The following is a 54483-nucleotide window of genomic DNA, read 5'->3' on the forward strand; positions in this document are numbered from 1 at the left end:
GGTCAAGGCCACGGAACTACCGAAGGTCTCCGCCCGGCAGGGCACAGGCGAGGCAGGGCCGGTCTGACCAGAGGGATCGAGTCCCCGAAGGGCGGCAGGTCTCGACCTCGCCTGGTGGCCCTTGCACTCACGTGCTTGGGGTCACCGATGACCTATTAGAACTACCGGTCCACGAACCACCAGGTCGTCATCGACGCCGACACCCGCATGGTCGTCATGGTTGGCCGGCCGCTCGCCGGGAACCGCAACGACTGCAAGGCGTGGGAGGAATCCGGCGGGTACCCAGGCACTGAACTCGTCATCCCGCACCGCCGGGAGCGCGGCCAGACCGGCCTCCCGGACTGGGAGGAGGAGCGCAACCGGTCACATAAGCAGGTCCGAGCTCGCGTCGAGCACGTCCTCGCCCGCATGAAGACCTGGAGAATCCTCCGCGACTGCCGCCTCAAAGGCGACGGCGTCCACTACCCCATGCTCGGCATCGCGCGGATGCACAACCTCGCCCTCGCCAGATATGTGAGCGGGCGACACAACGACCGAGCATGCCCGGGCGACTCGGAGATCATTTACAAGACAGCCGCGTCAGGCCTGTTGTGAAAGTGGCTGGAGATACGGGGTGTCGGTCAGAGACTGCGGATTGCCTCGGCCAGGTCGGATCCGTAGGAGGCCCAGCAGATCACTGAGCCGTCGGCGTCAAGCTGACCCATGAACCACTCACCGTCGTCCCTCGCGAGGCACAATTCGTGGAACGCCAGAATCACATCGGGCTGGAGCGGCTCGTAGTCGCCCTGACCGGCGACCTCGACGACTACGAGCCGATCGCAAGAGAGCGGGGCGGCGCTTGGGTCTCCGGAGAGAGCGCGCACGCGTTCGATCGTCCATCCGGCGGGGAGCCCTGAGTTCACTGGCGCATGGTCTCAGCATGGCGCCCGTCACAGCCACTCGTTAAGGACTGCGACCAGTACGGCCGCTTCGTAGCGGAGGGCGAGTTTGTCGAATCTGGTGGCGCTTGAGCCGGTTGATGCCGCACTCGACCGCGTGCCTCTGCTTGTAGTCGGTCTTGTCGAAGTCCGGCGGCCGACCGCCTTGCGAGCCGCGGTTCCGCCGCTTGCGGACGCGGTCGGCCGCTGTGGTCCGGCGCGGACGCATGTGGAGGTCTGCCTGTCGTTGGTAGCGGGTGCGGAGCCGTGGGCAATGCTGGGTCGGGTCCCCGAGATAGTCACCAACAAATATCGGTTGTGAACAGCTGCACAGTCCTGCGACCGTGCCTGTGTGCATTGCAGAGCCGTCAACGAGTCCGATATCGAGGCGATCTTAGATCTCTTCGGCTGCGCCGAGCACGCCGCAATCGGGCGCCGGGAGACGACGCGAGCAGACGTGCGTGACCTGCTCGCGAGCCCCGGCCTGGATGTGGCGTCGCGGACGCTGGTCGTGGAGTCGAAGGAGGGTCGGCTCAGCGGCTTCGTCGCCCTGCATCCGGCACCGCAGGCTGGCCAACTCCGGGCCCACCTGATCCTTGCACCCGCAGACGGCGCTACGGACACGGCCCGAGCACTGCTTCACCTGCTCGACGAGTGGGTGCTACGGGACGCGCCACACCCCAACACCCCCGTGACCATGTTTCAGCTGCCCAACTGCCCGGCCCATGACCTCATGGCCGCCGAGGGCTGGAGCATCGTGCACAGTTACACGCGCCTCAGAGTCGACCTGGACACCACCGAGTTCCCCGAACCGGCTCAGCCACCCCTCGGTGTCCAACTGCGCGTCGCTGCCGATGACCAGGACCGGCGCGCCGTCCACTCTGTTTTGGAGGACGCGCTGGCCGGGCACTGGAACCACCGGCGGCGTACCTTCGCCGAGTTCGACCGTGACCAGCGACAGCGCGGCCGCTACGAAGCGGCCCTGTGGTGGCTGGCCGAGGTCGACGGGGTCTGTGCGGGTGCTGTCATCGCTCGCGACCCGTCAGAGCGCGCACGGATCGCCTGGCTCGGAGTTCTCGATGCCTACCGCGGCCGCGGCATCGGCACGCAGTTGTTGAGCACCGTCTTCCGGCTCCTCCGGGACCGTGGCCATCACAGCGTGGGCGTCGACGTCGACACCCACAACTCTACCGGCGCTCTCAGCGTCTACCGGGCCGCCGGGATGAGCGAGCGGGGCACCGCTGACCAGTGGCGCAAGATCTACGCCCACCAGCCTTTCTGACCAATTCAGTTGAGCCTCGGATCTTGCGTTCGGCGATCTTGGTCGGCAGGGTGTCCGCGTACGTGCTGATCTCGTTTCAAATGACCTGTGGGAGCGCGTGGCTCCGCTGCTTCCGCTCGCTCCCGAACGGCGCCGCCGCTACCCCGGGCGGTTGCGCGTTCCGGACCGGGCGGCCCTCGCGGGCGTCATGTACGTGTTGCGGACCGGTGTCGCGTGGCGCGATGTGCCCGCCAAAACTGTGGGCTGCTTCGGAGCCACAGCCTGGCGAAGGTTGCGCGACTGGACCGAGGCCGGCGTATGGCCCCGCTTGCACGCCGCCCTGCTGACCGAGTTGCGCCGCGCCGATCTGCTGGACTTGGACGACTGCTCGGTGGACGGGTCGCACGTCCGGGCTCTCAAAGGGGGATCACGTTGGCCCCTCGCCCGTCGACCGATCCCGTCCCGGCTCCAAACACCACCTGATCGTTGACCGCAACGGAACTCCGCTCGTCGTCACGCTCACCGGCGGGAACCGACACGATGTCACGCAGGCCCTTGCCGTGGAGCACGTGCGGGTCAAATGAGGCGGCCTACGCGCAGGATCGCGTTCCGACCTATCCCTGCTCCACTTGGCACTGAGGTGGTCGGTGCAGCGGTACAGGGTGACCGCGGTGTGCTCGCTGTACGAGGTGAGGTCCATGCACTGGTTGATCCCGACGTTCTGGATCGTGCCGTCGCCGCGGAGGGTCCACTTGGCACTGTCACGGTCACTGCAGCGGTACATGGTCACCGGGGTGTGTTCGTCATACGATTTGAGGTCCATGCACAACTCGTTGCCACGGGTTCTGAATGGTCTGTGCCGGCTGGTCGGCTGCATTGCTCGGGCTCGCCTGCAGCAGTGCGGCGGCTGCGAGCAGGGACATCGCGGCGAACCCGTGCAGGGCCACCTTTCGCGCGCGCGTGAAATTCCCCTCGGTGGTGAGTGTCGGCTCAGCCCAAGGCTATCCACCCGAAAACGCATTTGAATTTCCCTCGATCGAGTGGATTGAATTCACTGCCCCCGAAGAATGGCCAAGGAACGATTCTGCATACGCGCTTTGACCGGAGCGCACCTGCTCACCGCGCTGACCGTCCGGTCGGCCCGCGACACTGCCCACCGACTGCGCTGGTCCAGCCGGCGGCGACGCCACCAGGGCGGGGATGCCCGTTCGTTTCTCCCCCACGCGAGGGAGGCGGATGGTCCGCGCGGCGGATGCGACCGGTGCGGCGGTAAGGGGAATCTCAAGTGTCAGTCATGCGGAACCGGAGGTCACGGTGGCTGTTCCTACGAAATTGAAGACACCTACCGGCTCCGGCCCGCCGTTGCAGGAGCCGGGGTGGGTGGTGTGGTCGCGGCGCTGGCCCACGTGGGCACCGCACGCCGCCGCGGTGTGGGGCGTGTTGTTCGCCGCAGTCCAGGTCACATGGGCTGCATCAGGCGTCACCGTGCCCTGGTCGCCGAACGTCGCGTATGCGCCGACGGTCCAGCTTCTGCTGGCGGCCATCGCCGTCCTGGCTGCCGGGGCCTGCCTGGCCACTACCCGGACGCTTGCCGGGCGCGGCCGAGTGATGGTGGCAGCGACGCTGATCCTGGCGGTCCCGGTGTCCGTGATGGGGATGGCCAGTCTGCCGGCGTACTTCGTGATGCTGGCGTCGTTTTCCGGGGTGGACAGCGTCACCGGCCTGACGCACGACCTGTTGAGCGCGGTGGGCGCCGCTCTTCTCATCCTCGTCGGAATGTCGTACCGCCGACGGCTGTATGGCAGGTGCCCTCGGTGCGGACAGGACCACGCGGGCGGTTTCGACGGTCCGCTTGCCCACCCCCACCCCTCCGTGGCGTCGAAGCGAACCCGAGTCTCGGTCTACCTGCTCATGTGCGGGCTTCTGCCGTGGTCTGGAGTCAAAACCATCTGGACGCTCGGTGGTGATGCGATCGGCGTCACGGCACAAGGGTGGCGGGAGACGAACGCAGGCGAGTCAGGGTTGGCAAAGGCCCTCGCATCGGTGGGAATCGATGTCACTGTGCTGGCCGCAATGGCTGCGATATTCCTGATGCTGGGACTGCTGTACCCGTGGGGGCAAGTGTTCCCCCGATGGACGCTGATCCTCGCCGGGCGGCGAGTACCACGCCTACTGCCCTTGCTGCCGGCGTGGTTGAGCTCCGTTGGCCTGTCGGTATACGGACTCTTCCTGCTGATCTACGCCCCGCTCACCGCCACTGGAGTACTGCCGGAGCTGAAACCGTCGGGGGCTTTCACCACCGGTTCGGGGGTCACCTGGATGGTCGCCTTCGGCGGTCTGGCCTTCGCCGGCCTGGGCTTCGGCCTCATCGTGGCTGTCCGTTCCTACTCCGCCCGGACCCGCCCCATCTGCGTCGGTACCGCCACCCGCGTACCGGCGCCGTCCGCGCGGCAATCGACCTCCGCCAGCCCCCACCATCGAGATCACGATCTACGGCTGGAGTAACAGGGCGTGTCCGATGGGTCTCTCGGGGCTGCCACCACGACAGACCTGGGAACGCGGATTCGCTCCTGGCCGCCTTGGGAGGGTTCAATGCCCAGGTGGTGAACTGGGCACACATGCGCGACTGCAGGTTCGACGTCGATCGCGTCCCCGAGCTCTTGGAGCGGGTGGAGCGCCAGGACGACCCTGAAGCATGGGAGGAACTGGGCTGGCGGCTCGTCCTTGAGCACGACCTGGTCTCTCCGGCCAGTTTCGCCGCCTTGCCCCACCTGGTGCACCTCGCGCCACGCAGCGCGCAGGCGCGCGGCCTGGCCGGGAAGGTCCTGGAGCGCGCGGCAGGGCGGCACGGCTGCGACGGTCTGCTGGCGAACTGCGCCGACGCGATCAAAGAGTTCCGTGAGGTGCTGGACGAGCACCTGCGGTCACGGCCGGCTGACTACCTCGTGTCGTTCCGCGCCCTGCTCGCAGCCGAGGAGGAGTACCACTGGGCGAACACCCTGGAGGGGTTCACGGACGACATCATCGGCGTGGACTGCCCCCACTGCGGCCTGCCCGTGACCATCGTCATCGGAGGCTTCGGATGCTACTCGGAGGCACGCGACGGGGGTGAGGAGATCCGACGGGACCTGCGTCCGGCGGTCGCCGAGGAACTCACCGGTACCGGCCGGTGGATGCATCAGATCACTGTCCGCGACGGGCAGGAAGTCCTCGCCAACGGAATCGCCTACCTGTTCGGCAAAGCGGAATGCCCGTGCTGTGCCAGCGTCTTCAGCGTCGCGGACGAGTACACGTCCGCGAACCGTCCCGTCATGCGGTAAGCCACGGCAAATCCACAGCGACCCAGCTCCACGCCTCACGGGTGGAGCCACAGCCGGATCGCGGCGACGGTGACCGTGCCGTAGAACACGCAGGCCCTCTTGTCGTAGCGGATTGCCACGGCTCGGAGTCTCCGGCTTCGGTACCTACGACAGCCACCTTGCGGCCGGCCAGGCGGTGTGCTCCCCCACAGGGGACACACAGCGGCTCGGCTCCTCATCCACCTGTGCATATGATCGGCGCCATGGCGACCAGGCTTGTGCAGATTCATATGAAGGCCGCGGACGATGCGGCGGTCGGCCGGTTCTGGGCGGAGGCGCTCGGCTGGGGTACTTCCAGCGAGGGACCCGGCGTGACCAACCTTGAACCCACGGACTTCGATTACCCCGACCCCTCCGCCGTCGTCATCGACGTGGTCTCCGACCCGGCACTCAAGACGGTCAAGAACCGCGTGCACGTCGACCTCGCCACCACCTCCGCGGCCCACCAGGCAGAGCTGGTCCGGCGCCTTGAAGATCTCGGTGCGACACCGGCCGACGTGGGGCAGGGCGATGACGTGCCGTGGACGGTCCTCGCCGACCCCGAGGGCAACGAGTTCTGTGTGCTGGAGCCTCGGGAGATCTACCGGGACACCGGGCCGATGGCCGCAGTGGTCGTCGACTGCATGGATCCGCGGGAGATGGCCCGGTTCTGGGGCGAGGCGATGGACTGGACCCTGCACGAGGTGACCGACGAGCGCGCGGTGCTGCGCTCGGCCAAGGGCGTCGGCCCGTACCTGGAGTTCCTCCGCACCGGGGACGCGAAGACAGTCAGGAACCGCGTCCATCTCGACCTGCGTCCGTACCCCGGTGACGACCACAAGGCGGAGGTGGCCCGGCTCCAGGCTCTCGGCGCGACGGCTGCCGACGTGGGTCAGGGCGACGACGTGCCGTGGACGGTCCTCGCCGATCCGGAGGGCAACGAGTTCTGCGTCCTGACCCCGGCCTGACTGAGAGGGTGTGCGATTCGCCAGGCGGGTGTGGTTTCGTCCGTTGCACGTCTGGCGAGGTCGTCGATCGAGGCGATGTAGATCATGGCTTGTCGAGCGCGGCGCCGGCATCGGCATCGGCATCGGCGTCCAGTCGTCAAACGAGACCCGAACACCCGCGGATTTCACGTCCTGAGTAGACGTGAACGCGATCTTCTATCAAAACCTGACGGGTGGCCAGTGGCGCTGTCTGCACTTCCGGATGTGGCGCGAGGGCGGGCTTGACCAGAGGATCTCCGAACTCTTTCGCTGTCAGGTACGGGAGAAGGCCCGCCGATTAGGCCGTGTATCGGAAGTGGATCTCAGCAGGTGTCGAGTGGAAGTTCCAACAGTTCCTCCGGGGACTGGAAACCGAAGCGGTCCGTGTCCGCCATTGCATGCCGTTGATCAGATGCCGCCGGGGCCCATATCGGCGGTCGTCCCTGCTTCTTGCTCGTTGGCAACAACGGCTCCAGTCCGGCTCACTGAGCATTAGTCAGATTTCCAGGTTGCACGAAGGAGATCATCTTCCGTCAACTGCCTGACGCGACACACCGGCTGCTGGGACGATCCGTGACGTGATCGCTTGGATGCATCGCGCCCCCGTCTGGGTGGTGATAGTGGTGGGCGCTATTACCGCTGGCCTGTTCCTCGTTGGCACCGTCGTGCATGTCGCCGACCTTCTTCACCACGGACTTCGAGCTTACGAATGGGCTCCGAAGTGGCTCAACTTCTACTGGTCCTCGCTGGCGCTCCTCGACCTGCTCACAGCTGCGCTTCTGATCAGCGGCAAGCGTCGAGGGACAGACCTCGCTTGCGCCATCATGACGACCGACCTCGCCGCCAACTGGTACGCGACCCATGGCATCCAGCACAGCAGCCTCGCCGCTCAACCCGGCCTCCAGCGCCTGGTCGCCTTCACCATATTCGTCCTGGGAACGGCGCCTTTCGTCCGACGGCACCGCACCAGTTGAGCTGACGTGAAAGACCCACGTCCCCGATACACCCACTAACGAGCTCGTGCATGGTTGGCTGCGGCTCGTCGAAATGAGCAGGTCGGCCCGGGAGTGCGGGTGGTGGTCTGCTGGTGTGGAAGCAGTCCGGCGACGGCTTGGATCGTCGTGTCGCTCAGGTGCTCGCGTCGGCCGTGGTGTCGTGCGGTTGCTCGCCGATGTCGACGAGAGCGGGGCGCTTGCCTTCGCAGAGGTCGTCACCGCCGCCCTTCTCGACACCCCGGCGCCCCACGGCGCCGCACTCGTCACGACCAGCGCGCCCCGCGCCCCGGAGCCGCGCCGGACCCGCCGGCCGGGCATCGCGGCGGCCCTCACCGGCCCCCTCCCGCGAAAGGGCCGGACGAGCGAGGATCCGAGGGGCTGACCGGGACGGCACCCCGCTCTACGATCATGCCCATGTCGACCTCCTTTTCCTCCCTCCCGGTGCTCCGCGGCCGGGGCGGGGCCGTCCTGTCCGCCGAGGACATCGGACTGGTCCTCGACCTCCCGCGCGAGCAGGTCACCTTCACCCCCGACGGGCTGGGCCGGATACGCGCCGAGGGCCGCTCGGTCCTCATCGAACTGCGGGCGAAAGCCGGGGCGACGCCGCGCGTCCACCGCATCGACGACGTGGACGAGGCGGCGGCCACCGCCTTCGCCGACGGGGTCAACGCGATCCTGGCGAACCGGACGGACAGCGACGATGTCGACGGGGCCCCGTTCGCCGTGGTCCGCTCGCTCGCCCCCACGTGGCGGACACGGTTCCACCGCCGGATCCTGCGGGGCACGCTGTGGCACCTGCTGGCGCTCGTCGTCCTCTGCGTGGTGGCCGGTTCGCTTGGCAGGTGGGATCTGGTGATCCTCACGGTTCCGATCGGCGGCTTCGCCTGGCTGGGCCTGTGGCTGGGCCTGTACGGAGTGATCCTCGCGCGGCGGGAACGCCGGCTGTACCGGCACGGCATCATGGTGACCGCCACCCGGGCCACGATGACCCGCGGCGCGTACATCTACCCGGACACGACCGGGACGTACCGCGGCTTCCTGCACGGCGAGGCCGGCCCCACGATCACCGTGGCCCACCCCCCGGAGGACCCGGCGGACGTGCTGGTGCCGGCGTCGCCGTTCACGCACCTGGTGAACACCTACGCGGGCGCCGTCCTGGTCTTCTGCTGCAGCGCCATGATCGTCCTCCACGCCGTGATGGCGGTGGACTTCCTCCTCGACGGCTAACGGAGAGTGCGGAGCCGGATGCCAGGCGCGATGGTGCAGCCGCGCGTTGCGAGCAGGGGTCGCACCCCGCCGATGGCGCGGGTGATCGTGGAGCGATCGACGCCGAACCAGCAGGCCAGCAGGTCGTGTATGGCACCGTGACGTAGGCGGCCGAGCATGGTCAGGAGCCGGTCGATGAAGACCAGCTGATGCTTTGCGCCGGCTCCGACGGCCCGCTCCCGCGGCCTGGACTCCAGTCTCACCTGGTGCCGCTCGTGCCATAACGGACCTACCTCTGCGACGAGTTCGGCGATCACATCGGCCGACAGCCCTGTGATCCTTCGATCGGTGATGATCGCCGCGCGAGCCCCATTCCCGACCACGCGAACGTGATCAGGGATCAAGATCCGGCGTCGCACCGCCAACCATGCACGAGCTCGTCAGAGGACGCGTCCCTCGTGATCATTGACACCCAGTCCGTCCGCGCGGCCGCTGGTGTCCCGAGGACCACGACGGGACTGAACGCGAACAAGAAGGTGCCGGGGCACAGGCGGGGCTGGCCGTCGACCATCGGCGTAGTCGTGTTACGCGCCTCCGTCCACGACAACACCGCCGACGCCGTCCGCCGCAACCCCGAAGACCCCTCACCGAGACTGACGCACGACTCGCGGACCTGGCCACAACCCGGAAGGTCACAGCGCCGAACTCGCGCCGGCCGGATCAGACCCCGAACCGGCCGAGTCGACCACCGACCCGTAGAGCACTTGAGGGTGCCTACTTCGGCGGCGTGGCACATGTATGGCGTCGTGACGACAGGCGGCCGGTCACTCGACGGCGACGGTGTCTTCGTGGGTCGGGCCGGCTGCGGACATGATGGCCTGCCAGGGGGCGGAGTCGAAGATGAGCCTGATCGAGGTGATCCGGCCGTCGTGGAGGCGGAAGTGCTCGGCCGTGCGCTGCGTGATGCCGACGCCCGGCGCGGTGTGGACGTCGTAGACCAGGGTGGCCTCGGTCTCGCCGTACAGCTCGCTGATCAGTTCCACTCCGGTGACGATGCCCAGGAGCCCGTCCAGGCCGTCGAGGTGGCCGGTCGGACTGTCGGAGGTGATGAACGGGCTGCGGAAGGTGAAGTCTTCGCCGATCTGGGCGGCGGCCGTGGTGACGTCTCCCCGGAACCGGGCCTTGTGGTAGGCCCTGACAGTACGTCGGGTGGCCGTGCTTGCCGAGTCGGTGGTCATGCGGTGCTCCGTCGTTGTCGGTTCAGGATGTCGCCGGCCCGTCGGGCCGGGCCGAGTTGAGGTACTGCTCGATGCGTTGCTGGTTGTCGACCACGCGCAGGCACAGGTCGCGGAACCGGGCGAGTTCGTCTTCGGTGAAGCCCTGGAAGACGGCGGACATGGCGCGCTGCGTCGGCTGCCGGAAGGCGTCGAGCCAGCCGAGGCCGGCTGATGTGATCCGGGCTCGTACCGACCGGCGGTCGTTCTGGTCCTGGACCCGCTGGGCCAGCCCGTCCCGCTCGAGCGTGTCGACCAGACCGGTGACGTTGCGGGAACTCACCCCCGCCGCGCGGGCCAGTTCACCGATGGTCAACCCGTGGTCCGTGGCCGTACTCAGGCGTGCGAGGACGTCGAGTGCCCCAGCGCTGAGCCCACGTCCTCCCGCGCCTTGCGAACGCAGCCGGTCGATCGCCTGGGAGGCCGAGCGGACGGCTGCGGCCGCCTCCAGCGTGAGGGTGTCATCGCCCGCCGCGAACGCCTGCATGCTGTCCCGGACACCGGGGTCGTAGAGGAAGCCATCAGGGTCACGGGCGAGGGCCGAATTATGTACGTGCTTCATAATGAAGCCACACTCTACCTTGTTCGGCAGCAACACCACCAGAGATCTACGCCGCGCGAGGCCCGAAGTACCCGCCACCACGGTGGCGTTGTGCACGAGGACGCGAAGGTAGTCGCGGCGGTGGCCGCGGTCGGTCGCGTGGGCTTCGCGGGAGGGCGGGCGGGCCGGGACGGTGGGAGGTACGGCGGGTGATCCGCCTGGTCATCGGCGTGATCGGAGCCCAGGTGAGGTGAGGTTCGGAGTGCGGGAACAGCTGTTCGCAGTGGCGGGCGTGCCGGCGGGCGCAGCCAGCTCCGGCTGAGGCCGGTTGCCGGCTACCCGCGCTCAATCAAACACTGCCTGTCTGACGGTCGAGGTCCCGCAAGGCCTGGCCGACCCGGACACACCGGCGCCGGCAGGGCATCCACGTCGTCAGCGCAACGCTCCGGTGGAAGCGGTCCACCACGTCCTCGCGGGCCGGGCCGGATCGGTCGGCGTCGCCTTCATCGGCTCGGTCTTCGACGAACCCACGTTTCTCAGCCCGCCTGTCCCGGCACATGCCGATCGAACCGCTCTGGTGCGGCCTCAGACCGGGCGTACCTTCATGTGCCAGGAGCCCTCGGCGGCGTTGAACAACAGCAGGACGTGCCCCTCGGGGAGTGGACTGCTCACCCAGTGGATCCGGCCGGCCTCGTTGACCAGGAGGTGCTTGGGGGCTGCGGCGATGGTCGGGTGGCCGGCCACCTCGTATCCGTACATGCCGCAGTAGCTGCCGCCGGTCTGGTCCCAGAACTTCACCTTGAGCTTCGCCGCCGGCCCCGTGTAGAGCAGCGCCTCGGGGCCGCGGCCGGTCAGCGTCGTCTCGAGCCTACGGGCATGGGCGAGCGGCTTGAAGGTCAACGTCCACCGGCTGTGGTCCCTGACCATCAGGCGCAGCGGGCGGTCACCGACCGGCTCGACGGCCATGCTGCCGCGGAACTTCTCCAGCGTGGTGTTGAAGACCAGACCGTCCTTCTTGTTCTTCTCGTTCAGGCGCTCGACGGCGAAGTAGCCATCGCCTTCACGCGTCATCTCGATCAGGACCGGGCCCGGCGGAATGCGCGTGTCCGCGGTGATGACCTGATTCCCCTCCCCCTCGATGGTGTAGGACTCGAAGACCGGTCCGAAGGTCCACTCGCCCCCAGGAGGAGAAAACGGCGCCGACTCCACGGCCGAAGACGCTGGACCCGCTCCCGGTGCAGGCGTCTGGACGAGCACCGGAGGCATGGAGACGACCTCGCCCTTGACCTTCGACACACCCGCAATCGGAACCGGGCCCGACGGCTGCGGAACCGGGGTCTCTGCCGGTGCCGGGGCCGGAGACGGAGTCTGCAGGGCCCCTGTAGAGGCTCCTGCGGCCGCCGCATCGACCCCGAAGTCCGCCGCCAGGCCCGCCAGCCCGGAGGCATAACCCTGGCCCACCGCACGGAACTTCCAGCCGCCCGCACGGCGGTAGAACTCGCCGAAGACGAACGCGGTCTCCGTCGTCGCGTCCGTAACCGTGTATCGGACGACCGAGACGCCGTCCGGCGCGAACGCCTCCACCGCCGGTTCCACCAGGGCCCCGACCGTGCCGCTGTCCGTAGAGCACACGACCAGAACGCGTTCGACCTCCGCCTCGATGGCGGGCAGATCGAGTTCGAGCCACTGCGTGGAGGTGTCGTCGCTGCCCGCATGTCGTACCGCGCCCGAGCCATGCACCGGCCGGCCCCAGAAGACCATGTCCGCTTCCCCACGCGCCCTGCCGCTCGCGTCCAGCAGCAGAGCGGAGGCGCCGAGCAGCGGGGCTCCCGGGCGGAGCTCATGGCGCACTGCGACGCGCAGAGCGACGGTCGGAACGAAGGAATTGGCACCCTTGGGTATGCGGCTCATGCCGGACATCATGCGGGATGCGATCACTGGAGGCGATCACTCCGCTTGAGCCCGCAAGCCCGGTGGCAACGTACGCCGTTACGATCGGCGGCTCCGCCGCCGCGACCGCGCCGACGGCCGACGAGCGGATCCGGGCGGGCGCCGTCGCCGTCGCCGTCGCCGTCGCCGTCGCCGTCGCCGTCGCCGTCGAGCTGGGGGTTCCGGCCGGGGCGCGCCCGTCACGCACCGGATCGACACGACGTCAGCGAGGCTGCAGCGGACCTCTTCGCGATGGCACTGGGCCCGGCCCTGGCCGCCCTCCCGGAGCCGGACCCGCCCTTCGACGGCGCCACGCTCGTGACGACCCGCTCCCTGCGCGCTCCCCGTACCCCCCCTCCCTCCCTCAGTGCCGGGAAGAAGGCGAAGGGCCTGGCCTGGGGCCTGATCGCTCTCGGGCCAGGTCTCGCGACGCTCATTGTGACCATCACGCCGCGGCATGCAGGACGTCGTCGTAGTCGACGCCGTACAGGCCGCGCAGCACGGCTGCCTGTCTCCCCTGCCGGGCTCATTCGAGCACCGCGTCTTCACTCCTGCCGCAGGCTCGTGACCAGGTCACGTGGCAGACCGTGGGTGTCGTGGAGGTAGTGGAAGTCCTCCTCGGTCAGCCGGCCTTGGAATCGGGGACGGGCCAGCACCTGTCGGCCGCGCTGCAGGAGCCCGCGGAACCTGTGCTCCTCCTCGAGCAGGGCACGAAGCACGTCTCCTGGGCGCATCTCCTGGCGGAAGTGGTCCAGGGTGTGCTGGACCAGTTCCTCCGGGAGGTCTTCGACACCGCGCGAGGGGTCGTCCCGCCACAGCACGGTGAGCACCCGTCGCACCAGGCGCCGCAGGACGTAGCCCCGTCCGGTGTTGGCTGGGCGCACGCCGTCGCCGAGTACGACGGTGGCCGACCGCAGGTGGTCGCAGACCAGGCGCAGCGAAGGTTCCTCCAGGTTCCACAGGGTCGGTACGAGGCGGCGCCATGGGTCGAAAACGTCGCACTCGAACACGGACGACTTGCCCTGGAGGAGTGAGGCCAGCCGCTCCAGGCCGAGTCCGGTGTCGACGTTGGGCTGGGGAAGCGGTACGAGGGATCCGTCGTCGAGGCGGCGGTGGCTCATCGTCACGTGGTTCCACACCTCCACCCAGCGGTCGTCGCGGGTGGGTGTGGACTGGGGCGGGCCCTCGCCGCTCCACAGGAAGATCTCCGAGTCGGGACCGCACGGTCCGACCGGTCCGTTGGACCACCAGTTGTCTTCTTCGGTGAGTTCGACGGGGACGCCGCGGTCCTGCCACAGCCGGAGGGAGTCGGTGTCCGGCCCGGTCTGGCTGCCGCCGGCATAGACGGTGGCGTGCAGGAGGCCGGGGTCGATGCCCAGTCCCTCGGTCAGCAGCCCGTATCCCCAGTCGAGGCTGAGCGGGCCTCCGTAGTCGCCCAGCGACCAGGTGCCGAGCATCTCGAAGACCGTCAGGTGAGTGGCGTCGCCGACCTCCTCCAGGTCCGTGGTGCGCAGACAGCGCTGTACGTTGACCAGCCGCCTGCCCAGCGGGTGGGGGCGGCCCTCCAGGTACGGAGTGAGGGGGTGCATGCCAGAGGTGGTGAAGAGCACGGGGTCGCCCGGTGGTGGCAGCAGCGTCGAGCCGACGATGCGGCGATGGCCGCGCTCTTCGAAGTACTCGACGAACGTTTTGACCAGCTGCTCGGTATTCATGGGATGACTCCTTCGCATCACAGCGTGGGAGGCACCGGAGAACGCGACCGTTCAGTCTCCGGCCGGGGGCGAGGGCGCCACGGCACTGCCGACGGACCGTTTTCCGGTCGCCGGGGAGAGGGGAAGGTCAGGCGGCGGCAACCGGCGAGCTGGTCGCTCGCGCGGTCGCGGTGATGCTGGGGCCGGTGACGTTCATGTGGGTAACCATAGCGAGGCCCTGCCCGCCGAAGCACACGATTTTCCCGCTACGCCGCCCGCTCACCTGCCCCCGTAGAGGGGAGGGAGGCGGTGGCAGCGTGTCCGTTCACGGTGCAGCGACGGGGCGGGGCAGGCTGATCACTGGCCGACCTGGGACACACCGCTGACGAGCTGGCCGATGAGACCGCCGGTCCCCTGGCCGGCCGACATGGGTGGGAGCAAGGACGATGCCCAGCGCGAGGACGATGAACGCCGGCACACGTTGATGGCGCAATCCGAGGCCTGCGGGCCCGTGGCGAGTTGCAGTACAGGCGCCCGCGTGACGGCGGACGGACCCTGATCGGACTGGACACCGCCGGCTCTGCCCGCGCAACGCCATGGCTCCGGGGCGTTGTCAGTGAAGGATGCCAACATCGGCAACATGACGAACTCTGCCGCAATCACCGCCTACTGGAACGACGCTGCCCCCGATTTCGACGACGAGCCCGACCACGGCTTGCGCGAGGAGGCCACCCGCACTGCCTGGCGGGAGCGCGTGATCTCCTGGTCGCCGACTGCCCCGGCGGATGTGCTGGACGTCGGCTGCGGTACCGGCTCCCTCTCACAGCTGCTGGCCGAGGCCGGGCATCGCGTCACGGGCGTGGACCTGGCCCCGCGGATGGTCGACCAGGCCCGCGCCAAACTGACGGCCGCCGGTCTCCAGGCCCGGTTCCTTGTCGGCGACGCTGCGGTGCCGCCCACCGGGGGCGAGCAGTTCGACCTCCTGCTCTGCCGTCACCTGGTATGGACGCTGCCCGACCCGAAGGCCGCGCTGCGCGAGTGGATCGCACGTATCCGCCCGGGCGGCACGCTCGTCCTGATCGAGGGCCGGTGGCGCGAGTCCGGACAGGCCGGGTTCCCCTACGTCGCCGGAGCCGAGACCCTGCCCTGGCACCACGGCGTCGGCTCCGACGAGCTGGCAGCCGTCGTACGCCCGCTCGTCATGGATGTGCATACCGAGGACCTCGCCGGCAGCCCCGACCTCTGGGGCGGGCCGGTGACTGACGAGCGCTACGCACTCATCGCCCAGATCTGATCGCACGGGCCGACCGGGCCGACTTCGTCCGGCAGCCGCAGGTGACGCTCGCTCGCAGCGCACCAACTCGCCTGTGGCAACAGCGCCCGCGTCCTTGAACCGCGTACCGCCCGAAGCCGGCGGTCAGTTGAGGGCGTGCGTGCTCCAGCTAGTCTCAGAGAATCACTGTTACCGACCTCTATGAGGCAGCCATGTCCGTCACCTACTTGATGCTCGCGCGGCTACCTGAAGGGGGCCTGGGCGCCTTCGACGCCTATGAACGCGCGGTCCTGCCGCTCCTTGCCGAGTACGGAGGGCGTCTTGAGCGCCGGCTTCGTACTTTGGACGATCAGGTCGAGGCTCACCTCATAACCTTCCCCAGCAATGAGGATCTCGCTGCCTACCGGGCGGATCCCCGGCGTTCTGCCGCTGCGCCACTGCTGGAGTCGTCTGGGGCGGCGGTCGAACTGCTCGCGGTGCGCGACGTGTAGAGGTGTCGCGGACAAGGGTGTGGTCATGGTCGGCGGTTCGGCTGAAAGGCGGCTGCGGGCGATCACCGCGGCTGCGATGATCACCCACATGACCGACGCGTACAACCCGACGAGCTCGACCCGCTCCCCCAGGATCATCCGCCTGGAATGGGGCCTGATGGAGATGGAAGGCATCGCCCCGGGCAAGGACTTCGTCCTGTACCCGGGCGGCGGCCACGCATGGGACTGGGCCAAGCACGGCACCCGGCACAGCCCCGGGATCCAACCCGGGGACGTACAGGAGCTTCTCGAGAGAGGCGTCGAAGTCCTCGTCCTCAGCCTCGGCATGGAGCGACGGCTCCAGATCGCCCCACCGACCCTGGAGCTGATCCGGGAGGCCGGAGTAGAAATGCATGTGGACGAGACCCGGGCAGCCGGCGATCTCTACAACACCCTGACGGCCGGGCCCCGGCCCGTGGGCGGCCTCTTCCACTCGACCTGCTGAGCCGACCCGGCGCACGGCACCATTACCGCAGCCGCTCCCCTTGGGCTCCGCCAATGATCCGCCGGACACCCCTGACTTGATCTTTAGCGTCTGGCCGCTGACCAGCTGCTGAATGGGGTCGATGTGGCCCCAGGCCGCGTGGGAGCATCTCGGTATGCGCCTGGTAGCTGACGGAGCCACGCCGAACGCGCGGTTGGTACTGGTGAAAGACCTCAATACTGGCGACGGATACGCCTTCGAGCTGGCGAGCCCGCTCTTCCTGGCCGCCGGTGACCGAATCGGTTTCGAAGGTGACGGGCTTGTCGTCGTGCGGGCCAGCGGAGAGCGACTCACACCGGTCGGCGGCTGGTCCACTCGTTGCGGACCCGGATCTCTGCGTGGCGGTGGGGGCTGTGTCCGCGTGGGTCGCGAGGAGTCGTATGGCCCCTGACGAGTCAACGGCAGTTGAAGCTCAGATCGCGTCCCGCACGGACGGCGGGTAGCCGATCTCGGTGATGTCCTCGGCCAGGTCTGCGAGGGTGGCCTCCGCGTTCAGTGTCGACACGAGTTTCTGGCTCAGCGGCCGCAAGTCGTACACGTCGCGCACGGCATCCAGGTCCACGGGAACCTCGTAGTAGTCCTCGGCGAAGCGCTGGAACGCTTCCGGCGAGCGGTCGACCAGGAGCTCGAACAGGCCCGTTGCCCCGTCTGGGTCGGACCAACCAGTGGGGAAGTCGATCACGCCGTGCTGCCACCGATCGTCCGTCGTGCCCCGCCACAGGCAGGCCGTCACGACAGGCACGTCGTCCTCGTCGGTGAACGCCGGCTCCTCGACGTAGGGCCTGAAGTCCTCCGGGACATCGTCGATCACTCCCGGCCAGGGCTCGCCGTCGTTGCCGTACGGGCTCATCGGTGCTTCGTGGTCGAAGCCGCGGACATAGGCGCCCGCCGCGGAGAACACGATGGAGTACTCGTCCCCCGACCCGTTGCGCATCGAGGCCATCTCCTCTCCGTCGCCCCAGCCGGCGTTGAAGGAGTGGTACCGGCCTTCCCAGTCCGGGCTGAGGATCGCATCGAGCATCGCCAGTGAGCGGCACAGGCTCCGCAGGTCAGCGATGGCGGGGAGCCGGCGGGCTACGTCATGGACAGTCACGTGCTCATTCAACCGGATGCCGTCAAGCCATCAGTCCCTGGTGGGGGCATCTTCGATGTCGCCGTACGGCTCTGGTGCCAATGGTTGTCCGTGGCTGTGCTGTCCCGGGGATACCGGCACCGGAATGGCTACCCCTGCCTCGAAGCGGACAGCCGTCACCGGAGGAGGACTCTCACGCCCCGTTCCTCGAAGATCTCCAGGAGCAGGTCGAACAGCGCAACCTCGCGATCGCCGGCGGGCACGCGCTCCGCCAACCGCGCCCGAGCCTCGGCCGAGGAATCCCAGTGCAAGGTGAACGGAGTATTGGCGCCCCAGCCGCCGCGAAGACAGTCGTCCAGAGCGTCAAGGTTCCAGCCGAAGTATCCGCCGGGCCCGTTGATGGCCTCACCGATCGCGCAGTAAAAGGTGTCCTCGTCAACGATGTGCCGACCGTCCAAGGTGAACACACGGCCTGCAGGAGCATCGGGCGGAAGGCCTGACATCGACGACGGTGACCTCACCGACGAAGTAGGACCCCATGGTGACGCCATCGCCGTCGAGCAGCTCGAACCAGGCGTTGCCCGCCACGGCACGCCGGCTACCGACATGGTCGGTGCTCTTCAGTAGGCCTCCCTGCGGGAGGCAACCCGCGAGGTGCACTCGGCGTGCGCCGTCCTCATCCGGCAGAGGCGTGAAAAACCCCTCGGCCGCGTGAGCAAAGCCCCAGAAGTCGCTGTCGTCCTCGTCCGAGGTCAGCGCGTACCTCTGCCCCTCGCCGCCCCGCCCCGATGTTCGCATCGCACCCCCAATGAGAGCGCTGATCCTCTCGACGCTGGCCGACTTGCCGGCCGGTCTCGGGGCGGCGCTGAGCGGGCGTGTGCGTCCGCGTTGGGCGCGGCCCGCTGTTGAGCACCCGTCATTCGGATGCTTGCGGGGTGGGCTGGGGATGCGCCAGGAGGAACTCGGTCGCCCCCGCGATGGCCTCGGCGTAGGAGTTGTACACGGCCTCGGACTCCTCCTCCTGCTGGTCCACGGCAGTGGCGGTGTACCACCAGGCGTCGGCATCCGGATCGTGGTGAATCACGGCGACTCCGCCCGCGTAGCGAAGGGGGATGGACTCGCTGGCGGACTTCTTGGCTACCGCGTGGGGCCACTTGAGGCGGGCGGACTGGCGTTTGATGCCACCCCAGGCAGCGCCCAGTTGCGTGTAGCTGGCTCCGCTACGGCCGGCAACAGTGGCAGCGCTCTCCGCAAGCCGGTCTACGGAACGCTTGGCTTCGTACAGCGAACGCAGCAGCGCCAGTTGCACATCGGGCGCGGCCATGAGCGCGGTATCGAACGGCTTATCGGCGGCGCGGTATGCCAGCGCGCGTGTCGAGATCCGTTCGGCCAGTGCGCGGACCGCATCGAGGACCTTGTCGTCCATGGTGAACGCATCGTCCTGGGTGGGCTCGCTCCAAGGAGGCTCCACCAGGGTCATGACGGCGGCCCAGAAGGTCTCATCGCCTTTGTCCGGGGTCGGGATCGTTACCGAATCATTCATACGACAAGATTACCTGTCGATGGACGTTAATGACAAGAAAAACTGTCACCACGCCAGTCTCTTGGTCTCGGCGCCGGGGCCTGGCGAGCCGGTTCAGTGGGCGAACACCGTGCTGGCCAGGGCGACGTGGACGGCCGCGCCTCCAAGGATGCTGAGCAAGGCGTTGCGGCGCCACAGGTGCAGGGCGACCGTGACGGCCAGGGCCACGAGCGGGGCGACGGCGCGCGACTCGGTCAGGGGGAGGTCGCGCAGGCAATAGGCGACCAGGATCACCATGACGCCGGCAGGCATGCGCGTGCTGAGGAACTGGACGGTCGCGCTCGCACGCAGCGGGGCGAGGGCGGCGAAGGGCAGGGCACGCAGGGCCCAGGTGACCGCGGCGGCGACGAGGACGGCGGCGACGGAGTAGAGAGTGCCGGAGTCAGGCATGGCTCGGCCTCCTGCGGGTCGTGAAGTGACGGGCCAGGAGCCCGGCGGTGAACAGGGCGAAGGCGGCCAGGAGCATTTGGCCCGGGAGGAGGAGCCGGGCTGCCACGGCGCTGAGCAGGGCGAGTGCGGGAGTGGGCAGATCGCCTCGCAGGTCCCTGAGGGCGTCGAGGGCGAGGACGGCGAACAGGGCGGTCAGGGCGAAGTCCAGGCCGGTGACGCTGTCCGGGATGAGGGAGCCGAGCAGAGCACCGGCGGTCGCACTGCCGGCCCAGTACAGGTGCATGAGGAGCTGCAGCCGCAGGATGCGCCGACTGGACCAGGATTGGGCGTTGCCTCCGGCGGTCAGGGCGTACGCCTCGTCGCTGAGCGCGAAGGTGCCGTACGCCTTGCCGAGACCGCCCTTGACCCGGTGCAAGGGGAAGGACAACGCGTAGAAGACGTGCCGGACGTTCACCATGAACGCGGTTCCCGCGATCGCGGCCAGCGGCGCGGCGGCAGTGACCATGCCGATCGGCAGGAACTCGAACGATCCGCCGTAGATGAGCGCGGCAGACAGGCCCGCCCACCACCAGTCGAGGCCCGACTGGACGACCAGCGCCCCGAAGGCGAGACCGAGTGGGACGAACGCCAGTCCCACCGATGTCGAGTCGCGGAAGGCGGAACGCGCCTCGGACGGTGTCCGCGGAGAGGGGGCGGCGGCAGGGGTAGGGGCAGGGGCAGGGACGGGCCGAGAAGGGTCACCGGCAACGGGTGGACTTGTGGGCATGCAGATACCTGAGCCAGGACGGACGGCTGACCAACGTCGAGCTGGCCAAGCGAGTCGGCCTGACCCCGCCGCCCTGCCTACGCCGCGTCAAGCGCCTGGAGGAGGCCGGCATCATCACCGGCTACCGGGCCGTCATCGACCCAGAAGCCCTCGGGCGAGGACTGGAAGTCCTCGTCGACGTCGAAGTCATCGCCACCGACCGCAAGACCTTCGAGGATTTCGAGAACACCGTGGCCTCCTACGAAGAGGTCATCGAGTGCCGCCGCATGTACGGCCGCCCCGACTACTTCCTCCGCGTCGCCGTAGCCGACCACGCCGCCTACGAGGCCTTCCTCACCGGCAAACTCAGCGGCCTGCCGGCCGTCCTGCGCCTGGAGTCCCACCTCACCATGAAGAAGATCAAGGCGAATGACTGAACGTCACGGCTTGGGTTCCGTCTCTCGTGGTCAGCGTCGTACCCGGATGAGGATGGCGGCGAGGTGGAGTGCTGCCTGGTAGGCGATGCCGAGTTTGCCGCATCGTGTGGCCAGGCCGCGCCACTGCTTGAGGCGGTTGGTGCGGCGTTCGACGCTGTTCCGCTGCTTGTAGATCTCGGCGTCGAAGCCGGGCGGGCGGCCGCCTCGGCGTCCTCGAAGGCAGGTGCGTCGCCGGCCTGGCCCGCGGTGACGGTCAAGGCCAGGGGCCGTGCACGGTCGTCGGCGGGCTCGCTGCGGCCCCACATCGCATCAGTGATCACTCATCGGCAGTCGGGCCCTGCTCAGATCGTGACCGGGCCGCGGGCGGTGGCGAACTCGACCGAGACCAGGCCCGGTTCCTCATCCTTGACCCAGGTGACGTCGATCTGGTCGAGGGGGTGGTCGGCCGGTTCGCCGAGGAATTCGGCGATGGAGGCGGCGTCGCCGGCGATGGAGACCCCGTGGATGGTGGTGGGTGTGCGCGGGTCGGCGCTCGGGCGCTCCTCCATGGGGACCAACCACTGAAGGAAGTAGGGCAGTTGCGGGTCCTCCAGCAGTTCCAGCAGGCCGATCTGCTTCCACCTCAGGTCGAACCCGTCGGGGCGGACACGGTGGCCCTCGGCCGAGGTGCGGCCGAGGCGGGCCTCGACCGGGGCGATGTCGTCGACGGAGACCACCCAACCGAGCCAGCCGCCGCCCTCGGCGGCGCGGCGCGCGACGGCCTGGCCGAAGGGTGCGCGGTCGGCGGCGGGGTGGTCGAGTGTGGTGACGACCTCGACGTAGGTGCCGCCGCTCAGCGGGAGAATGAAATTGCGGGTGCCGAATCGCGGGTGAACACCCCCGTCGACGAACCCGGCGCCGAGCGCCGATCCGATCCACTGGACGGTCGACACGAAGCTGTCGCGGGCCACCGCATAGGACACGTGATCAAGTCGCACGGCGCCATCATCACCCGACAACCCGTACACATCCCGACGCCACGCCCACCGCCCCGGCCGCGTCCGCCGTGGATTCAGCCGTGGAGCGGATCGATCACCGTCATCCCGGCGGGGGACTTGGGAACGGTCCTGGCATCGTAGGAGGCATGGGAACAGCAGGAGCAGCACCGGGATCGCCGACGCATGGCGGCCTCGCGTCGCTGTATGAGGCAGCATTGCGTTATCAGGCGAACGACATCTGCCTGGAGGACCTGCCCATGATGGCCGCCGAGGCACTGGCAGCCGGGCTGGACACCCCGACGCTGTGCGAGCTCGCCGGTTTGCCTCGCAACGCGGATGTCCGCGATATCCGCGACGCCTTCGAACAGGCACTCTCCGAGTCCGGAATCGAGTTGCCCGATCCGGCCCTGGCCCGGCGCCACGCCCTGCGGCGGCTGGCGGCGAAGCTCGTCCGGGAGGAAATCGCTCCCGCCGTGCGTGTGCTGCATTGAGTACACCTTGGGGCTTGACCAGCGGACCTGGGCGGACGAGTTGCGGAAGACCGCGCTCGCCCTGACGTCATCCCCGCCGATCGACCACGCCTACTGACTCGCCCTTGGCACCCTCGCCCCCCTACAGGTCGTGCACGGCTGTGCGGGCGCTGGAGACGAAGGTCAGGACGGCCTGCCAGAACGGGTCGTAGCACTCATCGAAGCGGGTCAGCGCATCCGGATCACCCATGATCGACGCCTCGAGCGCCTGATACGCGGGACGGGTCGAGAGCCGGAGCGTCTCTGCCGCCTCGGCCACGTTGTCGGGCCCCTCCAGACTGATGACCCATATGACGTGGCGGAGCTTCGCGTACTCCTCACGGAGCCCGGAGCGGACCTCCTTCAGCGCGGGGAGCTGCTCGGTGCGCGTGGCCGCCGACTCTCGCACGTCGGAAACCCGCCAGTACAGCTCGGCCATCTTGTGCGCTTGCTCAATCAGGCTCACGTACGCAGCGCGTCGAGCTTCGCTCACCCGGACGGTGCGCTGGGTCCGCTCGGCCGCAGCGGACTGGATCTGCGCGGCGCGAGCGGTCCCGCGACTGGTCACCCAGCTCGCGAGCACGGCCGTACCGGCGGTCAATGCCGAGATCCATAGCGTGGCGTCGCTCATGCGGATCAGCTTTCCCTGGCATGCCCGCGCCAGCCGTCCCGCCCCCAGATTGACCGGAAATCGCGGGGGCGCGGCTACCCAGCAGCCACCACCCGGCCGGCCGTGATCTGAGGGCGGTTGGGCAGCAGCGACGCGAGGTTTTCCCGTACGAAGTCCGCCGCACGCTTGACCGACTCTTCGGCCCCGGCCTGGTCTTCGAAGACACTGGTAGAGACCATCACTCCATCCCCGGCGTCCACCCAGTAGTAGGCCACGAAACCAGGGACTCGGCGGAGGAGGGGCACGAATCCCTCGTCCACTCGGCGTCCCGCCTCGGAAGGGTCAGTCACCCCTTCGTAACGCCGAATTACTGCGTACATAGCGATCTCCTCATGGATCCCAAGGTCACCTTGCGCGAAATGACCTACCCCCACGGCACGTCTCTCGCTCGGGGGACGTCCGTAAGTGACCCGGATAGGCGATCTGGAGCTCCGCCCCGGCCACCTTCTCCTTCTACGAACGCCGCCCATCTGGGAAGCGGCTGCGCGAAGCCCGTTTGAGTGGGATTTCGTATGCTTCGTGGATGACGGAGGGTTCGGTTCGGTGGCCGGTTGAGTTGAGGGACGGGGGGTGGGAGCAGCCGCTGGCGGCGGGCGCACCAGGTCTGTGGCTGGTGCGGACTCAGGCGTTCAAGGCGGTCGTGGCCCGGCTGGCCGATTCGGTGCTGGACGGGTTCGAGAAGGAGCGCGCGGCGGCCTTCCGTTCGGGTGCGGACAGGGAGACGTATCTGGCGGGGCACGTGGGGCTGCGTCTGCTGCTGGGCGCGTACCTGGGGATCCCGGCCGTCGATGTCGTGTTTCAGCGGCTGCCGTGTCCGTCGTGCGGGCAGCCGCATGGGCGCCCTGTGGTGCGCGGCAACCCGGTGCACTTCTCGCTGTCTCACAGCGGTGAGCTGTGCCTGCTCGCGTTCGCGCGCACAGCGGTGGGCGTGGACATCGAGGCGGTGCCGGCCCCTGAGGTGGCGCAGGAGGTCGGGGAGTCTCTTCATCCGCGGGAGGCGGCGGAGTTGAGGGGGCTGCGCGAGGCGGACAAGCCTGCGGCTTTCGCGCGGGTCTGGGCGCGCAAGGAGGCCTATCTCAAAGGGCTGGGGGTGGGACTGGGGCGCTCCATGTCGCTGGACTACCTGGGTACGGAACCTGGGGCGGTGGCGACAGTGCCGGGCTGGACGATCGGGGATGTGGCTGCGGATGACGGCTATGCCGCCGCGGTCGCCGTCCAGGCCGAGGTGGTCGTTTCAGGGCCGAAGGACCGTTTGTAGCGGGGATGGGCTCTGGGCTGGACACCAGGGCGCCCATGTCCCTGGCGCGGTGTGAAGGTGCCTGCGGCCGGGTCGTGCTCGGCGGGGGAAGCCGTTAGGCGGCGGCGGTGGCGGTGGCGGTCCTGGGATGGAGCACGTCCTCGCCGTAGAGGTCTTGTACCCAGTCGGTCTGGTAGACGGTTTCGAGGTAGCGCTCCCCGAGGTCGGGAGAGATGGCGACCGCGGTCACCGGCTGTTCCCGCTGGGCCAGCCATTGGGTGGCGCCGTTGACGACGGTGCCGGTGGAGCCGCCGAAGACGAAGCCGTGGCGGGCCAGTTGGTGACACATACGGATCGTCTCGGCTTCGCTGACGTGGATCACCTCGTCGACGTAGGAGGTGTCGAGGAGCGGGGGGCGCATGCTGGTGCCGAGGCCGGGGATCATGCGGCGACTGGGCGTGTGCCCGAAGGTGGCGGATCCTTCGGCGTCGATCGCGACGATGCGTACCGGGCGGTGCCAGGTGCGGAAGTAGCGCGCACAGCCCATGAGGGTCCCGGTGGTGCCGGCTCCGACGAAAAGGACATCGAGGTCGGGGAAGGCTCGGGCGATGGCCGGTGCGGTGGTGCGGTAGTGCGCAATGTGATTGTTGGGGTTGGTGTACTGGTTGAGCCATACGTAGCGGTCGTCGGAGGCGCACAGGGCACGGACGTGGTCGATGCGGGCGCCGAGCAAGCCGCCGGTCGGGGAGGGCTCGGTGATGACGTGAACCTGGCCGCCGAGGGCTTCGAGGAGCAGCCGGGTCGCCAGGTTGCAGCGAGAGTCGGTCACGCACACGAACTGGTAGCCCTTGCTGGCTGCGATCATGCCCAGCGCCACGCCGAGGTTGCCGGATGAGGATTCGACCAGAACGGAGCCTGGGGTGAGCAGGCCGTCGCGTTCGGCGGCCTCGACCATTGCGGTCGCGGCTTTGAGTTTGATCGACCCGGCGAAATTGAATCCTTCACATTTGAGGAACAGCCGGTACCCGATGATCGCCTCAAGGTCGACGTAGAGGTCGTCTTGGTTGAATGCCTGGGGGGTGGATATGACCGGCATGGTCGCCTCCTTGTATGCGCTCACGGCGGCATCCGGTGCCGCTGGCCTGTGGGGGCGGTTCGGGGGATGCGTCGCCTGTTGCCACGCTTTCGGGACTCGTCCAGTACGCGGGGCCGACCGCCGCTCTGTCATGTCACCTGATCTCGGGACTTGACACCGGCCGCGATCACGGATACACGCCGGGGCGCCGACGGTCACCTACCGCCGCGGGCCCGCGGTGTCAAGTCACGACATTCAGCGGCATGACGCATATCCGCCGGCCGGGCCTACTGGAGGTGCGGCATCGCGTGTCCGCCGTTGAAGGCTTGAAGCCCTTCACGGACGGAAGGCGACGTCATCCGTCGCGGCACGCCACAGGTCCAGTGCGTGGCCGGCGGGTGCCGACCGCCGCGGCGCATGTCACGTTCGCGAGGAGCAGCCATGGCAGAGAAATCCAGCGAAGCCTCGACGGTCGGCCCGCCCGGCACCTCAACGCTCCCCGGCAGCAGGCCGGATGCCGCATTGGGCGGCCCGGCGGCCGAGGCCGCGCGGCTCCTTGCGAAGGTGCTGGCCGATGTCGTGGGTGTGGAGCACGTGCCGGGTGACAGCAACTTCTTCGATGATCTGGGCGCCGATTCGATGGTGATGGCGCGGTTCTGCGCCCGTGTCCGGAAGCGGGCGGACCTGCTGCCCGTATCGATGAAGGACGTCTACCGGCATCCCACCGTCAACAGCCTGGCCTCCGCGCTCGCCCTCACCGCGCCCACGGCCCCGGCGCCGGAATCCGCCGATCCCGTGGCCCCGGGACAGCCGGCGGCTGCGCCCGTTTCCGTCCAGCCTCCGGTCCGTCCGGCCGTGGCGGCGCCGACGCCGGCGCCTGTTCCGGCGCGCCGGAGGGCGGCGCGGGCGGGCACAGGGCAGTACCTGCTGTGCGGAATGCTGCAGTTCCTGTTGTTCCTCGGCTACGCCTACCTCGCCGCCGTGGCCACGATCCGGGGCTTCGAGTGGGTCGGCGCCGGCACCGGTGTGCTCGATGTCTACCTGCGGTCCGTACTCGTGGGCAGCGCGGGCTTCGCCGGCCTGTGCCTGGTGCCGATCGTGGCGAAGTGGACCCTCATCGGTCGTTTCACGTCCCGCGAGTTCCCCGTCTGGAGCCTCACCTACGTACGGTGGTGGCTGGTCAAGACCTTGATCCGCACAAGTCCTGCCCGCCTGTTCACCGGCTCGCCGTTGTACGCGGCCTATCTCAGGGCGCTGGGCGCGAAGATCGGGCGCAACGTTGCGATCTTCTCCACACACATACCTGTCTGCACCGACCTGCTCACGGTCGGTGACGCAACGGTGATCCGCAAGGATGCGCTTTTCGCCTGCTACCGGGCACACGCCGGTCTCATACAAACCGGCCCCGTAATCCTCGGCAGCAACGTCCTTGTCAGCGAACACACCGTCCTCGACATCAACACCTCCATGGGCAGCCACGCCCAGCTCGGGCACGCCTCCAGCCTGCACGCCGGTCAGAGGGTCCCCGCCCGCCAGAGCTGGCACGGGTCACCGGCCGAGCCCACCAGCACGGACTTCCGTACGGTCGGTGCCGTCGACGCCTCCACCGCCAGGAAGGTCCGCTACACCGCCGGGCAGCTGCTCGCCCTCCTGCTGGTGTACATGCCGCTGGCCACGGGCGGCGGCACCGTGCTGCTGGCCCCGCTCTCGCCGCTGACCCCACCGTCCCAGAGCGCAGCGTCGCCGTTCACCACTGGGGCGTTCTATCTCAGTGCCCTGGCCTCGTCCTTCGTGCTGTTCTTCGGCGCGGCTTTCGTCGGGCTGGTCATCCAGGGCGTGGTCCCGCGCCTGCTCAATCTGGCGGTCAAGCCCGACACGGTCTATCCGCTCTACGGCCTCCACTACGGCCTGCAGCGCGCCATCGCCCTTCTGACCAACAGGAAGTTCTTCAAGACACTGTTCGGGGACAGCTCGGCGATCGTCCACTACCTGCGCTATCTCGGCTACGACATGCCCCGTGTCACACAGACCGGTTCGAACTTCGGTGTCGAAGTGAAGCACGACAACCCGTTGTTGACCTCGGTGGGCAGCAAGACGATGGCCGCCGACGGCCTGTCGGTCATCAACACCGAGTTCTCCAGTACGTCGTTCAGACTCTCCCGGGTCTCGATCGGAGCCCACAGTTTCCTCGGCAACCGCATCGCCTATCCCGCACGGGCCAGGACCGGTGACAACTGTCTGCTGGCGACCAAGGTGATGGTCCCGGTCGACGGCGAGGTACGGGAAAACGTGGGCCTGCTGGGCTCGCCTGCCTTCGCCATTCCGCGCACGGTGATGCGGGACACCCGGTTCCAGGACCTGGAGAGCGGCAGCGAGCTGCGCCGCCGGCTGGCCGCCAAGAACCGGCACAATGCCGTCACGGCGGGGCTGTACCTGATGGCGCGGTGGATCCACCTCTTCGTCGTGCTCCTCCTCGCCCTGGGCGCCAAGAGCGTCTACTCCTCGCTGGGCGCGTCGGCGTACGCGCTGGCCGGTGTGCTCGTACTGCCGTTCACCGTCGTCTACTTCGCGCTGATCGAACGGGCAGCCACCGGATTCAAGGCCCAGGAGCCGCTGTACTGCTCGATCTACCAGCCGTCGTTCTGGCGGCACGAACGCTTCTGGAAGATGGCGGCGGTCAACTACACCCCGGTCTTTGACGGGACTCCGTTCAAGAACGTCATGTGGCGGATGCTGGGCGCCCGGATCGGCAAGCGGGTCTTCGACGACGGCTGCTCCTTCCCGGAGCGGACCCTCGTGACCATCGGGGACGACTGCACGCTGAACGCCGGCACGGTGATCCAGTGCCACTCGCAGGAAGACGGTGCGTTCAAGTCCGACCGCACCACGATCGGTGACGACTGCACCCTCGGCGTCGGCGCGTTCGTCCACTACGGCGTGACGCTGGCGGACCGCGCCCAGCTCGCCTGCGACTCCTTCCTCATGAAGGGCGAGCAGGTCCCGCAACGGGCCCGCTGGGCCGGGAACCCGGCCCGGCAGCTGCCCGACGACACCCCGCCACCCGCGCCGCCGCCGGCACACGAGTCCGGCGCCGCACGCCAACACCCCGACCAGATGGGCAGCGTCTGATGCCCAACCGGTACCAGCACAGGAGAGACCGTCATGGCACCCAACGCATCGACCAGTAGAGAGTTCTGGCACCGCATCCTGACCGCCGGCAGCGGCTCCGTGCCCCTCCCGCGCTGGACCCGGGTGCCGGTCGCGGGCGTGGCCGAGTACGAGGCTCCGCTCCCCATCGCGCAAGCGACGGCACTGCGCCGGCTGGCAGACGAGCTCGCGGCGCCGCTGGACTGCGTACTGCTGGCCGCCCACGCGAAAGTGCTGGCCGCACTGAGCGGCGAACACGAGGTCACCACCGGCTACGTCGTCGCTGTCGGCGGCCCGCCGCTGCCCTGCAGGCTGACGACCGGCCACGGGTCATGGCGGACCCTGCTGCAGCACACCCGCCACGCCATCGCGGACCTGCTGGCCAACCAGGACTTCCCCGTCGATGACCTCAGGCGCGAACTCGGGCTGACCGAACCGCCCTTCGAGACCGTGCTCGATCCCGCCGGCATCAACGGCGACCCGGCCGACGCCGACGACGGCCGACAAGCCCGGGACGGCCACGCCCCGGCCGCACACACGGCGCTGTGGGTGGGCGCAGCCCACCACGCCGACGGAAGCCTCACTCTGCGGCTGCGCTACCGCACCGACGTCCTCGACGCGGACTGCGCTGCCCGGATCGCCGGATACCACCTCACCGCGCTCGCCCTGATCGCCGCCGACCCGGATGCCGATCACACGGGTCAGAGCCTGGTGTCGGCCGAGGAGCTCCGCTTCCAGCTCCACGGCCTCGCCGGACCGCGCCGTGACCTGCCCGAGCACAGAGCGCACGAGGTGTTCGAGCAGCGCGTACGGCAGCATCCGGACGCCGTCGCCGCCCAGCACGGCAACCGCGAGTGGACCTACCAGGAGCTCAACACCCGCGCCAACCGGCTGGCGCGAGCCCTGCGGGCCCAAGGGCTGCACCGTGAAGGGGTGGTTGCGGTGGCCATGGAGAGGGACCTGGACTGGCTGGCTGCCGTCCTGGCGGTGTTCAAAGCCGGTGGCGCGTACCTGCCCGTCGAGCCGCACCTGCCGGCCGAACGGGTCAAGGCCATGCTGGCCCGTGCCGGATGCGGGCTCGTGATGACCCAACCGGCCGCCACCAGCACCCTCCGGCAAGCCCTCACCGCCCTGCCCGCCGTCCGGACGCTGTTCGTCGACACCGCCTGCGGCCAGGAGCACTCCGGGACCGACCTCGGTGTGGACGTCGAGCCCGACCAGTTGGCGTACGTCTACTTCACCTCCGGCTCGACGGGCGAGCCCAAGGGCGCGATGTGCGAACACCAGGGCATGCTCAACCACCTCTACGCCAAGATCGACGACCTCGAGATCGGCGAAGGCCAGGTGGTCGCCCAGACCGCCCCCCAGTGTTTCGACATCTCGCTGTGGCAACTGCTCGCCCCCCTGCTGGTCGGCGGGCGGACCATGCTGATCGAGCAGGAAGCGATCCTCGACGCCGCACGCTTCGTCGACACCGTTGCCCGCGGCCGGGTCAACGTGCTGCAGGTCGTCCCCTCCTACCTCGACGTCGTCGTAGCCCATCTCGAGCAGCACCCCCGGACACTGCCGGACCTGCGGTACGTGTCGGTCACGGGTGAGGCGCTGAAGAAGGAGCTCGCCCAGCGCTGGTTCACCGCCCAGCCCCGCATCAAGCTCGTCAACGCCTACGGGCTGACCGAGACCAGCGACGACACCAACCACGAGGTCATGGACCGCACGCCGGACGCCGACCGCGTCCCGCTGGGCCGGCCGGTCAACAACGTGCGCCTCTACGTCGTCGACGAGCACCTCGACCCGGTGCCGCTCGGCGCGCCCGGCGTGATCGCCTTCTCCGGGGTCTGCGTCGGCCGCGGTTACGTCAACGACCCCGAGCGTACCCGGCCGACCTACCTCGCAGATCCACACAGCGAGGGCAGGCGCCTGTACCTCAGCGGCGACATCGGCCGCTGGCGCGTCGACGGCAAGCTGGAATTCCTCGGCCGCCGAGACAACCAGGTCAAGATCCGCGGCTTCCGTATCGAGACCGGCGAGATCGAAAGCACCCTGCTACGAGCCCCCGGGGTTCGCGACAGCGCCGTGGTGGTCACCGAGCGCCCTGATCACAGCACCCACCTGGTGGCGTTCTACACGGCCCCGCACCCGCTCGACACCAGCATCCTGCTGGACCGGCTGGCCACGTCACTGCCCGCATACACGGTCCCCTCGGCCATCCACTGGCAGGAGACCCTCCCGCTGACCGCCAATAGCAAGATCGACCGGAAGGCCTTGACGGCCCTGGCCTCGCGACTCCACGCCGCCGAGGACGACGTACAGGCGCCGGACGGCGTCGACGCGCCGAGCACACCCGCCGAACAGCGGCTGGCGGCCGCGTGGGCGAGCGTGCTCGGCATTCCGGCAGACCGGATCGACCGGCGCGACAGGTTCTTCGACCTGGGCGGGACCTCCCTGTCGGCCGTGAAGCTGGCCATCACCCTCGACCGCGCCGTGTCCCCGGCAGAGGTCGCGCGCCACCCCGTCCTCTCCGATCTGGCCCGGTTCCTGGACGCGCCGTCCCGCCCGCGCCCCACCGCACAGCCGACCTCCCCCTGATCGCCCCGTTCCCCCGCAACACCACCCGAAAGGCAAAGACCATGTCATTCACCAGCGCCGACCCGATCAGCCCCACCAGCCCGGCGCCCGCTTCAGCGTCCCTGCCTCCGGTCGACCTGCACCCCGGCAGACCACCGGTACTCCGCGTCCCCTCCCCCGCCACCCCCGACCGGTCGGCCTGGGCAGCCGAACACCGCCACTCCCTGCGCGACATCGTCACCGAACACGGCGCCGTACTCGTCCGCGGGCTCGGCCTCGTCGACGCCGGGCAGGTGGGCGCCGTCTTCAGCCGTTTGGCCCCCGCCCTGATGACCGACACCGAATCCTTCGCCCCCCGTCAGGCCCGTACCCCCGGCGTGTACTCCTCTACGGTGTGGCCGGCCAACCAGCCCATGTGCATGCACCACGAGCTCAGTTACACCCACAGCCCGCCCGGTCTGCTGCTGCTGGCGTGCCTGACGGCACCCGCCACGGGTGGAGCCACCACCCTCGCTGATGCCGCCGCCGTCCTGGACGCCCTGCCGCCGGACCTCGTGCAGCGCTTCGAACAGGACGGCTGGCTGCTCACCCGCAGCTACAACGACGACATCGGTGCCTCCTGGACCGAGGCGTTCGGGACCGACGACCGGGCGGCCGTCGAGAACTACTGCCGGGCCAACGCCATCGAGTTCGCCTGGCAAGGCGACGGCGGCTTGCGCACCCGCCAACACCGCCGCGCCGTGGTGCGCCATCCGGCCACCGGTCGGCGCTGCTGGTTCAACCAGATCGCGTTCCTGAACGAGTGGACGCTGGAGCCGGACGTGCGGGAGTACCTCGTCGACGTCTACGGCCCCGAAGCGCTGCCGTTCAACACCCGCTTCGGAGGCGGCGACCCGATCGGCGAGGACATCGTCCAGCTGATCAACGCCGTCTACGACGAACACACCGTCCGTGAGCCGTGGCAGTCCGGCGACCTGATGCTCATCGACAACATCCGCACGGCCCACGCCAGGGAGCCGTTCCAGCCGCCGCGCGAGGTCCTCGTCGCCATGGCCGCACCACAGCCCCCGCTCCCCTTCCCGCCCGCGCCGACCGCGGCCCCCGAGGGGAGAGCCCGATGACCGCGTCCCGTCCCAGTGCTGCGCTGTCCCCGATTCCCGACCCGAAAGCGGGGCCACCGCCGACCGCCGTACCTCCGTTCGCCGTGATCTCCGGAGCCCAGGTACAGCACATCCTCCAGGGGCGGGAACGCCAGATCATGGAGCTGATCGAGGCCACCTACCATCTGCACTCCGTGGGCGAGTCGGTGAACCCGCCGTCGTACTTCCTGCGCTTCCCCGACCGCCCGACCGCCCGCATCATCGCGTTGCCCGCATCGATCGGCGGACAGGCGCGGGTGGACGGCCTCAAGTGGATCTCCAGCTTCCCCGACAACGTGCAGGCCGGCATCCCCAGGGCCTCAGCGGTGCTGATCCTCAACGACCACGACACCGGCTACCCGTTCGCCTGCATGGAAAGCTCGATCATCAGCGCCACCCGAACGGCCGCGATGGCCGCGTCAGCAGCCGAGAGACTCAGCACGGGCCACCGGATACGCCCGTCCCGCGTCGGATTCTTCGGAACAGGCCTCATCGCCCGCTATATCCATACCTTCCTGACCGCAGCCGGCTGGTCCTTCGACGAAATCGGCGTGCATGACATCTGTGCCGACAGCGCAGCCGGCTTCCACGGCTACCTGCAGGCCGCCGACGAGACCACCAAGATCACCGTGCACGGCAGTCCGGAACAGCTGATCCGCTCCAGCGACCTGCTCGTCTTCGCCACCGTCGCCAGCCGGCCGCACATCACCGACCCCGCATGGTTCGACCACAACCCGCTGGTCCTGCACGTATCGCTGCGCGACCTCGCCCCCGAAATCCTGCTCGCCTCCACCAACGTCGTCGACGACGTCGAGCACTGCCTCAAAGCCGACACCTCACCCCACCTGGCCGAACAGCTCACCGGGAACCGCGACTTCCTCACCGGCACACTGCACGACGTCACGACCGGCCGCACGGCACTGCCCCACGACCGGCCCGTGGTGTTCTCACCCTTCGGCCTGGGCGTCCTCGACCTCGCCCTGGGCAAACACGTCTACGACGAGGCCGCCCGCACCGGGCAACTGCACGTCATCGACGACTTCTTCCACGAAACGCGACGGTACGGATGAGCGCCCGCCGGACGGGCCGGATGCCGCGCGCCGGTGTCAGGGCCTTCTCCGCCGGGCGGCACGCCGCTGCGCGTGGACGGTGAGGGTGAGGGGGTGGGTGATCCCGAAAGCCCTGATGCAGGAGTCGAGGGTCCGCTTGTACAGGCGGAGGGCCTCCTTGCGCATTCCCAGCGCGAGATAGGTGGAGGCCATGTTCATGCGGGTGGTGAGGCTGTCGGCATGGTCCGCCCCGTGCACCCGCTCCTGGTGTCCGAGGTTGGCTTCGAGCAAGGCGAGTGCCCGGTCGTAGTTCCTCGCTGCGGCGTGGGAGCCGGCCAGGTTGTGGCGGGCGGTGAGGGTGTGCAGGTGGTCTTCGCCGAGGACCCGTGCGCATGCGGTGAGGTTGTCCTCGTAGAGCGGGATCGCCTGCTGCAAGTCCCCCGCGTCCTGGTACGCCTGCGCAAGCTGGTTGCGGGTGGTCAGGACGTCGACGTGTGAGGGGCCGAGCGCCGTCTCCAAGCCCTGCAGTGCCTGCTGGAAGAGGGGGATCGCCTCCTTCGGCCGGCCCAGGAGCAAGAGGGTGTACCCCAGGAGGTTCAGGGCGGCGAGGGTGTCGGTGTGGGCGGGCCCGAGTGTCCGTGTATATCCCTGGAAGGTCCTGTCGTACAGATGGACGGCCCGGTCGAACTGGCCGGCCAGCCGGTGGGCGTCGGCGAGGTGCCTGAGGGTGGTGAGCGTCTCGGGGTGGTCCTCGCCCAAGGTCTGTTCCCGGAGCCGAAGGTTCTGCTGGAACAGCGGGATGGCCGGCCCGGGGTCGTTCCCCATCAGGTGGGCCACAGCCAGGTTGTGCCGGGTGCTGAGGGTGTTCCGATGTTCCTCGCCGCTCCGCTCCCGGCTTTCGTGGTAGGCCTGTGCCAACAGGGGCATGGCACCTTGCGGGTCGTCAGCCTTGAGGAGGGCGTAGCCGACGTCGGCGCTGCGGGTACCGGCGCCGCGGGTGTCGGGGTGTCCCAGGGAGCGGGCGCCGGCCAGATCGCCCGCCTCCCGGTAGGCGAGGGAGAGCGCCATGCGCACGGCGCGGGTCCTGCCGTGGTCCGTACCGTGGACGCGCTCCATGTCGGACAGTGTCCGCTCAAACAGCGGGACCGCCCGGCCGAGGTCGCCCGCTTCCTTGTAGGCGTGCGCCAGGTCCCCGCGTGCGAGGACCGTGTCGGGGTGGTCCTCGCCCAGGACCCGTTCCATGTCGTGGAGGTCCTGCTCGAAGAGTGCCGTGGTGGGGAGCCTGAGGCCCGCCGCCAGGCGGGCGGCCGTCAGGTTGTGGCGGGTGACGAGGGTGAGGTGGTGGTCTTCGCCGAGCTCGCCTGCGCAGACGTCGACGTTCCCCTCGAGCAGGCGGACGGCCTCGTCGAGGTTGCCCGCGGCCTGCTGTGCACGGGCGAAGTTGGTGACGGCGGCGAGGGTGCTGAGCTCGTCCGTGCCCTGCAGCATGCCCAGGGCGACGTTCTGCTCGAACAGCTCGAGGGCCAGGTCCGTACTGCCGGCCGTCCTGTGGGCGTCGGCGAGGTTGTTGCGGCTGGCCAGGGTGAGGGGATGCGTTTCGCCGAGGGTGCGTTCCGCGTCCTCCAGGGCCCGTTCGTAGAGCGGGACGGCGCGTTTCAGGTCGCCGCCCTCCGCATAGGCATCGGCCAGGTTGTGACGGCAGGCGACCGTGTCGATGTGGTCGGGGCCCAGTGTCCGTTCGTGGTGGGTGAGGGCTCGTCGCAGGTGTGCTGAGGCGCGGGCCGCCAGACCCTGGCTGACGAGGAACACCCCGGCGTGGTTGAGGAGCCTCGCGGTCCTGGTGCCGTCGGCCTCCGGGGGTGTGTGGCGGGCGACGGCGTCCATGTGCGGGAGCATCGTGTGCCCGGTGGGCCACGTGGCGGGATCTTGCCACTGGCACCGCTGGACGGCCGCGAGCAGAGAGGCTGTCGCGTACGAACGGGCCTCCTGGACGAGGTCGGGCGTACGGTTCGGGTCGTCGGCTTCGGGTGTCCGGGCCACCGACTGGACGAGCCGGTGTACGGCCAGGGACCGGCTGTCGGCGTCGACCTTGACCATGCTGTAGGCGTATAACGTGCCGATGGCGTCCGCGAGCTCCGCCGGTTCGGCCACGTCGTCGAGGAGCCCGACCGGGATCTCGTCGGGGGCGTACCAGGCCAGGATCCGCAACACCTCGGCGGCGAGGGGTTCCCTTTCGGCGATCTGGTCCAGCGCCACGCGCCACGTACGGGCGACGGTGCGCTCGGCATCGGTCACGCCCACGGCGCCCCGCCGGAGCATCGCGGCAGGGTCATCCCTCAGGAGGCCCAGGTACGAGCGCGGGGTCAGCAGGGGGTTCTGCGCGAGATAGGCGGCGGCCTGCTCGACGGCCAGCGGCAGGTGGCCCAATTCGGCACACAGTTCGTCCGCTCCCGCCATGTCACGGCGGCCGCCGCGGGTGACGATGGCCGTGAGGAGGGCCAGGGAATCGGCCGGGTCGAGGACGTCCAGCCGAATGACGGTGGTGGCGTCGTGCCATACGGTGGCGAGCCTGCTGGTGACCAGGAAGCGTCCGGCGGGCGCGCGCGCCAGCAGTTCGGCTATGTCGGCGGGGTCGTTGACGTTGTCCAGGACGAGCAGCCAGCCGGTATGGGTGGCCAGCCACTCCTTCGCGTTCTCGACCAGGGCTTCGACGGTCATCACCTTGGACGCGGCAGGCTGAAGGGCCCTCCCCAGAGCGGCGAGGCCCTGCTCGACGCCGACCGCGCTGTCCGCAGTGATCCAGCGGATCGGCGTCAGGCCGAGGGCGCCGGCCCGGGTGGCCGCCCAGTGAGCGGCCAGGGCGCTCTTGCCGATCCCTCCGAGTCCGTGCACGGCCTGCAACAGCACCCCGCCCGGACGACCCGGATGTCCGGTCATGGCGGCGTCCAGGCGATCGAGTTCGGCGGTGCGGCCGACGAAGCGGGTCGTTCGGTAGGGCAGGTTGTCGAGACCCGGGCGCGCCTTGACGCTGCCCGCGGGGGCCACCGCCTCCGGTGGCAGCACCACGGTGGAATGGTCGTTGTAGATGCCCGTGACGGCGATACCGCCGTTCGTCGCGGTCGCGTTCCCGCTTCCCGACACCTGCTGCACGGGGTCGACGTGTGCTGCGGGTGCGACTCCGCCGAGGGAGCTCCTCGCCGGAGTGCTCTTGCCGGTGTCGCGTCGCCTGCCCCAGTGCCACTTCGCCATGCCGCCCGCCCCGCCTAGTCGCGGACTATGCCGCTGACGGCGCTGGAGCCGGCGCCCGAGGCCTCCGCGTCGCCGGTGTTCATCACTCGTGCCGACCGTCCGTCGTCGCCCGTACGCTTCACTCCGGTCACCGCGCTCCCGCCGCCGCCGGCCACGGCCTTCCCCGTCGCAACGGCCACGTCGCCGGCCGCGTCGGCGACGTACGCGACCAGTGTGCGCAACTCCTGGGCCGTCCGCTGCTGTTCCCGGGTGTCAAGGGACTCCAGCAGCATCTCGAAACGCGTCCGCCACTCCCCTTCCTGCCGCAACCGCTCCCGCTCCGGGTCCTCGGCTGCTTCGGGCTCAAGGGCTCGCGCGGTCCGGTCCAGTCGCTCGAGCTCGGCGCGGCCCCGAGCGGCGTCTCCGCGTCCCAGGAGGGCCGCGGCGCGCTCACGCACCGCGAGCCACGCGTCGGTCCCGGCAGCCTGCACCACCGCACCACCGCCCGCTGCCGCCACCGCAGTCAACGCCTCGACCAGCACAGCCCACCCACCCCACAGTTCGCCTCGACGCAGTCAGCCGCAACGTACAGCCCCCGTCACTCGGATGGGTCCGAATTCAGACCTTCGCGTCCCCGTGCAGGGTTTCGCTCATGAGCGAGGCGCCCTGGGAGACGAACGAGCGGATCGACCCCAGATACTCCTCACGGCCCACCCGGCCGTCGCCGTCGGCGTCCAGGACGTCGAACGCGGCCCGGGCGCGCTCCACCGCGTTGCCCAGGGCCGAGCGGAGCAGCGTGAACTCCTCACGGTCCAGGTGTCCGTCGCCGTCCGCGTCTGCGAGATCGAACAGCGAGCCCAGTGCGGGCCGACAGGAGGTGTCGAAGGTGTCGGCGCCCGCCCAGTTCGCGTATTCCTCGAAGGTGACCCGGCCGTCCCCGTCCGCGTCCATGGCGGCGTACAGCTGCTCGTGTGCGGTGATCGCGGCCATCACCGCCGGTTCCTCCACGTCCAGGCCGAGTGCCTGTGCGAGCCGGGTCGGGCGGGAGACGTACTCCGGCATGGAGATGACGCCGTCGCCGTCCACGTCGAGCATGGCGAAGATGTGGCGCTTGGCGCCGAGGGCGGCATCGGGGCCGGCGGCGAGTGACATGGGCGGTCCGTTCCGGAAGCGGCTGGTGATCGGCCACCACATGCCCGTGCCACGGTCCCCCATGCACCTCGACTCGGAAGATCATCCGTGTGGGTGATCAATCCCGCGGACCGTGTTCCGCGGTCTGCGCGAGAAGCAGCCGCGAGTCGCCCGCGGTTGCCGCGCCGGCCTCCGGGCATGTGCGGTATATGTCCCCTGGGCTCACCCGTTGCCCACGAAGGGAGTGATGGTTGTGGAGCGAACGACCTGCTGCGTCGTCGGCGGCGGGCCGGCCGGAATGGTCCTGGCGCTCCTGCTGGCCCGCGCGGGGGTGGACGTGACGGTGCTGGAGAAGCACGGCGACTTCCTCCGCGACTTCCGTGGCGACACCGTGCACCCCTCCACCCTGTCGCTGCTGGACGACATCGGCCTCGCCGAACGGTTCGCGCGGCTGCCGCAGCGCCATGTGACCTCGGTGCAGCTGCCCCTCGGGGAGGACCGGTCCCTGGTCACGATCGGGAACATCGGGGCGCTGCACGGGAAGTACAACTACATCGCGATGGTCCCCCAGTGGGACCTCCTCGACCTGCTCGCGGACGAAGCGGGCCGGGAACCTTCGTTCCGCCTGCGCATGGACACCGAGGCGACCTCCTTCCTGATGGCGGGCGGACGGGTCACGGGCGTGCGCTACCGCACCGCGGACGGTGTCACCGGCGAGCTCCGGGCCACCCTGACGGTTGCCTGCGACGGCCGCGGCTCGATGGCGAGGGCGCTGCCCGAGCTCGGGCTGGAGGGCTTCCCGTGCCCGATGGACGCCTGGTGGTTCCGGTTGCCCCGGCACCAGGACGACCCCGGCGGACTCGTCGGAGGCCTGGGGGAGCGGTTCTTCACCGCGCTCATCGACCGCGGCGACTACTGGCAGTGTGCCGCGCTCATCCCCAAGGGGACGGACGCCGAGCGCCGCGCCGAGGGCCTGGAGCGCTTCATGGCCCAGTTCGCGGACGCCGCCCCGTGGCTGGCCGACCGGACGCGGGCCCTCACGTCCTGGGACGCGGTGAAGCTGCTCGACGTACGCCTCGACCGGCTGCGGCGCTGGCACCGTCCGGGGCTGCTGTGCATCGGCGACGCCGCCCACGCCATGTCGCCCGTGTTCGGCATCGGCATCAACCTCGCCGTGCAGGACGCGGTGGCCGCGGCGCGGTACCTCGTGGGACCGCTGCGCGAGGGATCCGTGGGCCTGCGGGACGTACGCCGGGTCCAGCACCGCCGCTGGCCCACCACCGTGGCGACCCAGGGCCTCCAGCGGGTTGCCCACACGCAGGTCATCGAGCCGCTGCTCGCGGGCCGTGCGGCGTTCGGCGACCCGGGACGGGCGAAGCGGCTGACCGAGCTGATCACCGACTCGCGGTGGCTGAACCGGGTCCCGGCCTACTTCATCGCGTATGGCGCACTGCGCGAGCGGCCCCCGGAGGAATCGCTGCGCTGAGACGCGAACGCCCCGGCCCGGCGTGCTCCGGAAGGCCCGGACACAGAGCGGCGCGCGGGGAACGTAGGCTCGCCTCGGCGCGACGCGAGACGAGGAGAACCAATGAACGCCAGCGACGAAGGCCGGGTGCAAGCGGACCAGGCCGGCGTCCTCAACGCGAAGAGCACGCTTGTCCGGCTGCTCGCCAGGGCGGGAGTCCACGCAAGTGAGGCGGCGGAGTTGATCGGGCTCGTGGAGGCGGGTGCGCTCACCCTCGCGCACAGGGAGATCAGCAGGTTCGAGGAGGACCTCCCACAGGAGAAGGACGCTCTCTACGAGTCCGGCTGGCGCGACGGCACCCGGGCCGTGACCGGCGAGCTCGCGGCCATCGCCGAACGCGCTCTGCGGGACGTCGTCGGCCCCGACACGCCGGCCGCTTCCGCGGAAGCCCTCCCTCCTGTCCGGAGGATGGAGGTGGAACGGGCGAAGGTCGCGGTGATGCCCCTCTACCTGTCGTTCGCCGCCGCCTCCGACCTCGATCCCGAGGTTTCCGAGCAGGTGCTCTCCGCCGTCCTCGGCACGATGACCGTCAGGCAGCGGGCGGGGTACGCGGGACAGCTGACGGAGTTCGCCTCGGCCCACCGCGTGCGCCTGGAGCGGCTCTACACGGAGTACGGGCCCGGCAGCCCGATCGCAGTCCACGGCCGCTACTCCCTGTTCCACTCCCCCACCAGCGTCGCCGTGCTGGAACGCCTCGTCACGACACCTGAGGCGCTACGGGAGGCCTGGGACTCGGCCGAACTGCCACCCGCATGGCTGGAGGGGCTGCGAACGGCGTGGACCTCACCGGCCTGACCAGCCGAGGCCGCGCCGGTCAGCCGCGGCAGCCTGCTCCCTGCAGAGGACGGAGAGACCGGCCGAGGTGACGCCCATCAGAGCGGCCGGGACCGCGAAGGCGGCGGTGACCGCGTCGGGAGAGACGTCGATGAGCAGAATCGAGGCGACCTCCGCACCCACCGCGGTGCCGAGGTTCCGGAGCAGGACGTTGACGCCCGCGCTCGAAGCGCTGTCCGAGGCGGGTACGCACTGCACGGCCAGCGCGCGCCCCTGGCCGCGTAGGCGAGGCCGAGGCCGGCACCCCGTACGACGTTCATGGCGGCCGGCGCGACGAGGCTGCCGTGGGCGAGGCTCGCCGCGGGGTACCCGACGGCTACCAGGGGGCAGCCGAGGGCCAGCCCGAAGCCGGTGTCGGGGCCTGGACCAGCAGAGGGATCACGATCCCGGCCGCCATGAACGCGTATCCGCAGGCGAGGGCCGACCGCGCTCGCAAGGTCGGAGTTCGGTTGGTCGCCGACTGCGGGCGGACCGCCCAGCGAGCTGCCGAAGACCGCGATCAGGCCGCCTCCGAGGAACTTGTGGACGACACCGTGGTTCCGCTGTACGGCTCGGGCCGCGCTGGCGAGGAACTCCTGGACATTGCGAGGAGTTCAGGGCCACGGCATTGCAGGGCATCCGCAATGCGGGAGTGGCCGGAGATGTCCCAGAAGTCGACGGTCGCCGTCGGTGAGCGCAAGTCCAGGGCCGAGGGGTCGCGGGCCGGTGCCGCGGCGAGGGCAGGGTCGAGGAAGCTGCCCGGGCCGCCCTCGTGGATTCGGCGCCTGCGGTGCCGGCGCTCACAGGGGGGCCGTCAGGAGACGGGGAAGGCCGGCCAGGCCCGCGATGCTCTCGACGCCCGGACCGCTCCACTGGCCGGTGCGGTCGAGGAGAACCGCACGGATGCCTGCGGCACGGGCGCCTGCGATGTCGGTGGCGAGCGAGTCTCCGACCATGACGCTCTGCCGGGCGGTCCGTCCGAGGGCGGAGAGAACGGCGCGGAACGCCTCGGGGCTGGGCTTGGCCGCGCCCAATTCCTCGGAGATGAAGACGTGGTCGAGGTAGGGGGCGAGGCCCAGCGCGCGGATCTTGGCGCGCTGACCGTCGGACGGCCCGTTGGTGAAGAGGGAGAGTTCCGCCCCGGCGGCGCGCAGGGAGGTGAGCGCGGGCAGCGCGTCGTCGAACAGCTCGATGTCGGTGTTGGCGCACGCCACGTACACGGCGTTGGCCCGCACGGCGGCCGCGGCGGCCGCTGGCCGGTCCGCCCCCACGTCGATCGCCGGGATCTCGAACCGGAGCCGGCGGTACTCATCCCGGGCCAGCTCGCCATCGACGAACCGGGCGAACAGCACGGGGTCCAGTTCGTCGAACCGGGCCCAGTAGGCCGGGCCGACCGGCACGCCGTGCTCGCCGAGCAGCAAGTCGACCTTCCGCTTCGCGCGCTGACGGGCGGCCCCGTAGTCGCACAGCGTGTCGTCAAGGTCGAAGATCACCGAAAGCATCCGCTCAGCCCTCCCACACCACTCGGAAACTCATGGACGCCGAACCGGCGATGCACCACCTGCCGCGTCGGGCGGAGCAGGCGAGCAGGGCTGCGGACTTGTTCCAGGCCCCGCCCTTGACGACCTTCTCGCACGTCTCGGCGGCCATCCGGGCTGGGCGTCAGTGAGCCGGCTGCGCCAGGAGTTGAGCACCGCGTCGCGGGAGCGGTGGCTGGAGTACCGGCCGTCCAGGCTGGGCCTCTGGGAGTCGGCGATGAAGTCCCTTTGCCCATGGGTCGGTTCCAGGTCCAGGAAGTCCATGAGCTGGCCGAGAACGTCCTCCGGATGCGCGACCAGGTCCTCCACCCGCCCGGTGACGTACTCGAAGGGGACGAGCCCGCCGCCGGGCGGGTGGCCGAGCTGCTCCTCCAGATGGCGCGTGACGGTCACGCTGTACTTCCACAGCTCGTCGGACTCCGGCACGTTGAGCACCGACGCGGCAACGGCTCGCGGGTCGCGCACCAGCTGGATGACCCGCAGACCGGGCAGGTTCGTACCGGATCGGTGGTGGCCAATGATCAGGAATGGCGCACTGCGGTGCATCGGTCGGTTGGTCCCTGGATTCGCGGGGCGGCTCGGCCGCCGACGACTGGTGTCGGTGTCCCGGGGCCGGGCGGGTGAAGCCGTGATCGGCGGCCCGGGGTCGGTGCGGAAGTCAGGGCTGGTGGCCCTCGTCGGGGCGGTCCCCAACCGCCTGGCCGCGGCGGACCCGACGGAAACCCCGTACGGGCGTACCCGGGCCAGGCGATTCCCCCCCCCCCCGTTGAACGCGGCTCGCAGGGTACGGCGGGCCGGCGTCCGGTAATGATCATCTCGTGGGATTGTGAACGGGCTGTCTCGGCAGTGCCAATGGGTTGCGAAGCCGCACGTGCGGGGGCCGAACCGGGTGTGGTGATCGTGGCCGGTCCGGGTTCCGGGCGGGAACCGGGCCGGTCCTCCCCCGACGCATCCTCGGGCAGGGCCAGCCACAGCTCATCGCGCCGCGCCGCCGAACATCTGATGCTTGAACGATAGAGTTCTGCCGCATCCTCGTTCGTGACCGCCAAGGCACCCAGCCTGACCAGCGAGGACCTGTCAGACAACCGAGAGACACACGATGGACTACACGCTCAACGGAGACAACGTCGAGATCACCGACGCGCTGCGCGGTTTCGTCGGCGAGAAGCTGGCCAAGCTCAACACGCAGGGCACCGAGACCACCAGCGCTGACGTGACCCTGAAGGTCAACGGCACGCAGCAGACCGCCTCGGGCACCCTCCGGGTGGATGGCCGGGACCTCACCGCCCTGGCCGCAACAGCCTCCGACATGTACGCGGCCATCGACGCACTCGTCGACAAACTCTCGGCCCAGCTCAGGAGGCATACGCAGAGGCAGTCCGGACGGTCCAAGTAGCCAGACCCACCTCCACGTAGGCAAGCGCGGCGCGGGGAACTGCGTGAAACCCGCCTGCGCCTTGCCCCAGAAGGCAAGACGCGATAGACGACAGACCCCGCTGCCCGTCAGGCCGTGGGGCCGGGCCCAGGGCCGGGCGGGATGTGGACCGTCATGATCAGGTGGCAGGTCTCGGTGCCTGAGCCCCGGTAGGCGTGGGGGGCGTCACCATCGAAGGTGGCGGTCTGCCCGGCCACCACACGATGCTCGGTGCCCTCGACGACGAGCATCATCTGTCCGACGGTGACGCTGACGGTCTCCACGACGCCGGCCTGGTGCGGGTGACTGGGGTACTCCTCGCCCGGTTCCAGCTTCCAGCGCCAGACCTCGACCGGGGCCGGTCCCGAGGTGGTCAGCATGAGCCGCGCCTCCCCACCCTTCTCCCCGGCCCACAAGGGCATGACGGCATCGGCGGACACGACTCTGACGCGTGCTTCAGCCGGCCCTTCCATCAGTGCGGACACCGAGATACCCAGGGTGTCGGCGAGACGGACCAGGGTGGCGAAGTTGGGGTTGCCCTGGGCCTTCTCCAGGGCGACCAGGGCCCCCTTGCTGACCTTGGCACGCCGGCCCAGTTCGTCGAGGGACAGCCCGGCGCGGGTGCGGGCGGCGCGGACATTGCGCGCGAGCGTCCGCAGTGCCGCCTCGGTCTCGGCCATCGCTTCATCCCTCCAGGCAGATGGATCACTGCACTGCACCATGCGGTCGTTTGGTTGACTCGTTCCGGTCGGTGCGTTGTAGGGCTGATCGGTCTGCCGCTGGCGCTGGCGGCCGTCGTGCTGGTGAGCGCAGGACACGGCGCCGGCCGCGTACCTCCATCGCGCACCGCGCTGCTGATGGCCTTCGGCGCGGGCGCCGCCATCGCCCTGCAGTTGGTCTTCCTGCACCAAGCGCCCGCGGACAGCGGCGTCGGCCCGCTGATCGTCGGCCGCGCCGTTTCCTCCGCGGTCACGCTGGTCGCGGCCGGGCTGATGTACCGGCGACTGGGCACGAAGAAGCCCGCGTACGCGATGTCGGCGACGGCCGGCGTGCTGGACTCGGTGGCCAACTTGCTCTTCCTGCTCGCCGCCCGCAGCGGCGCCGCTTCTCACCGATCAGGGCGGGTGGCGCCCGTGTAGCGGGCCCGTGGGCGGCAAGCAGCATCATCGCTGCCGCTTTCCGCGATCCAGTTCGCGGCGGTCCGCTCGCTGAAGCCGAGCAGACGGCTGAAGACGCAGGCGGGCAGTTCGGTGGCGAGGTCCATGAGGGAGGCATTGCGGGTGGGTCGGGGCCGGATGCTGATGTCGGGTGGTCCCTTGGGCGAGGCGAGTCTCGCACCACGGACTCATGACTCCGTCGCAGTGCAGCGGATGACGGAGGGAGCGCGGATCAACCCCCGTCAGCTGCCCGGGACAACCCCGACCTCCGGCCGCCAGCTGTCCCGGACGCGGTCGCGGAGCCAGATGTGCTCCGGGTCGGCGTCATTGCGTGGGTGCCAGGCCATGCCGAGGAGCAAGGGCGGTAGTTCCAGGGGGATCTCGAACGTGCGCAGGTCCAGCACCTCCCGGTTGTACTCCGCGGAGTCGGCCGGCATCAGGCAGACCAGATCCGTTTCTCTGCACAGGAGGAACGCGGCGCTCCAGCTCGGCAGGACTGCGACCACCCGGCGGCGCAGCCCGAGTTCGGCCAGCCGGTCGTCGATGGGCCCCCGGGCGCGCCCCTGCCGGGACACGCCGATGTGGTCGGCTGCGGCGAAGGCCCGGGCGGTCACCGTCGGACGGGCGGTCAGGGGGTGGCCGGCGCGCACGGCTGCGAGGATGCGGGTCCGGCCGAGTGGTTCGATCCGGGTTTCCGGGTCGGGGTGGCCGATGACGCCGATCTCCAGGTCGAGCCGTCCCTCGCGCAGGGCGGGTGTGCCCTCCAGAGCCTCCGGCAGGAAGCGCAGGGTGACGCCCGGGGCCTGCCTGGCGACCGCGCTGACAAGTCGTGAGGCGAGGCCGGTGAGCACCGCGTCGCTCGCTTGGACGGTGAAATCGCGGGACAGCCGTGCAGGGTCGGTGACCGGCTCCGGAACCAGAATGGCCCGCGCTTCGCGGACGAGGGCGCGGACGCGCGGTCGCAGTTCGACGGCGCGCGGCGTCGGGACGAGTCGCCTTCCGGCGCGTACCAGGACGGGGTCGGCGAGGGCCGTGCGGATGCGTCCGAGCGTGCGGCTCATGGCGGGCGCGGACACGTGCAGGCGGGCGGCTGCCGCAGTGACGCTCTCTTCCTCGAGCAGGGCGTCGAGGGCAACCAGCAGGCTCAGGTCCATCGGTCTGCCGAGTCCGTCCACGCGCTGTGTCTCCCCTCACAGTCTTGTCCGCCCCCTGCGCGGGCGACCAGCATCATTTCGTCCGGCGCAATCACACCTTGCCATACATGCACTGGAGTTAATCTGCGGGGCCTCCCAGGCTTGGGGACATGACGCAGATCGGCAAGAACGCAGACTTCCTCGCCGTGGCCAGCCAGAGTGGCTCCACCATCACCTTCTTCGATGCGGCGGACTTCCGTCGGCTCTCCGTACTGGAGGTGCCGAACGAGCCGCACGAGCTGTGCTTCGACCCGGTACGGCGGCGGCTGTACGCCACCATCACGTACCGCTCGGGCTACTACCACGCCAACAGCGGCCGCGCGCACGAGCTCGTGGTGATCGACCCCGATCGACGCCGGATCCTCAATATCGTCGACCTCTCACCGGAACGCGCCCCCCACGGCATCGCCTTGGACCCGTCAGGGCGGCTGCTGTGGGTGAGCGTCGAGGCGTACGACGCCGAGGACGGCGCCCTGGTCGCGCTCGACGCGGACTCCCTCAAGCCCGTCCGCAGGGTGCCGGTCGCCGCGCCCGGCCCGCACTGGTTCGCGCTCGCGCCGGACGGGAGCCGGGCGTACAGCGCGAACAAGGAGGCTCCGTTCCTCTCGGTCGTCGACACCGGCGCGGCGGGCTCGGCGGGAACCTTCGGCCGCATCCCGGTACCCGGGAGCGAGGGCATCGCCACCTCGCCCGACGGGCGGTTCGTCTACGCCGCAGCCCCCAAGGGCGACTTCGGGGTCACGGGGACGGTCCCGGACGCCGGCGTGCGCGTCATCGACACCGCGACCGGAGCCTTGGTACTGACGCATCGCACGGACGGCTTCGTCTTCCCCGTCCACGCCACCGCAACGGATCTGGTACTCGCCGGTGAACTGCGGATGCGAGCGGGCGGGCCGGGGCTGGGCGAGCAGGCGCCGGGGCTCCTGCACGTGTACGGAACGGACGGCTCGGAGCACGGCTGCGTGGAGGTCGGCGCCTTCCCCTTGACGATCACCTCGTCGCCGGACGGCAGGTACGGCTATGTCGCGGCGGTCTCCTCCAGCACGGTGACGGTGGTGGACCTGGCGCGGCTGAAGGTGGTGACGACCCTCCACGTCGACCGCACGGCAGAGGCGGGAGCGCACGGGCTCGCGTACATCCCGGCACCGAGCGCCTGAACACGTACGGTTCGGTCCGACGAGCCGGGGGGACAGTGGTCACTCCCGGCTCTGGGCCGGTGGACCCCCGGCCTCAAGGCGCCCCTCGCTCGCCGCCTCGCCGTCCGCCGTGAGGACTAGCGCAAGTGCCGCCGCACCGCGGTGTGGACGAGCCATCCCGCACCCGCGCCAACCCCGTACCAGAACAGGTCGGGTGCGTTGAACGTGGACCCGAGCACGAGTCGGGCGACGACGCTGCGCTGGGACAGCTCTGCCGGTAGCGCGGTGAGCTGGAGGAACTCGACCGCCCAACTGAAGGCCAGCGCGCTCGCGGCGGCTCGCAGAGGCGTCACCCGCGGGGCGACCAGCAGCACAAGGGTCATGATCAAGACGGTGTACAGGGCGTCCCCGCCGTACTTGGCCAAGCTCCCCGTCGTCACGGCCCTGAGCCCCAGCCCCAGGCCGACGGTCACCACAGCAGCCCCGGCTGCAGCCGTACGGCTCATCATTCGGTCGGCGGCGGTTCGGCCACGGGTGCCGGGTAGGACGATCACAGGGTCATACTGCCGGATGCCTGGCACCCACAGCGTCCTGATCCGTACGCGCTGCCGCGCTGCCGGAGCGCCGGACTCGAGGGCCGGCCAGTCGAGGCGGACCGGGGAGGGGGAGCGCTGTTTCAGGAGCTGCTTACTCACCCGCTCGAGGCCCGGGAACCGGCATGCACGGGATGGTGGAAGGACGCCGTACCTCAGCGAGCAAGAACGGGACAGTTCAGCTAGCGGCTTCGGGGGCGGTCTCGCCAGCCATCCACCAGACGTTGGGCCTCGGCCGTGACCTCGGCATCGAGCCGGGCCGACGTCTTGCGCCCGTACTCGACGATGTCGTACTCGTCGTCGAGCTCGGCAAGACTCTCCGCCAACGGCAGTTGATGGCCGTACCGCTGGTGGATGCGCGCAGCAAGCTCTCGCGGCGTCAGCTTGCCCGCCAGCAGTTGGTGCGCGAGCGCCCGCACGCCTGCTTCCTGCCCGGCCTCGCTTCCGTAGGGGTAGAACACGAGGTCCAGCTCATCGAGTACGACGGGCAGCAGGTCGGGCACTTCGTACTCCGCCTCGGCGCGGGTGTATCCGGCCAGAATGCGGAGTGCCGGGCCGTCGAGTCCGGCAACGAGTGCGGCGCAGGCGGCCTCCACGACATCGTGCGCGCGGGCCTCGCCAATGCTCCAGAGAACGGCGAGATCCTGCAGGTCATCGGCTGCTGCTTCGATCGGCGACACCCCCACATGATCCCCTGCACGGGATCACCCGTCGAGCGCGTTTCGAGCCGGCGTCGACCGCGCTGACAGACGATCCCCTCCTCAGGCAGTCCTCCACGACCAGCGACCATTGATGGCAGGGTGTCCTCCTGAGCATGGAGGGGACGTCATGGCAGATATCGCCGGGTGGATCTGGGAACGCAACCTGAGGTCGTTCCTGGAGTTGCTGTCGCACTACGTGGGCTACGACTTCGATGCCACCGACTGGGACGCGGTGGAGTTGGGGATCGAGGAGACCGACGACGAGCGTGCCGACGGCTGGTACTCGTACGTGTTGGTCGGCGAGGAGCGCGAAGTCGAGGTTCGGCTTGCCCGCTCGGTGGGCGGAGATGAGGTGTCCGTGGCGGTGAACGGGTCCCTGTCGGCCGAACTGAGGGTCCGGGCCGACACTTTGGTGTCCGCGTTCGCGATGGGGTGACGCCCTTGAGGGGGCGGGCTCGTTGAGGTTGGATGTCAGCCTTCCAGCTGCGATCAGGAACAACTCCGCAACGATTCCGCCGGCTCGTTGAGTCGATCAGCGGACGGCAGGACGCTACGACGTGGCTTGAGTCAGATCCTGCGAACGCGCCGGGGGCGACATGATGCAGCAGCGTGGTGTGCGGGCAGCGGCCATGGCGGCGGTGCTCGTGCTGGCGGTGACCGGGGCCTCCTGTGACGACGGGGGAAGCAGTACGGGCGGGCGGCAGCCGAAGCGGTCGGCCGATGCGTCCCCGACCGGCGGCGGGAAGTCCGTCAAGCCCACACCTTCACCCAAGAAGCCTTCCTCCGTGCCGAGTCCGACGAGTTCGCCCACCCCGCGACCGGACGACAAGAACACCGGGCACATCCGCGTGGACCGGACACGCCCGGTCATGGACTACAAGACCGGCGTGATCCGCGCCTCATGCACAGCGCTGGACATCGAGCTCACGCTCTCCGCAGATCACGCCGCTGCCCGCTGGGAGGCCGTCGCGCTCGACTACGACCCGGGGCAGGCGCGGTACGCCGACGGCAACATCCCGCGCGGCGTGGTCATCGAGCCGGCCTCCGGAACGGTGGCACTGGGCAAGACCCAGACGGTGCGGGTACGGGGGTCCTTCGAGGGCCGCGTCCCGCGGTTCTGGATCATCGTGCAGTATCCGGACTTTCCGCAGTCGGTGTACGGAGGGAACGTGCGGCATCACCTGCCCGTCGGGTGCCTGCAGTAAGCGGGCGGGGCCGGACAGCCACAGCCCTACGACACCGGCCTGCCAAGCCGCGGCGGGAGGCGGGCGCGGAGGCGGCAGGGCGGCCGACGGGCCATCCTCGTGTGTGGCGTACTGGAAACGGGCAGGGCCCAGGCGCGCAGCACGCTGGAGGCCGCGAGGACCCAGACGGCGGGCCGGCAGGCGACCGCGACACGAAAAGGCACTGGCCTGCCGACCCCGGTGGGGGCGTCTAGCCGAGGGTTGCGGAGAGCGCGCAGACGGTCACCGCGTTGACGGCTCAGCAGCCTCATCCGCGGAATCCCGGAAAAATATCGGACGGCGATGTCGAGAACTCGTGGCCGGCTCCGTCCCTGCAATGAACGCGACCACAATGGGTCGCACCAGCGAGGAGAAACACGATGGCCAAGTACCTGCTGCTCAAGCACTACCGCGGCGCCCCGGCTCCGGTCAACGACGTACCGATGGACCAGTGGACGCCGCAGGAGATCTCGGCGCACATGCAGTACATGCACGACTTCGCCGCCCGGATCGAGAAGACCGGCGAGTTCGTCGACGGACAGGCGCTCGCCCCCGAGGGGACGTGGGTCCGGTACGACGGTGAGGGGCGCCCGCCGGTCACCGACGGGCCGTTCGCCGAGACCAAGGACCTCATCGCCGGCTGGATGGTGATCGACGTCGACACCTACCAGCGCGCCGTCGAGCTGGCCGGGGAACTGTCGGCCGCCCCCGGGGCGGGCGGGAAGCCGATCCACGAGTGGCTCGAGGTGCGCCCGTTCCTGTCGGCGCCGCCCACCATCACGGAGTGACCTCATCCATGGACGAGGTCCTGCTCCGCAGCCTCACGCCCAGTGTGCTCGCCATCCTCGTCCGCCGCGGAGCCGACTTCGCGGCGGCCGAGGACGCCGTGCAGGACGCACTCGTCGAGGCGGTCCGCGTCTGGCCGGCCGCCCCGCCGCGCGATCCGAAGGGCTGGCTGGTCACCGTGGCCTGGCGCCGGTTCCTCGACGCGGTGCGGGCGGACGCCGCCCGCCGTCGGCGTGAGGACCTGGTCGACGAGGAGCCGGGGCCAGGGCCGGCGCCCGCGACGGACGACACGCTCCAGCTCTACTTCCTGTGCGCCCACCCGTCGCTGACGCCGTCGTCCGCGGTCGCGCTCACGCTGCGTGCCGTCGGCGGGCTCACCACCCGCCAGATCGCCCAGGCCTACCTGGTGCCCGAGGCGACGATGGCGCAGCGCATCAGCCGGGCCAAGCGCACCGTCTCCAGCGTGCGGTTCGACCAGCCCGGCGACGTCGCCACCGTGCTGCGCGTCCTCTACCTGGTCTTCAACGAGGGCTACTCCGGCGACGTCGACCTCGCCGCCGAGGCCATCCGGCTCACCCGGCAGCTCGCGGCCCGGTTCGACCACCCCGAGGTGGCGGGGCTGCTCGCCCTCATGCTGCTCCACCACGCCCGGCGCGCGTCCCGGACCGCGCCCGACGGCAGCCTGGTTCCGCTCGCCGAGCAGGACCGCGGCCGCTGGGACACCCACTCGATCGCCGAGGGCGTCACGATCCTCCAGGCGGCCCTCGCCCGCGACCGGCTGGGCGAGTTCCAGGCCCAGGCCGCCATCGCGGCCCTCCACGCCGACGCGCCCACCGCCGAGGAGACCGACTGGCCGCAGATCGTCGAGTGGTACGACGAGCTCGCGCGCCTGACCGACAACCCCGTCGTACGGCTCAACCGCGCGGTCGCCGTCGGCGAGGCGGAGGGGCCGCGCGCCGGCTTGGCGGCACTCGCGGCGCTGGACGCCTCCCTGCCCCGCCACGCCGCGGTGGCGGCATACCTCCACGAGCGCGACGGCGACCTGGCCACGGCGGCACGGCTGTACGCCGAGGCGGCCCGCAAGGCACCCAACCTCGCCGAGCGCGACCACCTGACGCGCCGGGCCGCCCGGCTCAACGCCCGCCGGAGCCGTTGACGGCTCGCACCCGGATGCGTCAGGCGGCCGCGGTACCGAACGGGTTGTCGACGGCGTAGCGCCACAGGCCGTCCGGACCGCGCCGGGCGACGTCCGTGGCGGTCCCGGCCAGCCGGACGGCCGCCCCGTCGGGACCGGTTCCCTCGATGCTCCAGTCGACGATCAGCAGCGCGAGGTCCCCCGCCGCGTACGTGTGGCGGGGCCGCACCTCGATCGGCAGCCCCAGCGCGAGGAAGTCCGCCGTGGCCGAGGCGAGCGCCGCCCCCGTCAGCGGGGTCCCGGGGCGCGGGACGAAGACTGCGTCCGGCTCGTACACCTGGGCCACGGCCGCCGCGTCGCCGGTGTTGAAGGCCGCGGCGAAGACGGCCGGGTGTTGCCGGGGGTCGGTGGTCAGGGCGACAGTGGGCGCATGATCGCGTTCGATGCTCATGGGAGCAGCCAAGCCGGGGCCGAAATGGGTCACCAAACGGAAAGCCACGAGGGAACCGCCCGGTGGGACGCCGAACTGGTCCCCGACGTCGGCGGGCGTACCCGGCGGCCGGAGCCGGACTGCCCGGTGGAGCTGGCCCTCGCGGCGGTGTCCGGGCGCTGGACCACGCTCGTACTGCGGGAACTGATGGGCGGGCCGCTGTCGTTCGGGGCGCTTGCGGCCCGGCTTCCCGAGATCAGCCCGAAGGTGCTCACGGAGCGGCTGCGGACGCTGGAGGCGCGGGGCCTGGCCGTCCGCGAACGGCTGCCCGGCTTCCCCGTGCGCACGCGCTACGGTCTGACCGCGGCGGGCGCCGCCCTGCGACCGCTGCTGGTCGAGCTGTACCGGACCGGGGTGGATCTGGCTGCGACAGGGGCGGGGCCGGGGCCGGGGCCGGGAAGTCAAGGCCGCTGACCGGGGCGGATGGGCGGGTCGCCGAACCGGCGCCGGCGCAGGCGGATCATGGCGGGCGACCACCGGCCCAGGTCTTTGGTCCCGGTCCGTCTCCGACCGGAGTCCGATCCGGGCACCGCCGGCAGCGCCTAACGTCGAGGCATGCGCTTAGGACTACTTGGTACCGGAAACGTCGCCCGAGCACTGGCCCACGGCTGGGGAGCCGCGGGACACGACGTGCTCCTCGGCTCACGCCGGCCCGAAGACCGCAAGGACCTCGGCTTCCCCGTGGCAACCCTGGACGAGACAGCCGCCCACGCGGAGGTACTCGTCAACGCCACCCCGGGAACCGTCTCCCTGGACCTGCTCCACTCCATCGGGGCACCGGCACTGGCCGGCACCCTCCTCATCGACGTCGGGATCGGCCTCTCGGACGACTACACCGAACTCTCACACCCCAACAGCAGCCTGGCCGAACAGATCCAGGCGGCCTTCCCCCTCACGCCGGTCGTCAAGACGCTGTGCACCATGGACTCCACCGCGATGACCGACCCGGGCGGACTGGACGGCCCGAGCACGATCTTCCTGTCCGGCGACGACCCCGAAGCCAAACGCACCACCGGCCGGCTCCTCACCGACCTGGGCTGGCCCGCCTCCTCCCAACTGGACATAGGCGGCATCACCACGGCACGCGGCCAGGAGCACTTCGCCCTGCTCTTCACGGGCATCGCCCTCGGCCTGGGCTCCCACACGTTCAACATCAAGGTGGTCCCCCGACCATCCGCCTAGAAGCGGGCGGGGGCCCGGGCGCCCTGGGGTCGGTGGCCGGGCCGGGCGGGGCCGGGGAACTGCCGCGGGTCGTAGGGATGTTAGCTTCCTTCCCGTGACAGAACACCAGAACGAGACCAGGGCGGCCTACGACGCGGTCGTCGAGCTGTACGCGTCGATGTTCGCCGACCGGCGGCTGGAGACGCATCCGTTCTCGCGGTCCATGATCGGCACCTTCGCCGAGCTGGTGCGCGGGGCGGGGAACCCGCGGGTGGCCGATGTCGGGTGCGGGCCCGGGCATCTGACGGCCATGCTGGACGACCTCGGCCTGGACGCCTTCGGGCTCGACCTCTCCCCCGCCATGGTCGACCACGCCCGCCGGGCCCATCCGGCACTGCGGTTCGACGAGGCGCGGATGGAGGCCCTGCCGGTCGAGGACGGCTCGCTCGGCGGCGTACTGTCCCACTACTCGATGATCCACACCCCGCCCGGGGAACTGCCCGCGCTCCTCGCCGAGCAGGTGCGTGTCCTGGCCCCGGGGGGCCTGCTCCTGGTCTCGTTCTTCGCGACCGACGGACCCGAGCCGGTCCGCTTCGACCACAAGGTGGCACCCGCCTACAGCTGGCCGACGGACCGGCTCGCCGAGCTGCTGACCGGCGCCGGGCTCGACCCGTTCGCCCGGCTGCTCCACGACCCGGCCACCGAAAGGGGCTTCCTCGACGCCCACTTGCTGGCCCGTCTCCCCCAGTAAGCACCCCGCGTTCCGCGGCCCCCGGGCGGGTGGATCACCAGATCGTGCCGAAGAACCGCGTCGCCCAGGTGGGCCGCCTTGCGAAGTACTCCAGCGCGCTGGGGCCCTCGTAGTCGCTCTCCAGCAATTCTTCGGGGACGCTCACGTAGCCGAGTTCGGCCAACGCCCGCTCCACGGTGGCCAGGTCGGCGGGGTCCAGGGCCCCCTCCTCTCGGGCTTCGTCCGTGCCGAGGAAGGCCCCCGGGTTGTCGGCGCAGACCTCGGCGAGGGAGCCGAACTTGCTCACGCAGACCACGATCCGCGTCCCGCAGACCGTCGCGTCCGCGGGAACACGGACGCGCCCGTACTCGCTGGAGTCCCCGGTGTCCCGCTCGGACTCGCACTGGGCCCCGAAGTCCGCTTCGATCCGGCTCACCAGCCCGCTGAACGCGAGGCCGGTCGCGGCGCGGTCGTAGTGCAGCGGCCGCTCCAGCCTTTCGGGGTCGTCGAGTTCTCGCATGAGGGCAAGCAGTTCCGTCTCGCTCATCGCCATGCGCCCATCCTGCCGGAAGCAGGTACGAGATCCGACAGAGGCGGCCCAGACGTCATGGCCGGTAGTAGGCGTCGATGGGGGCACGTGCCTCGTCGAACGGGGCCGGGCCGTCCTGGGCCACTGTCGGCAACGCGCCCGACTGCGAACCGTACGGCGCGCCGCAGGAGGGTCTCGTCGGCAGGGATGATCACGGTGGGGTCCTCCAGTGTGTGGCCACGGCGGTGAGCGCCCGCCAGGCCGCGTGGGGCCGACGGGTCTCCTCCGGATCTCCGTGGTAGGGGTCAGGTACGACGGTGTCCGCGCCCAGCAGACGGAGCTGGTCGACGTCGAGGATCTGGTCGCGGCTGCCGACACCGGCCAGCCGCTCGGGGTCGTCGACCGGTGTGCCGGTCATCCGCAGGGCGATGCGGGGTGCGAACCCCGGCAGCGAGCGGTCCGTCAGGACCGAGCGCATCAGGGGGACGGGGAGCCGAAGCGGGTGCCAGGCGTCTCCGAACCGGGCCGTGCGCCGGATGGCGGCCTCGCTGTGGCCGCCGACCCAGACGAACGGCCCCGCCGCTACCGCGTTCCGCCGCTCGGCAGGCGCCTTGCGAGCCTCAGCACATCTTCCCGATGTTCAATGCTCGAGCCTGCTCTCCGGCGCTGTCCGGGCGGATTCGCTCGGCCAGGCAGTGCCGGTGGGAGACGATGGTGTGGCTTCCTGGGCCGTCGTGGCTCCGCGAGTCCAGGACCAGGGCGTCTCCACCCGGGCTCAACGTGATCCGTTCTCCGCAGAAGTCGCAGCGCCAGGACAGTGACTCCAGGTCGGCCGGTCGGATGCTGAGCCGCACCGACACCGGCGGGTGCCAGCGATGGATCTGCTCGATCACCGCATCGATCCGCGAACCGACGGCCGGGAAGATCGCGAGCAGTTCGTCATGGCTGCCAACGGTCCGGGAGAACTGCTCGATCATG

Annotated in this window: 56 protein-coding genes and 9 pseudogenes (1 of these 65 only partly in view); 32 read left to right on the forward strand and 33 right to left on the reverse strand. The window is 69.8% G+C overall.

Translation table 11 applies throughout. The annotated features are described in order from the left end of the window. Window positions 1–159: 159 nt before the first annotated feature. Window positions 160–507, forward strand: a pseudogene (locus AB0O21_RS32755) (transposase); the annotation flags it as partial. 113 nt (window positions 508–620) lie between these two features. Here the strand turns inward: AB0O21_RS32755 and AB0O21_RS32760 are convergent. Both AB0O21_RS32760 and AB0O21_RS32765 read right to left on the reverse strand, forming a co-directional pair. Further along, window positions 621–863 carry a hypothetical protein gene (locus tag AB0O21_RS32760; RefSeq protein WP_365177026.1) on the reverse strand — a complete coding sequence of 81 codons (243 nt, stop codon included), beginning with the start codon at window positions 861–863 and terminating at the stop codon, window positions 621–623. Between the two features lie 66 nt (window positions 864–929). Further along, window positions 930–1104, reverse strand: a pseudogene (locus tag AB0O21_RS32765) (IS5/IS1182 family transposase); the annotation flags it as partial. 165 nt (window positions 1105–1269) lie between these two features. On the opposite strand from AB0O21_RS32765, the gene AB0O21_RS32770 reads away from it, so the two are divergent. Beyond that, complete coding sequence (locus tag AB0O21_RS32770) at window positions 1270–2199, forward strand: GNAT family N-acetyltransferase (protein ID WP_365177028.1); 930 nt, start codon at window positions 1270–1272, stop codon at window positions 2197–2199. Between the two features lie 85 nt (window positions 2200–2284). Further along, window positions 2285–2735, forward strand: a pseudogene (locus tag AB0O21_RS32775) (IS5 family transposase); the annotation flags it as partial. Between the two features lie 62 nt (window positions 2736–2797). On the opposite strand, the pseudogene AB0O21_RS32780 reads toward AB0O21_RS32775, so the two are convergent. Next, window positions 2798–3199: pseudogene (locus tag AB0O21_RS32780) on the reverse strand (RICIN domain-containing protein); the annotation flags it as partial. A 416-nt stretch (window positions 3200–3615) separates the two neighbouring features. On the opposite strand from AB0O21_RS32780, the gene AB0O21_RS32785 reads away from it, so the two are divergent. From AB0O21_RS32785 to AB0O21_RS32810, 6 genes are all read left to right on the forward strand, one after another. Then, window positions 3616–4683 (forward strand): hypothetical protein, encoded by a 1068-nt coding sequence (locus tag AB0O21_RS32785; protein ID WP_365177031.1) that lies wholly within the window; start codon window positions 3616–3618, stop codon window positions 4681–4683. Window positions 4684–4796: 113 nt separating this feature from the next. Continuing rightward, entirely contained in the window at window positions 4797–5498 is a 702-nt protein-coding gene (locus AB0O21_RS32790) for a hypothetical protein (protein WP_365177034.1), read from the forward strand. 242 nt (window positions 5499–5740) lie between these two features. Next, on the forward strand, window positions 5741–6484 hold the full coding sequence (locus AB0O21_RS32795; protein ID WP_365177037.1) for a VOC family protein: 744 nt from the start codon (window positions 5741–5743) through the stop codon (window positions 6482–6484). A gap of 596 nt (window positions 6485–7080) precedes the next feature. Beyond that, on the forward strand, window positions 7081–7476 hold the full coding sequence (locus tag AB0O21_RS32800) for a hypothetical protein (RefSeq protein WP_365177040.1): 396 nt from the start codon (window positions 7081–7083) through the stop codon (window positions 7474–7476). Window positions 7477–7657: 181 nt separating this feature from the next. Further along, window positions 7658–7879, forward strand: a complete 222-nt coding sequence (locus AB0O21_RS32805) for a hypothetical protein (RefSeq protein ID WP_365177043.1) — start codon at window positions 7658–7660, stop codon at window positions 7877–7879. Between the two features lie 32 nt (window positions 7880–7911). Next, window positions 7912–8724, forward strand: a complete 813-nt coding sequence (locus tag AB0O21_RS32810; protein WP_365177045.1) for a hypothetical protein — start codon at window positions 7912–7914, stop codon at window positions 8722–8724. Here AB0O21_RS32810 and AB0O21_RS32815 read toward each other — a convergent pair. Next, entirely contained in the window at window positions 8721–9122 is a 402-nt protein-coding gene (locus tag AB0O21_RS32815; protein ID WP_365177048.1) for a transposase family protein, read from the reverse strand. The two genes, AB0O21_RS32810 and AB0O21_RS32815, sit on opposite strands and share 4 nt — an antisense overlap. Before the next feature lie 24 nt (window positions 9123–9146). On the opposite strand from AB0O21_RS32815, the pseudogene AB0O21_RS32820 reads away from it, so the two are divergent. Beyond that, a pseudogene (locus AB0O21_RS32820) lies at window positions 9147–9311 on the forward strand (IS5/IS1182 family transposase); the annotation flags it as partial. A 216-nt stretch (window positions 9312–9527) separates the two neighbouring features. Here AB0O21_RS32820 and AB0O21_RS32825 read toward each other — a convergent pair. The 5 genes and pseudogenes from AB0O21_RS32825 to AB0O21_RS32845 form a co-directional block, all read right to left on the reverse strand. After that, the gene (locus tag AB0O21_RS32825) at window positions 9528–9941 is read right to left on the reverse strand and encodes a nuclear transport factor 2 family protein (protein WP_365177204.1); all 414 of its coding nucleotides are present in this window, start codon (window positions 9939–9941) and stop codon (window positions 9528–9530) included. Window positions 9942–9963: 22 nt separating this feature from the next. Then, entirely contained in the window at window positions 9964–10635 is a 672-nt protein-coding gene (locus tag AB0O21_RS32830; RefSeq protein ID WP_365177051.1) for a MarR family transcriptional regulator, read from the reverse strand. A gap of 91 nt (window positions 10636–10726) precedes the next feature. Then, window positions 10727–10822, reverse strand: a pseudogene (locus AB0O21_RS32835) (IS5/IS1182 family transposase); the annotation flags it as partial. Window positions 10823–11103: 281 nt separating this feature from the next. After that, window positions 11104–12429 carry a TerD family protein gene (locus AB0O21_RS32840; RefSeq protein ID WP_365177054.1) on the reverse strand — a complete coding sequence of 442 codons (1326 nt, stop codon included), beginning with the start codon at window positions 12427–12429 and terminating at the stop codon, window positions 11104–11106. Between the two features lie 563 nt (window positions 12430–12992). Further along, window positions 12993–14159, reverse strand: coding sequence for an alanine--tRNA ligase-related protein (locus AB0O21_RS32845; protein WP_365177056.1), 1167 nt, complete (start codon window positions 14157–14159; stop codon window positions 12993–12995). Between the two features lie 619 nt (window positions 14160–14778). Here AB0O21_RS32845 and AB0O21_RS32850 point away from each other — a divergent pair. The 3 genes from AB0O21_RS32850 (at window position 14779) to AB0O21_RS32860 (ending at window position 16386) form a co-directional block, all read left to right on the forward strand. Beyond that, complete coding sequence (locus tag AB0O21_RS32850; RefSeq protein WP_365177059.1) at window positions 14779–15432, forward strand: class I SAM-dependent methyltransferase; 654 nt, start codon at window positions 14779–14781, stop codon at window positions 15430–15432. Between the two features lie 191 nt (window positions 15433–15623). After that, window positions 15624–15902: a hypothetical protein gene (locus AB0O21_RS32855; protein ID WP_365177062.1), complete on the forward strand. Its 279-nt coding sequence runs from the start codon at window positions 15624–15626 to the stop codon at window positions 15900–15902. Between the two features lie 25 nt (window positions 15903–15927). Beyond that, window positions 15928–16386 carry an MTH938/NDUFAF3 family protein gene (locus tag AB0O21_RS32860; RefSeq protein ID WP_365177065.1) on the forward strand — a complete coding sequence of 153 codons (459 nt, stop codon included), beginning with the start codon at window positions 15928–15930 and terminating at the stop codon, window positions 16384–16386. A gap of 451 nt (window positions 16387–16837) precedes the next feature. On the opposite strand, the gene AB0O21_RS32865 is transcribed toward AB0O21_RS32860, so the two are convergent. The 5 genes from AB0O21_RS32865 to AB0O21_RS32885 all read right to left on the reverse strand — a co-directional run bounded on the left by AB0O21_RS32865 (window position 16838) and on the right by AB0O21_RS32885 (window position 20106). Next, window positions 16838–17518, reverse strand: a complete 681-nt coding sequence (locus AB0O21_RS32865) for a hypothetical protein (protein WP_365177068.1) — start codon at window positions 17516–17518, stop codon at window positions 16838–16840. A 155-nt stretch (window positions 17519–17673) separates the two neighbouring features. After that, a complete protein-coding gene (locus AB0O21_RS32870) occupies window positions 17674–17964 on the reverse strand; it encodes a barstar family protein (protein WP_365177071.1) in 291 nt (96 codons plus the stop codon). A 449-nt stretch (window positions 17965–18413) separates the two neighbouring features. Beyond that, window positions 18414–19040 carry a hypothetical protein gene (locus tag AB0O21_RS32875; RefSeq protein WP_365177074.1) on the reverse strand — a complete coding sequence of 209 codons (627 nt, stop codon included), beginning with the start codon at window positions 19038–19040 and terminating at the stop codon, window positions 18414–18416. Between the two features lie 93 nt (window positions 19041–19133). After that, window positions 19134–19469 (reverse strand): AzlD domain-containing protein, encoded by a 336-nt coding sequence (locus AB0O21_RS32880; RefSeq protein ID WP_365177076.1) that lies wholly within the window; start codon window positions 19467–19469, stop codon window positions 19134–19136. Then, a complete protein-coding gene (locus tag AB0O21_RS32885; RefSeq protein ID WP_365177079.1) occupies window positions 19462–20106 on the reverse strand; it encodes an AzlC family ABC transporter permease in 645 nt (214 codons plus the stop codon). Before AB0O21_RS32885 ends, AB0O21_RS32880 begins: the two co-directional genes overlap by 8 nt. Before the next feature lie 119 nt (window positions 20107–20225). On the opposite strand from AB0O21_RS32885, the gene AB0O21_RS32890 reads away from it, so the two are divergent. Beyond that, window positions 20226–20651, forward strand: a complete 426-nt coding sequence (locus AB0O21_RS32890; RefSeq protein WP_365177082.1) for an Lrp/AsnC family transcriptional regulator — start codon at window positions 20226–20228, stop codon at window positions 20649–20651. 30 nt (window positions 20652–20681) lie between these two features. Here the strand turns inward: AB0O21_RS32890 and AB0O21_RS32895 are convergent. After that, window positions 20682–20885 (reverse strand): annotated as a pseudogene (locus AB0O21_RS32895) (IS5/IS1182 family transposase); the annotation flags it as partial. A 107-nt stretch (window positions 20886–20992) separates the two neighbouring features. Further along, window positions 20993–21628 carry a VOC family protein gene (locus AB0O21_RS32900; RefSeq protein WP_365177085.1) on the reverse strand — a complete coding sequence of 212 codons (636 nt, stop codon included), beginning with the start codon at window positions 21626–21628 and terminating at the stop codon, window positions 20993–20995. Window positions 21629–21774: 146 nt separating this feature from the next. Between AB0O21_RS32900 and AB0O21_RS32905 the strand changes: the two genes are divergently transcribed. Further along, window positions 21775–22119, forward strand: coding sequence for a hypothetical protein (locus tag AB0O21_RS32905; protein ID WP_365177088.1), 345 nt, complete (start codon window positions 21775–21777; stop codon window positions 22117–22119). A 121-nt stretch (window positions 22120–22240) separates the two neighbouring features. Here the strand turns inward: AB0O21_RS32905 and AB0O21_RS32910 are convergent, their stop codons facing one another. Together AB0O21_RS32910 and AB0O21_RS32915 are read right to left on the reverse strand one after the other, a co-directional pair. Next, window positions 22241–22768, reverse strand: a complete 528-nt coding sequence (locus tag AB0O21_RS32910) for a hypothetical protein (RefSeq protein ID WP_365177091.1) — start codon at window positions 22766–22768, stop codon at window positions 22241–22243. Window positions 22769–22842: 74 nt separating this feature from the next. Then, window positions 22843–22986, reverse strand: a complete 144-nt coding sequence (locus tag AB0O21_RS32915; RefSeq protein ID WP_365177094.1) for a hypothetical protein — start codon at window positions 22984–22986, stop codon at window positions 22843–22845. A gap of 344 nt (window positions 22987–23330) precedes the next feature. On the opposite strand from AB0O21_RS32915, the gene AB0O21_RS32920 reads away from it, so the two are divergent. Further along, complete coding sequence (locus AB0O21_RS32920) at window positions 23331–24065, forward strand: 4'-phosphopantetheinyl transferase superfamily protein (RefSeq protein WP_365177096.1); 735 nt, start codon at window positions 23331–23333, stop codon at window positions 24063–24065. Between the two features lie 94 nt (window positions 24066–24159). On the opposite strand, the gene sbnA is transcribed toward AB0O21_RS32920, so the two are convergent. After that, window positions 24160–25140: a 2,3-diaminopropionate biosynthesis protein SbnA gene (gene sbnA, locus AB0O21_RS32925; RefSeq protein ID WP_365177195.1), complete on the reverse strand. Its 981-nt coding sequence runs from the start codon at window positions 25138–25140 to the stop codon at window positions 24160–24162. A 420-nt stretch (window positions 25141–25560) separates the two neighbouring features. On the opposite strand from sbnA, the gene AB0O21_RS32930 reads away from it, so the two are divergent. From AB0O21_RS32930 to sbnB, 4 genes are read left to right on the forward strand one after another with little or no spacing between them, the layout of a single operon-like run. Further along, a complete protein-coding gene (locus AB0O21_RS32930) occupies window positions 25561–28248 on the forward strand; it encodes a Pls/PosA family non-ribosomal peptide synthetase (RefSeq protein ID WP_365177099.1) in 2688 nt (895 codons plus the stop codon). 33 nt (window positions 28249–28281) lie between these two features. Further along, window positions 28282–30855, forward strand: coding sequence for an amino acid adenylation domain-containing protein (locus tag AB0O21_RS32935; RefSeq protein ID WP_365177102.1), 2574 nt, complete (start codon window positions 28282–28284; stop codon window positions 30853–30855). A gap of 41 nt (window positions 30856–30896) precedes the next feature. Then, window positions 30897–31955: a TauD/TfdA family dioxygenase gene (locus AB0O21_RS32940; RefSeq protein ID WP_365177105.1), complete on the forward strand. Its 1059-nt coding sequence runs from the start codon at window positions 30897–30899 to the stop codon at window positions 31953–31955. Next, entirely contained in the window at window positions 31952–33043 is a 1092-nt protein-coding gene (gene sbnB, locus AB0O21_RS32945) for a 2,3-diaminopropionate biosynthesis protein SbnB (RefSeq protein ID WP_365177108.1), read from the forward strand. Before AB0O21_RS32940 ends, sbnB begins: the two co-directional genes overlap by 4 nt. 36 nt (window positions 33044–33079) lie before the next feature. On the opposite strand, the gene AB0O21_RS32950 is transcribed toward sbnB, so the two are convergent. The 3 genes from AB0O21_RS32950 to AB0O21_RS32960 all read right to left on the reverse strand — a co-directional run bounded on the left by AB0O21_RS32950 (window position 33080) and on the right by AB0O21_RS32960 (window position 37402). Next, complete coding sequence (locus AB0O21_RS32950) at window positions 33080–36271, reverse strand: tetratricopeptide repeat protein (protein ID WP_365177111.1); 3192 nt, start codon at window positions 36269–36271, stop codon at window positions 33080–33082. Between the two features lie 14 nt (window positions 36272–36285). Then, a complete protein-coding gene (locus AB0O21_RS32955) occupies window positions 36286–36792 on the reverse strand; it encodes a hypothetical protein (RefSeq protein ID WP_365177113.1) in 507 nt (168 codons plus the stop codon). 76 nt (window positions 36793–36868) lie between these two features. Next, window positions 36869–37402 (reverse strand): EF-hand domain-containing protein, encoded by a 534-nt coding sequence (locus AB0O21_RS32960; protein WP_365177116.1) that lies wholly within the window; start codon window positions 37400–37402, stop codon window positions 36869–36871. A 232-nt stretch (window positions 37403–37634) separates the two neighbouring features. On the opposite strand from AB0O21_RS32960, the gene AB0O21_RS32965 reads away from it, so the two are divergent. Together AB0O21_RS32965 and AB0O21_RS32970 are read left to right on the forward strand one after the other, a co-directional pair. Continuing rightward, window positions 37635–38867 carry an FAD-dependent oxidoreductase gene (locus AB0O21_RS32965; RefSeq protein WP_365177118.1) on the forward strand — a complete coding sequence of 411 codons (1233 nt, stop codon included), beginning with the start codon at window positions 37635–37637 and terminating at the stop codon, window positions 38865–38867. Between the two features lie 102 nt (window positions 38868–38969). Continuing rightward, window positions 38970–39701 (forward strand): hypothetical protein, encoded by a 732-nt coding sequence (locus AB0O21_RS32970; protein ID WP_365177121.1) that lies wholly within the window; start codon window positions 38970–38972, stop codon window positions 39699–39701. Here AB0O21_RS32970 and AB0O21_RS32975 read toward each other — a convergent pair. The 3 genes from AB0O21_RS32975 to AB0O21_RS32985 all read right to left on the reverse strand — a co-directional run bounded on the left by AB0O21_RS32975 (window position 39690) and on the right by AB0O21_RS32985 (window position 41803). After that, entirely contained in the window at window positions 39690–39938 is a 249-nt protein-coding gene (locus tag AB0O21_RS32975) for a hypothetical protein (protein ID WP_365177124.1), read from the reverse strand. The two genes, AB0O21_RS32970 and AB0O21_RS32975, sit on opposite strands and share 12 nt — an antisense overlap. Window positions 39939–40519: 581 nt before the next feature. Beyond that, on the reverse strand, window positions 40520–41212 hold the full coding sequence (locus tag AB0O21_RS32980; RefSeq protein ID WP_365177127.1) for an HAD family hydrolase: 693 nt from the start codon (window positions 41210–41212) through the stop codon (window positions 40520–40522). A 39-nt stretch (window positions 41213–41251) separates the two neighbouring features. Further along, on the reverse strand, window positions 41252–41803 hold the full coding sequence (locus tag AB0O21_RS32985; protein WP_365177129.1) for a hypothetical protein: 552 nt from the start codon (window positions 41801–41803) through the stop codon (window positions 41252–41254). Between the two features lie 553 nt (window positions 41804–42356). Here AB0O21_RS32985 and raiA point away from each other — a divergent pair. Beyond that, complete coding sequence (gene raiA, locus AB0O21_RS32990; protein WP_365177132.1) at window positions 42357–42653, forward strand: ribosome-associated translation inhibitor RaiA; 297 nt, start codon at window positions 42357–42359, stop codon at window positions 42651–42653. A gap of 107 nt (window positions 42654–42760) precedes the next feature. On the opposite strand, the gene AB0O21_RS32995 is transcribed toward raiA, so the two are convergent. Then, entirely contained in the window at window positions 42761–43351 is a 591-nt protein-coding gene (locus AB0O21_RS32995; RefSeq protein ID WP_365177135.1) for an XRE family transcriptional regulator, read from the reverse strand. A gap of 81 nt (window positions 43352–43432) precedes the next feature. Here AB0O21_RS32995 and AB0O21_RS33000 point away from each other — a divergent pair. Then, a pseudogene (locus AB0O21_RS33000) lies at window positions 43433–43762 on the forward strand (EamA family transporter); the annotation flags it as partial. Between the two features lie 308 nt (window positions 43763–44070). Here AB0O21_RS33000 and AB0O21_RS33005 read toward each other — a convergent pair. Beyond that, window positions 44071–45003 (reverse strand): LysR family transcriptional regulator, encoded by a 933-nt coding sequence (locus AB0O21_RS33005; protein WP_365177138.1) that lies wholly within the window; start codon window positions 45001–45003, stop codon window positions 44071–44073. A 128-nt stretch (window positions 45004–45131) separates the two neighbouring features. On the opposite strand from AB0O21_RS33005, the gene AB0O21_RS33010 reads away from it, so the two are divergent. Then, window positions 45132–46178 carry a YncE family protein gene (locus AB0O21_RS33010; protein WP_365177141.1) on the forward strand — a complete coding sequence of 349 codons (1047 nt, stop codon included), beginning with the start codon at window positions 45132–45134 and terminating at the stop codon, window positions 46176–46178. Between the two features lie 116 nt (window positions 46179–46294). Here AB0O21_RS33010 and AB0O21_RS33015 read toward each other — a convergent pair whose 3' ends face one another. Together AB0O21_RS33015 and AB0O21_RS33020 are read right to left on the reverse strand one after the other, a co-directional pair. Next, on the reverse strand, window positions 46295–46666 hold the full coding sequence (locus AB0O21_RS33015; protein ID WP_365177198.1) for a DUF2809 domain-containing protein: 372 nt from the start codon (window positions 46664–46666) through the stop codon (window positions 46295–46297). Window positions 46667–46932: 266 nt separating this feature from the next. Next, the gene (locus AB0O21_RS33020; protein WP_365177144.1) at window positions 46933–47430 is read right to left on the reverse strand and encodes a hypothetical protein; all 498 of its coding nucleotides are present in this window, start codon (window positions 47428–47430) and stop codon (window positions 46933–46935) included. Window positions 47431–47578: 148 nt separating this feature from the next. Between AB0O21_RS33020 and AB0O21_RS33025 the strand changes: the two genes are divergently transcribed. From AB0O21_RS33025 to AB0O21_RS33040, 4 genes are all read left to right on the forward strand, one after another. Further along, a complete protein-coding gene (locus AB0O21_RS33025; protein ID WP_365177147.1) occupies window positions 47579–47887 on the forward strand; it encodes a hypothetical protein in 309 nt (102 codons plus the stop codon). Window positions 47888–48047: 160 nt separating this feature from the next. Further along, window positions 48048–48656, forward strand: coding sequence for a hypothetical protein (locus AB0O21_RS33030; RefSeq protein WP_365177149.1), 609 nt, complete (start codon window positions 48048–48050; stop codon window positions 48654–48656). Between the two features lie 398 nt (window positions 48657–49054). Beyond that, entirely contained in the window at window positions 49055–49462 is a 408-nt protein-coding gene (locus tag AB0O21_RS33035) for a YciI family protein (protein WP_365177152.1), read from the forward strand. Between the two features lie 8 nt (window positions 49463–49470). After that, on the forward strand, window positions 49471–50616 hold the full coding sequence (locus AB0O21_RS33040; RefSeq protein ID WP_365177201.1) for a DUF6596 domain-containing protein: 1146 nt from the start codon (window positions 49471–49473) through the stop codon (window positions 50614–50616). A 19-nt stretch (window positions 50617–50635) separates the two neighbouring features. On the opposite strand, the gene AB0O21_RS33045 is transcribed toward AB0O21_RS33040, so the two are convergent. Then, window positions 50636–51046, reverse strand: coding sequence for a DUF4440 domain-containing protein (locus AB0O21_RS33045; RefSeq protein WP_365177155.1), 411 nt, complete (start codon window positions 51044–51046; stop codon window positions 50636–50638). Between the two features lie 24 nt (window positions 51047–51070). On the opposite strand from AB0O21_RS33045, the gene AB0O21_RS33050 reads away from it, so the two are divergent. The 3 genes from AB0O21_RS33050 (at window position 51071) to AB0O21_RS33060 (ending at window position 52997) form a co-directional block, all read left to right on the forward strand. Next, window positions 51071–51499 carry a helix-turn-helix domain-containing protein gene (locus tag AB0O21_RS33050; RefSeq protein WP_365177157.1) on the forward strand — a complete coding sequence of 143 codons (429 nt, stop codon included), beginning with the start codon at window positions 51071–51073 and terminating at the stop codon, window positions 51497–51499. Window positions 51500–51640: 141 nt separating this feature from the next. Further along, window positions 51641–52267, forward strand: coding sequence for an NAD(P)-binding domain-containing protein (locus AB0O21_RS33055; RefSeq protein WP_365177160.1), 627 nt, complete (start codon window positions 51641–51643; stop codon window positions 52265–52267). Window positions 52268–52361: 94 nt separating this feature from the next. Then, window positions 52362–52997 carry a class I SAM-dependent methyltransferase gene (locus tag AB0O21_RS33060; protein ID WP_365177162.1) on the forward strand — a complete coding sequence of 212 codons (636 nt, stop codon included), beginning with the start codon at window positions 52362–52364 and terminating at the stop codon, window positions 52995–52997. A gap of 34 nt (window positions 52998–53031) precedes the next feature. Here the strand turns inward: AB0O21_RS33060 and AB0O21_RS33065 are convergent, their stop codons facing one another. The 3 genes and pseudogenes from AB0O21_RS33065 to AB0O21_RS33075 all read right to left on the reverse strand — a co-directional run. Further along, on the reverse strand, window positions 53032–53529 hold the full coding sequence (locus AB0O21_RS33065; RefSeq protein ID WP_365177164.1) for a hypothetical protein: 498 nt from the start codon (window positions 53527–53529) through the stop codon (window positions 53032–53034). A gap of 187 nt (window positions 53530–53716) precedes the next feature. Next, window positions 53717–54073: pseudogene (locus AB0O21_RS33070) on the reverse strand (LLM class F420-dependent oxidoreductase); the annotation flags it as partial. Window positions 54074–54125: 52 nt separating this feature from the next. Next, a protein-coding gene (locus AB0O21_RS33075; protein ID WP_365177167.1) for a hypothetical protein crosses the window boundary here: on the reverse strand, window positions 54126–54483 show its 3' portion. The gene runs 104 nt beyond the window's last position; 358 of the gene's 462 nt are visible here — the last part of the coding sequence; its start codon lies beyond the right edge, outside the window; its stop codon occupies window positions 54126–54128.

Source organism: Streptomyces sp. NPDC091371, from assembly GCF_040684275.1.
GTDB lineage: Bacteria > Actinomycetota > Actinomycetes > Streptomycetales > Streptomycetaceae > Streptomyces.

What these genes read in the sequence shown, in the direction of transcription:
- AB0O21_RS32970 (WP_365177121.1), top strand. Translation starts at nt 38,970, where the DNA reads ATGAACGCCAGCGACGAAGGCCGGGTGCAAGCGGACCAGGCCGGCGTC.
- AB0O21_RS32940 (WP_365177105.1), top strand. Translation starts at nt 30,897, where the DNA reads ATGTCATTCACCAGCGCCGACCCGATCAGCCCCACCAGCCCGGCGCCC.
- AB0O21_RS32810 (WP_365177045.1), top strand. Translation starts at nt 7,912, where the DNA reads ATGTCGACCTCCTTTTCCTCCCTCCCGGTGCTCCGCGGCCGGGGCGGG.
- AB0O21_RS33050 (WP_365177157.1), top strand. Translation starts at nt 51,071, where the DNA reads ATGGGTCACCAAACGGAAAGCCACGAGGGAACCGCCCGGTGGGACGCC.
- AB0O21_RS32855 (WP_365177062.1), top strand. Translation starts at nt 15,624, where the DNA reads ATGTCCGTCACCTACTTGATGCTCGCGCGGCTACCTGAAGGGGGCCTG.
- AB0O21_RS33035 (WP_365177152.1), top strand. Translation starts at nt 49,055, where the DNA reads ATGGCCAAGTACCTGCTGCTCAAGCACTACCGCGGCGCCCCGGCTCCG.
- AB0O21_RS33025 (WP_365177147.1), top strand. Translation starts at nt 47,579, where the DNA reads ATGGCAGATATCGCCGGGTGGATCTGGGAACGCAACCTGAGGTCGTTC.
- AB0O21_RS33030 (WP_365177149.1), top strand. Translation starts at nt 48,048, where the DNA reads ATGATGCAGCAGCGTGGTGTGCGGGCAGCGGCCATGGCGGCGGTGCTC.
- AB0O21_RS33040 (WP_365177201.1), top strand. Translation starts at nt 49,471, where the DNA reads ATGGACGAGGTCCTGCTCCGCAGCCTCACGCCCAGTGTGCTCGCCATC.
- AB0O21_RS33015 (WP_365177198.1), bottom strand. Translation starts at nt 46,666, where the DNA reads ATGATGAGCCGTACGGCTGCAGCCGGGGCTGCTGTGGTGACCGTCGGC.
- AB0O21_RS32920 (WP_365177096.1), top strand. Translation starts at nt 23,331, where the DNA reads ATGACGGAGGGTTCGGTTCGGTGGCCGGTTGAGTTGAGGGACGGGGGG.
- AB0O21_RS33010 (WP_365177141.1), top strand. Translation starts at nt 45,132, where the DNA reads ATGACGCAGATCGGCAAGAACGCAGACTTCCTCGCCGTGGCCAGCCAG.
- raiA (WP_365177132.1), top strand. Translation starts at nt 42,357, where the DNA reads ATGGACTACACGCTCAACGGAGACAACGTCGAGATCACCGACGCGCTG.
- AB0O21_RS32845 (WP_365177056.1), bottom strand. Translation starts at nt 14,159, where the DNA reads ATGAATACCGAGCAGCTGGTCAAAACGTTCGTCGAGTACTTCGAAGAG.
- AB0O21_RS32985 (WP_365177129.1), bottom strand. Translation starts at nt 41,803, where the DNA reads ATGCACCGCAGTGCGCCATTCCTGATCATTGGCCACCACCGATCCGGT.
- AB0O21_RS32935 (WP_365177102.1), top strand. Translation starts at nt 28,282, where the DNA reads ATGGCACCCAACGCATCGACCAGTAGAGAGTTCTGGCACCGCATCCTG.
- AB0O21_RS32840 (WP_365177054.1), bottom strand. Translation starts at nt 12,429, where the DNA reads ATGAGCCGCATACCCAAGGGTGCCAATTCCTTCGTTCCGACCGTCGCT.
- AB0O21_RS32880 (WP_365177076.1), bottom strand. Translation starts at nt 19,469, where the DNA reads ATGCCTGACTCCGGCACTCTCTACTCCGTCGCCGCCGTCCTCGTCGCC.
- sbnA (WP_365177195.1), bottom strand. Translation starts at nt 25,140, where the DNA reads ATGCCGGTCATATCCACCCCCCAGGCATTCAACCAAGACGACCTCTAC.
- AB0O21_RS32930 (WP_365177099.1), top strand. Translation starts at nt 25,561, where the DNA reads ATGGCAGAGAAATCCAGCGAAGCCTCGACGGTCGGCCCGCCCGGCACC.
- AB0O21_RS33045 (WP_365177155.1), bottom strand. Translation starts at nt 51,046, where the DNA reads ATGAGCATCGAACGCGATCATGCGCCCACTGTCGCCCTGACCACCGAC.
- AB0O21_RS32910 (WP_365177091.1), bottom strand. Translation starts at nt 22,768, where the DNA reads ATGAGCGACGCCACGCTATGGATCTCGGCATTGACCGCCGGTACGGCC.
- AB0O21_RS32790 (WP_365177034.1), top strand. Translation starts at nt 4,797, where the DNA reads ATGCGCGACTGCAGGTTCGACGTCGATCGCGTCCCCGAGCTCTTGGAG.
- AB0O21_RS32875 (WP_365177074.1), bottom strand. Translation starts at nt 19,040, where the DNA reads ATGAATGATTCGGTAACGATCCCGACCCCGGACAAAGGCGATGAGACC.
- AB0O21_RS32825 (WP_365177204.1), bottom strand. Translation starts at nt 9,941, where the DNA reads ATGACCACCGACTCGGCAAGCACGGCCACCCGACGTACTGTCAGGGCC.
- AB0O21_RS33065 (WP_365177164.1), bottom strand. Translation starts at nt 53,529, where the DNA reads ATGGCGATGAGCGAGACGGAACTGCTTGCCCTCATGCGAGAACTCGAC.
- AB0O21_RS33055 (WP_365177160.1), top strand. Translation starts at nt 51,641, where the DNA reads ATGCGCTTAGGACTACTTGGTACCGGAAACGTCGCCCGAGCACTGGCC.
- AB0O21_RS32795 (WP_365177037.1), top strand. Translation starts at nt 5,741, where the DNA reads ATGGCGACCAGGCTTGTGCAGATTCATATGAAGGCCGCGGACGATGCG.
- AB0O21_RS32915 (WP_365177094.1), bottom strand. Translation starts at nt 22,986, where the DNA reads ATGGTCTCTACCAGTGTCTTCGAAGACCAGGCCGGGGCCGAAGAGTCG.
- sbnB (WP_365177108.1), top strand. Translation starts at nt 31,952, where the DNA reads ATGACCGCGTCCCGTCCCAGTGCTGCGCTGTCCCCGATTCCCGACCCG.
- AB0O21_RS32995 (WP_365177135.1), bottom strand. Translation starts at nt 43,351, where the DNA reads ATGGCCGAGACCGAGGCGGCACTGCGGACGCTCGCGCGCAATGTCCGC.
- AB0O21_RS32905 (WP_365177088.1), top strand. Translation starts at nt 21,775, where the DNA reads ATGGGAACAGCAGGAGCAGCACCGGGATCGCCGACGCATGGCGGCCTC.
- AB0O21_RS32960 (WP_365177116.1), bottom strand. Translation starts at nt 37,402, where the DNA reads ATGTCACTCGCCGCCGGCCCCGATGCCGCCCTCGGCGCCAAGCGCCAC.
- AB0O21_RS32860 (WP_365177065.1), top strand. Translation starts at nt 15,928, where the DNA reads ATGGTCGGCGGTTCGGCTGAAAGGCGGCTGCGGGCGATCACCGCGGCT.
- AB0O21_RS32850 (WP_365177059.1), top strand. Translation starts at nt 14,779, where the DNA reads ATGACGAACTCTGCCGCAATCACCGCCTACTGGAACGACGCTGCCCCC.
- AB0O21_RS32950 (WP_365177111.1), bottom strand. Translation starts at nt 36,271, where the DNA reads ATGGCGAAGTGGCACTGGGGCAGGCGACGCGACACCGGCAAGAGCACT.